The sequence below is a fragment of the Neptuniibacter sp. CAU 1671 genome (assembly GCF_029222905.1).
Classification (GTDB): domain Bacteria; phylum Pseudomonadota; class Gammaproteobacteria; order Pseudomonadales; family Balneatricaceae; genus Neptuniibacter.
In genome coordinates, this window is sequence record NZ_JARHUE010000002.1 from 171,827 (window position 1) to 229,331 (window position 57,505).

The 57,505-nt window shown below is 51.0% G+C and carries 59 protein-coding genes (2 of these 59 cut by a window edge); 55 read left to right on the top strand and 4 right to left on the bottom strand.

The window, feature by feature from the left end:
* The 30 genes from P2G53_RS04735 to P2G53_RS04880 all read left to right on the top strand — a co-directional run.
* Positions 1-1,406, top strand: the 3' portion of a protein-coding gene (locus P2G53_RS04735) for a putative nucleotidyltransferase substrate binding domain-containing protein (protein WP_275814555.1). Its footprint begins 424 nt before the window's first position; only the last 1,406 of its 1,830 coding nucleotides appear in the window; its start codon lies beyond the left edge, outside the window; it ends in the stop codon at positions 1,404-1,406.
* A 2-nt stretch (positions 1,407-1,408) separates the two neighbouring features.
* A complete protein-coding gene (locus tag P2G53_RS04740) occupies positions 1,409-2,038 on the top strand; it encodes a 3'-5' exonuclease (RefSeq protein WP_275814558.1) in 630 nt (209 codons plus the stop codon).
* A gap of 175 nt (positions 2,039-2,213) precedes the next feature.
* A complete protein-coding gene (gene fliE / locus P2G53_RS04745) occupies positions 2,214-2,564 on the top strand; it encodes a flagellar hook-basal body complex protein FliE (protein ID WP_275814561.1) in 351 nt (116 codons plus the stop codon).
* A gap of 16 nt (positions 2,565-2,580) precedes the next feature.
* Positions 2,581-4,248: a flagellar basal-body MS-ring/collar protein FliF gene (gene fliF / locus P2G53_RS04750; RefSeq protein ID WP_275814564.1), complete on the top strand. Its 1,668-nt coding sequence runs from the start codon at positions 2,581-2,583 to the stop codon at positions 4,246-4,248.
* On the top strand, positions 4,238-5,251 hold the full coding sequence (fliG, locus tag P2G53_RS04755; protein ID WP_275814566.1) for a flagellar motor switch protein FliG: 1,014 nt from the start codon (positions 4,238-4,240) through the stop codon (positions 5,249-5,251). The genes fliF and fliG overlap by 11 nt, the downstream gene beginning before the upstream one ends.
* Before the next feature lie 89 nt (positions 5,252-5,340).
* Complete coding sequence (locus P2G53_RS04760) at positions 5,341-6,117, top strand: FliH/SctL family protein (RefSeq protein WP_275814569.1); 777 nt, start codon at positions 5,341-5,343, stop codon at positions 6,115-6,117.
* On the top strand, positions 6,101-7,459 hold the full coding sequence (gene fliI / locus P2G53_RS04765; RefSeq protein WP_275814572.1) for a flagellar protein export ATPase FliI: 1,359 nt from the start codon (positions 6,101-6,103) through the stop codon (positions 7,457-7,459). The genes P2G53_RS04760 and fliI overlap by 17 nt, the downstream gene beginning before the upstream one ends.
* A 3-nt stretch (positions 7,460-7,462) precedes the next feature.
* A complete protein-coding gene (gene fliJ / locus P2G53_RS04770; RefSeq protein WP_275814575.1) occupies positions 7,463-7,906 on the top strand; it encodes a flagellar export protein FliJ in 444 nt (147 codons plus the stop codon).
* A gap of 78 nt (positions 7,907-7,984) precedes the next feature.
* A complete protein-coding gene (locus P2G53_RS04775) occupies positions 7,985-9,694 on the top strand; it encodes a flagellar hook-length control protein FliK (protein WP_275814578.1) in 1,710 nt (569 codons plus the stop codon).
* Between the two features lie 136 nt (positions 9,695-9,830).
* Complete coding sequence (locus P2G53_RS04780) at positions 9,831-10,355, top strand: flagellar basal body-associated FliL family protein (protein WP_275814581.1); 525 nt, start codon at positions 9,831-9,833, stop codon at positions 10,353-10,355.
* A gap of 35 nt (positions 10,356-10,390) precedes the next feature.
* Complete coding sequence (fliM, locus tag P2G53_RS04785) at positions 10,391-11,371, top strand: flagellar motor switch protein FliM (protein WP_275814584.1); 981 nt, start codon at positions 10,391-10,393, stop codon at positions 11,369-11,371.
* Between the two features lie 27 nt (positions 11,372-11,398).
* The gene (fliN, locus tag P2G53_RS04790; protein ID WP_275814587.1) at positions 11,399-11,842 is read left to right on the top strand and encodes a flagellar motor switch protein FliN; all 444 of its coding nucleotides are present in this window, start codon (positions 11,399-11,401) and stop codon (positions 11,840-11,842) included.
* Between the two features lie 83 nt (positions 11,843-11,925).
* Positions 11,926-12,279 carry a flagellar biosynthetic protein FliO gene (gene fliO, locus P2G53_RS04795; protein WP_275814590.1) on the top strand — a complete coding sequence of 118 codons (354 nt, stop codon included), beginning with the start codon at positions 11,926-11,928 and terminating at the stop codon, positions 12,277-12,279.
* Positions 12,272-13,009, top strand: a complete 738-nt coding sequence (fliP, locus tag P2G53_RS04800) for a flagellar type III secretion system pore protein FliP (RefSeq protein ID WP_275814593.1) — start codon at positions 12,272-12,274, stop codon at positions 13,007-13,009. The genes fliO and fliP overlap by 8 nt, the downstream gene beginning before the upstream one ends.
* Before the next feature lie 25 nt (positions 13,010-13,034).
* The gene (gene fliQ / locus P2G53_RS04805; RefSeq protein ID WP_275814596.1) at positions 13,035-13,304 is read left to right on the top strand and encodes a flagellar biosynthesis protein FliQ; all 270 of its coding nucleotides are present in this window, start codon (positions 13,035-13,037) and stop codon (positions 13,302-13,304) included.
* Between the two features lie 3 nt (positions 13,305-13,307).
* On the top strand, positions 13,308-14,087 hold the full coding sequence (gene fliR, locus P2G53_RS04810) for a flagellar biosynthetic protein FliR (RefSeq protein WP_275814599.1): 780 nt from the start codon (positions 13,308-13,310) through the stop codon (positions 14,085-14,087).
* Between the two features lie 3 nt (positions 14,088-14,090).
* Positions 14,091-15,242: a flagellar biosynthesis protein FlhB gene (gene flhB / locus P2G53_RS04815; RefSeq protein ID WP_275814602.1), complete on the top strand. Its 1,152-nt coding sequence runs from the start codon at positions 14,091-14,093 to the stop codon at positions 15,240-15,242.
* 152 nt (positions 15,243-15,394) lie between these two features.
* The gene (flhA, locus tag P2G53_RS04820) at positions 15,395-17,506 is read left to right on the top strand and encodes a flagellar biosynthesis protein FlhA (RefSeq protein ID WP_275814605.1); all 2,112 of its coding nucleotides are present in this window, start codon (positions 15,395-15,397) and stop codon (positions 17,504-17,506) included.
* A gap of 38 nt (positions 17,507-17,544) precedes the next feature.
* On the top strand, positions 17,545-18,930 hold the full coding sequence (gene flhF, locus P2G53_RS04825; protein WP_275814607.1) for a flagellar biosynthesis protein FlhF: 1,386 nt from the start codon (positions 17,545-17,547) through the stop codon (positions 18,928-18,930).
* Positions 18,931-18,945: 15 nt separating this feature from the next.
* Entirely contained in the window at positions 18,946-19,773 is an 828-nt protein-coding gene (locus tag P2G53_RS04830; protein WP_275814610.1) for a MinD/ParA family protein, read from the top strand.
* Between the two features lie 14 nt (positions 19,774-19,787).
* Complete coding sequence (locus P2G53_RS04835) at positions 19,788-20,498, top strand: RNA polymerase sigma factor FliA (protein WP_275814613.1); 711 nt, start codon at positions 19,788-19,790, stop codon at positions 20,496-20,498.
* Positions 20,499-20,567: 69 nt separating this feature from the next.
* Positions 20,568-20,951: a chemotaxis response regulator CheY gene (cheY, locus tag P2G53_RS04840; protein WP_275814616.1), complete on the top strand. Its 384-nt coding sequence runs from the start codon at positions 20,568-20,570 to the stop codon at positions 20,949-20,951.
* 11 nt (positions 20,952-20,962) lie between these two features.
* Positions 20,963-21,760: a protein phosphatase CheZ gene (locus tag P2G53_RS04845; RefSeq protein WP_275814619.1), complete on the top strand. Its 798-nt coding sequence runs from the start codon at positions 20,963-20,965 to the stop codon at positions 21,758-21,760.
* Between the two features lie 12 nt (positions 21,761-21,772).
* Entirely contained in the window at positions 21,773-23,860 is a 2,088-nt protein-coding gene (locus P2G53_RS04850) for a chemotaxis protein CheA (RefSeq protein ID WP_275814622.1), read from the top strand.
* Positions 23,861-23,880: 20 nt separating this feature from the next.
* On the top strand, positions 23,881-24,963 hold the full coding sequence (locus tag P2G53_RS04855) for a chemotaxis response regulator protein-glutamate methylesterase (protein ID WP_275814625.1): 1,083 nt from the start codon (positions 23,881-23,883) through the stop codon (positions 24,961-24,963).
* Positions 24,964-24,965: 2 nt separating this feature from the next.
* Positions 24,966-25,709, top strand: coding sequence for a flagellar motor protein (locus tag P2G53_RS04860; RefSeq protein WP_275814628.1), 744 nt, complete (start codon positions 24,966-24,968; stop codon positions 25,707-25,709).
* A gap of 4 nt (positions 25,710-25,713) precedes the next feature.
* Positions 25,714-26,640, top strand: a complete 927-nt coding sequence (locus P2G53_RS04865; protein ID WP_275814631.1) for a flagellar motor protein MotB — start codon at positions 25,714-25,716, stop codon at positions 26,638-26,640.
* 3 nt (positions 26,641-26,643) lie between these two features.
* Positions 26,644-27,429, top strand: coding sequence for a ParA family protein (locus tag P2G53_RS04870; protein WP_275814634.1), 786 nt, complete (start codon positions 26,644-26,646; stop codon positions 27,427-27,429).
* Positions 27,426-28,220, top strand: coding sequence for a chemotaxis protein CheW (locus tag P2G53_RS04875; protein ID WP_275814637.1), 795 nt, complete (start codon positions 27,426-27,428; stop codon positions 28,218-28,220). Before P2G53_RS04870 ends, P2G53_RS04875 begins: the two co-directional genes overlap by 4 nt.
* Before the next feature lie 29 nt (positions 28,221-28,249).
* The gene (locus tag P2G53_RS04880) at positions 28,250-28,654 is read left to right on the top strand and encodes a DUF2802 domain-containing protein (protein WP_275814640.1); all 405 of its coding nucleotides are present in this window, start codon (positions 28,250-28,252) and stop codon (positions 28,652-28,654) included.
* Here the strand turns inward: P2G53_RS04880 and P2G53_RS04885 are convergent.
* Both P2G53_RS04885 and P2G53_RS04890 read right to left on the bottom strand, forming a co-directional pair.
* Positions 28,651-28,959, bottom strand: a complete 309-nt coding sequence (locus tag P2G53_RS04885) for an EscU/YscU/HrcU family type III secretion system export apparatus switch protein (RefSeq protein ID WP_275814643.1) — start codon at positions 28,957-28,959, stop codon at positions 28,651-28,653. The two genes, P2G53_RS04880 and P2G53_RS04885, sit on opposite strands and share 4 nt — an antisense overlap.
* Complete coding sequence (locus P2G53_RS04890) at positions 28,956-30,902, bottom strand: flagellar hook-length control protein FliK (RefSeq protein ID WP_275814646.1); 1,947 nt, start codon at positions 30,900-30,902, stop codon at positions 28,956-28,958. Before P2G53_RS04890 ends, P2G53_RS04885 begins: the two co-directional genes overlap by 4 nt.
* A 235-nt stretch (positions 30,903-31,137) precedes the next feature.
* On the opposite strand from P2G53_RS04890, the gene ccmA reads away from it, so the two are divergent.
* The 14 genes from ccmA to P2G53_RS04960 all read left to right on the top strand — a co-directional run bounded on the left by ccmA (position 31,138) and on the right by P2G53_RS04960 (position 43,626).
* Positions 31,138-31,779 carry a cytochrome c biogenesis heme-transporting ATPase CcmA gene (ccmA, locus tag P2G53_RS04895; RefSeq protein ID WP_275814649.1) on the top strand — a complete coding sequence of 214 codons (642 nt, stop codon included), beginning with the start codon at positions 31,138-31,140 and terminating at the stop codon, positions 31,777-31,779.
* Between the two features lie 44 nt (positions 31,780-31,823).
* The gene (ccmB, locus tag P2G53_RS04900) at positions 31,824-32,492 is read left to right on the top strand and encodes a heme exporter protein CcmB (protein ID WP_275815243.1); all 669 of its coding nucleotides are present in this window, start codon (positions 31,824-31,826) and stop codon (positions 32,490-32,492) included.
* 9 nt (positions 32,493-32,501) lie between these two features.
* A complete protein-coding gene (locus tag P2G53_RS04905) occupies positions 32,502-33,260 on the top strand; it encodes a heme ABC transporter permease (protein ID WP_275814650.1) in 759 nt (252 codons plus the stop codon).
* A 7-nt stretch (positions 33,261-33,267) separates the two neighbouring features.
* On the top strand, positions 33,268-33,444 hold the full coding sequence (ccmD, locus tag P2G53_RS04910) for a heme exporter protein CcmD (RefSeq protein ID WP_275814652.1): 177 nt from the start codon (positions 33,268-33,270) through the stop codon (positions 33,442-33,444).
* A complete protein-coding gene (gene ccmE, locus P2G53_RS04915; RefSeq protein WP_275814653.1) occupies positions 33,444-33,905 on the top strand; it encodes a cytochrome c maturation protein CcmE in 462 nt (153 codons plus the stop codon). Before ccmD ends, ccmE begins: the two co-directional genes overlap by 1 nt.
* The gene (locus P2G53_RS04920; protein ID WP_275814655.1) at positions 33,902-35,854 is read left to right on the top strand and encodes a heme lyase CcmF/NrfE family subunit; all 1,953 of its coding nucleotides are present in this window, start codon (positions 33,902-33,904) and stop codon (positions 35,852-35,854) included. The genes ccmE and P2G53_RS04920 overlap by 4 nt, the downstream gene beginning before the upstream one ends.
* Positions 35,855-35,878: 24 nt before the next feature.
* Positions 35,879-36,421, top strand: coding sequence for a DsbE family thiol:disulfide interchange protein (locus tag P2G53_RS04925; RefSeq protein WP_275814658.1), 543 nt, complete (start codon positions 35,879-35,881; stop codon positions 36,419-36,421).
* Positions 36,421-36,888 (top strand): cytochrome c-type biogenesis protein, encoded by a 468-nt coding sequence (locus P2G53_RS04930; RefSeq protein ID WP_275814661.1) that lies wholly within the window; start codon positions 36,421-36,423, stop codon positions 36,886-36,888. The genes P2G53_RS04925 and P2G53_RS04930 overlap by 1 nt, the downstream gene beginning before the upstream one ends.
* Positions 36,885-38,117 (top strand): c-type cytochrome biogenesis protein CcmI, encoded by a 1,233-nt coding sequence (gene ccmI / locus P2G53_RS04935; RefSeq protein ID WP_275814664.1) that lies wholly within the window; start codon positions 36,885-36,887, stop codon positions 38,115-38,117. The genes P2G53_RS04930 and ccmI overlap by 4 nt, the downstream gene beginning before the upstream one ends.
* Before the next feature lie 108 nt (positions 38,118-38,225).
* On the top strand, positions 38,226-39,818 hold the full coding sequence (gene zipA, locus P2G53_RS04940) for a cell division protein ZipA (protein WP_275814667.1): 1,593 nt from the start codon (positions 38,226-38,228) through the stop codon (positions 39,816-39,818).
* A gap of 17 nt (positions 39,819-39,835) precedes the next feature.
* Positions 39,836-42,196, top strand: coding sequence for an NAD-dependent DNA ligase LigA (ligA, locus tag P2G53_RS04945; RefSeq protein WP_275814670.1), 2,361 nt, complete (start codon positions 39,836-39,838; stop codon positions 42,194-42,196).
* Positions 42,193-42,732: a hypothetical protein gene (locus P2G53_RS04950; protein WP_275814673.1), complete on the top strand. Its 540-nt coding sequence runs from the start codon at positions 42,193-42,195 to the stop codon at positions 42,730-42,732. Before ligA ends, P2G53_RS04950 begins: the two co-directional genes overlap by 4 nt.
* A 2-nt stretch (positions 42,733-42,734) precedes the next feature.
* Positions 42,735-42,950 carry a YheU family protein gene (locus tag P2G53_RS04955; RefSeq protein WP_275814676.1) on the top strand — a complete coding sequence of 72 codons (216 nt, stop codon included), beginning with the start codon at positions 42,735-42,737 and terminating at the stop codon, positions 42,948-42,950.
* Positions 42,951-42,960: 10 nt separating this feature from the next.
* Positions 42,961-43,626, top strand: coding sequence for a DUF4126 domain-containing protein (locus P2G53_RS04960; RefSeq protein ID WP_275814679.1), 666 nt, complete (start codon positions 42,961-42,963; stop codon positions 43,624-43,626).
* A gap of 6 nt (positions 43,627-43,632) precedes the next feature.
* Here P2G53_RS04960 and P2G53_RS04965 read toward each other — a convergent pair whose 3' ends face one another.
* On the bottom strand, positions 43,633-44,271 hold the full coding sequence (locus P2G53_RS04965) for a CBS domain-containing protein (protein WP_275814682.1): 639 nt from the start codon (positions 44,269-44,271) through the stop codon (positions 43,633-43,635).
* A gap of 147 nt (positions 44,272-44,418) precedes the next feature.
* Positions 44,419-46,365, bottom strand: coding sequence for a bifunctional tRNA (5-methylaminomethyl-2-thiouridine)(34)-methyltransferase MnmD/FAD-dependent 5-carboxymethylaminomethyl-2-thiouridine(34) oxidoreductase MnmC (gene mnmC / locus P2G53_RS04970; protein WP_275815245.1), 1,947 nt, complete (start codon positions 46,363-46,365; stop codon positions 44,419-44,421).
* A 222-nt stretch (positions 46,366-46,587) separates the two neighbouring features.
* On the opposite strand from mnmC, the gene P2G53_RS04975 reads away from it, so the two are divergent.
* The 11 genes in view from P2G53_RS04975 to P2G53_RS05025 are tightly spaced (at most 42 nt apart) and all read left to right on the top strand, a layout consistent with a single transcriptional unit that may run on beyond the window.
* A complete protein-coding gene (locus P2G53_RS04975) occupies positions 46,588-47,994 on the top strand; it encodes a mannose-1-phosphate guanylyltransferase/mannose-6-phosphate isomerase (RefSeq protein ID WP_275814685.1) in 1,407 nt (468 codons plus the stop codon).
* A 19-nt stretch (positions 47,995-48,013) separates the two neighbouring features.
* Positions 48,014-49,135, top strand: coding sequence for a GDP-mannose 4,6-dehydratase (gene gmd, locus P2G53_RS04980; protein WP_275815247.1), 1,122 nt, complete (start codon positions 48,014-48,016; stop codon positions 49,133-49,135).
* A 13-nt stretch (positions 49,136-49,148) separates the two neighbouring features.
* Positions 49,149-50,654, top strand: coding sequence for an oligosaccharide flippase family protein (locus P2G53_RS04985; protein WP_275814688.1), 1,506 nt, complete (start codon positions 49,149-49,151; stop codon positions 50,652-50,654).
* A gap of 20 nt (positions 50,655-50,674) precedes the next feature.
* Complete coding sequence (locus P2G53_RS04990; RefSeq protein WP_275814689.1) at positions 50,675-51,385, top strand: class I SAM-dependent methyltransferase; 711 nt, start codon at positions 50,675-50,677, stop codon at positions 51,383-51,385.
* Complete coding sequence (locus P2G53_RS04995) at positions 51,385-52,497, top strand: glycosyltransferase (protein ID WP_275814692.1); 1,113 nt, start codon at positions 51,385-51,387, stop codon at positions 52,495-52,497. The genes P2G53_RS04990 and P2G53_RS04995 overlap by 1 nt, the downstream gene beginning before the upstream one ends.
* On the top strand, positions 52,490-53,464 hold the full coding sequence (locus P2G53_RS05000; RefSeq protein ID WP_275814695.1) for a GDP-mannose 4,6-dehydratase: 975 nt from the start codon (positions 52,490-52,492) through the stop codon (positions 53,462-53,464). The genes P2G53_RS04995 and P2G53_RS05000 overlap by 8 nt, the downstream gene beginning before the upstream one ends.
* 10 nt (positions 53,465-53,474) lie before the next feature.
* Entirely contained in the window at positions 53,475-54,719 is a 1,245-nt protein-coding gene (locus tag P2G53_RS05005) for a class I SAM-dependent methyltransferase (protein ID WP_275814698.1), read from the top strand.
* Entirely contained in the window at positions 54,716-55,792 is a 1,077-nt protein-coding gene (locus tag P2G53_RS05010) for a glycosyltransferase family 2 protein (RefSeq protein WP_275814700.1), read from the top strand. Before P2G53_RS05005 ends, P2G53_RS05010 begins: the two co-directional genes overlap by 4 nt.
* Before the next feature lie 42 nt (positions 55,793-55,834).
* Positions 55,835-56,533: a glycosyltransferase family 2 protein gene (locus P2G53_RS05015; protein WP_275814703.1), complete on the top strand. Its 699-nt coding sequence runs from the start codon at positions 55,835-55,837 to the stop codon at positions 56,531-56,533.
* Between the two features lie 15 nt (positions 56,534-56,548).
* Complete coding sequence (locus tag P2G53_RS05020) at positions 56,549-57,301, top strand: glycosyltransferase family 2 protein (protein ID WP_275814706.1); 753 nt, start codon at positions 56,549-56,551, stop codon at positions 57,299-57,301.
* A 19-nt stretch (positions 57,302-57,320) separates the two neighbouring features.
* A protein-coding gene (locus P2G53_RS05025; protein ID WP_275814709.1) for an NAD-dependent epimerase/dehydratase family protein crosses the window boundary here: on the top strand, positions 57,321-57,505 show its 5' portion. The gene runs 778 nt beyond the window's last position; the window shows 185 of its 963 coding nt (coding positions 1-185); the start codon lies at positions 57,321-57,323; its stop codon lies off the right edge, out of view.

Genomic DNA, 57,505 nt, shown 5'->3' on the forward strand with positions numbered 1-57,505 from the left:
GTGATCAGGATATGGCCGAATTTATGCTGGCCAGGGTCTCTGACAGTCTGGTGCGTGATCCGGTGATCATCCTTGAGGGAACCTCGATCCGTGAAGCCACGCTGTTGATGCGTGAGAAGAAAGCGGATTGTCTGTTGGTCAAAAAAGGTAACCGCTATGGCATGGTGACCGGAACTGACCTGCTGGATGCTGTCATTGTGCGGGAGATGCCGCTGTCCACCTCGGTTGCTGATATTGCAAGCTACCGACTGATCACGATCAAGCCCGGAGATTATCTGTTTAATGCGCTGATTTTGATGACGCAACAGCAGATTGAGCGGCTGGTGGTGATGCAGTACGACATCCTGAGTGGTGTTGTTGAGCTGACGGATGTACTGAGTTATTTCTCAAGTCACTCTCATGTGATTGGTTTGCGTATAGAACGTGCGCAGACAATAGAGGATCTGAAAGAAGCGGCATTTGGACTGGATGATCTGATCCGGGCGCTGGTATCTCATGGTGTAAAAACGCGCTTTGCCATGGATCTGTTAGCGGCGATGAATGGCCGGATTATTGCCAAGCTGTTTGATCTGATCATTCCGGTAGATATGCAGCCTCATGTCTGTCTGCTGGTGATGGGTTCGGAAGGGCGTGGTGAGCAGATCATGAAGACGGACCAGGATAACGCCATCATCTATCGGGATGGTCTCGGCTGGCCCGGCATGCAGGACACGCTGAATACCTTCAGTCGGACGCTGATTGATTTTGGTTTTCCGCCTTGTCCGGGCAATATCATGGTATCGAATCCGGCTTGGGTGAAGTCTTTAAGTCAGTGGACCGGCATGCTGGCGGATTGGGCATCAAAATTTGATGGTGAAGCGCAGATGAATCTGGCGATCGCTGTGGATGCGAAACCCGTGGCAGGTAATCCGGCGATCTTTAAAGCGAGCCGCAACTGGTTTATGCGCCATTTGCGCAATAATGATGTGTTTTTCTCGCACTTCGCCAAGGCTTCGCTGGAGTTTGATACGCCGCTGACTTTCTTTGGCAACCTGAAAGACAAGGGTGAGCTGGATATTAAAAAGGGCGGTATTTTCCCCATCGTGCATGGCATCAGAACCATTGCGCTGGAATGCCGTATAAAAACCACCAATACCTTTGCGCGTATTGAGGAATTGGTAGAACAGGATGTGTTCAAGGCTGAGTTTGGCCGGGAGTTGTCAGAAGCGTTGAGTCTGTTCATCCAGTTGCGACTGAATCAGCAGATCAAACGAATGGAGGCCAGTAATGATGGCCGGGATGATACGCCGAATACCATTGAGCTGCAGGCGCTCAATAAAATGGAGCGTGACCTGTTGCGTGATGCGCTGCATGTGGTGAAAAAGTTTAAGAAGCACCTTGAACTCAGGTACCACTTGGGGAACTGAGAATGATTATTCCAAGAACGTTTCAGAAAATTAAAGACCGCTATCAGCATAAGACGGGGCCTTATGCACATCTGTTTCAACCCTATGATGGTGATGAGATTGTTTCGCTTGATTGCGAAACCACCAATTTGGATGTCAGTAAAGGTGAGATCATTTCCATAGGCGCGGTAAAGATCAAAGGCCGGCGCGTGATCACCAGTGACCGGTTGGATCTTAAGTTAAAACCCCCTGAATCGCTGGATGGCGAGTCGATCAAGATTCACAAGTTGCGTGAAACGGATCTTGAGGACGGTATCGAAATGGAGGAAGCGCTGGAGAAGGTACTCGACTATGTGGGTAACCGTCCGATCTTGGGGTATTACGTTAACTACGATATCCGCATGCTGGATAAATTCCTGCGTCCGCGTTATGGCTTCGGGCTGCCTAACAAATCGATTGAGCTTTCTCATGTCTACCATGACATCATTAAATGGAAATCAATCGGCGGTAATGTTGATCTGCGTTTTGATACTATTTCCAGAAAACTCGATATTCCGATGATGGAACGCCATACCGCTATTGGTGATGCGCTGACAGTTGCGCTTATGTTCCTCAGGTTAAAATACGGCGAGCCACCGGAAGCGGATTACTAATTTACCAAATCGTCAAAAATCAAACGGGCAATGGCCCGTTTTTTGCATTTTATACTTGGGCTGGTGTTTTATTTTTGCTTTTTAGCCAAAAAAATGACGAATTTGATGGTTTTTTGGGTTGAAGAGCAAGGTTGGCCAATTATAATGTCAATAAATTGCCGCTTTGGTGAGTGTGATGGTAGATCGAGCAGATATTAACAGTGTACTGGCCCAGATGCGGGCAATTCAGTCACAGGTACAGGCTTCATCGTCAACGCCTTCCCATGTTATCCCGCAAAATGCAGGGCCGCAGTCGGTTGAAAGGACCGAGTTTGGTTCGATCCTCAAAAATGTTGTGGATCAGGTAAATGATGCACAGAAAACCGCCAAAAATTTGGCAGAGGCGTTTGAGCGTGGTGATCCGATGGTGGATCTGCCGCAGGTGATGCTCAGTGCCGAAAAAGCGTCAGTGTCCTTTCAGGCGATGACTCAGGTCCGTAACCGACTGGTAACGGCGTACGAAGACATCATGAAAATGTCGATCTGACGGAGGCGTATAGACCGTGGCTGAAAATGCAAACCTGAGCGGCAACCCGTTACTTGGTTTCAATCGTCTGAGTATTGTTCGGCAGTTGGGCCTTATGGTGGGTCTGGCGGCCAGTGTGGCAATCGGTTTTGCAGTGGTGCTCTGGTCTCAGAAGCCTGAGCAGCGGGTGCTATTCAGCAATCTTAACTTTTCTGACGCGAACCAGATTATTGAGCAGCTGCAGTTATTCAATGTGCCCTATCAGTTTGATGCAACGGGTCGGGCGATTCTGGTGCCGGAAGAGTATGTGCATCAGGCCAGGCTCAAGCTGGCAGCAGAAGGTTTTACTGCTGACAAAACCGTAGGGCTTGAGATTCTGGATCAGGAGCAAAGTCTCGGTACCAGTCAGTTTATGGAGACCGCGCGTTACCGTCGCGGTCTTGAGGGGGAACTGGCGCGGACTATATCCAGTATCACTGCTGTGCGTAACGCCCGGGTTCACCTGGCTATCCCTAAAGAGTCCGCTTTTGTGCGTGATACCCGCCGTCCCAAAGCGTCTGTGTTCCTTGAATTGTTTTCCGGACGTCGTTTGGAGCCGGATCAGGTGGCATCAATCGCTAATCTGGTCGCAACCAGTGTGCCTGAGCTTGACGTTAAAGATGTCACGGTCGTCGATCAAAAAGGTCGCTTGCTGAATAACCGCGATAAAGATGTAGATGTTGTGCTGGCGGCAAAACAGCTGGAGTACACCCGTAGTCTGGAAGAAACCCTGCTTAACCGGGTGAACAGTATCCTGCAGCCAGTAGTCGGCATGGGTAAATACCGTGCAGAAGTCTCTGCCGATGTTGATTTTACCGCCATCGAACAAACCGACGAGCTCTACAATCCCGATCTGCCAGCGCTGCGCAGTGAGCAGACGTTGGAAGAGTCCCGCTCTGGCGCTAATGCGGCGGGAGGTGTACCGGGGGCGCTGTCTAATCAGCCGCCGGGTCCAAGTTCTGTGCCTGAAATTGCCAATGCTGTAGCAGGTGGGCAGGGCGTTGCTGGTCAGCCTGAGTCGGCCCGTAAGCAGGCAACGCGTAATTACGAAGTCGATCGCACCATCAGTTATACCAAACACCAGATGGGTAAGATTCGCCGGTTGACGGTAGCCGTGGTTGTGGACGACCTTTCTCGTGTTGATCCGGCCAGTGGTGAGCTTGGTCGGGCGCCGTGGGATGCCAACGAACTCGCGCGGCTGAAGATTCTGGTGCAGGACGCGGTGGGTTTCTCGGCCCTGCGTGGTGATAGTGTCAACGTAGTGAATACCCCGTTTGTGGTTGAAGAGCCGATTGTGGTCGAGGACCTTCCGTTCTGGAAACAGGAGTGGATCTGGGATCTGAGTAAGCAGTTACTGGCGGTGGCTTTTGTGTTGTTGCTGGTGTTTGGTGTGCTGCGTCCAATCATGCGCAATCTGGCCGTGTCTGGTACCTCTGGTCGTGTCGCCGGTCTTGGTTCTGCAGGTGATGTCTCTGCTGAGCTGGAAGGTCTTGAAAGCGGTGAGTTTTCTTCGGATCAGGTGACCTTCGGCAGTGATGATGATCTGTTGCCAACGCCTAACGAAAGCTTCGATTATCAGCTGAACGCAATTCGCAGTATGGTGGCAGAAGACCCGGCCCGGGTGGCGCAGGCAGTAAAGCAGTGGGTTACCGTTGATGAGCGATGAGGCCAAAAAAGAAGGCTTTGCCGACATAGAAAAAGCAGCCATTCTGTTGATCAGTCTGGGTGAAGCGGATGCGGCCGAAATCCTCAAGCATATGGGCCCTAAAGAGGTCCAGATGATCGGCCAGGCTATGGCGCAACTGAATAATGTGGCGCAGTCCAGGGTTGAGTCCGTAGTGGGGGACTTTCTGGGTCTGGTGAGTGATCAGACCGGTATTGGTATCAATAATGACGTCTATATCCGCGCCATGCTGAATCAGGCGCTGGGTGAAGAAAAAGCCAAGACGTTGCTGGACCGAATTCTGCTGAGTACCAATACCTCCGGTTTGGATACCCTGCGCTGGATGGACCCGCGCCAGATCAGTGAAATCATTCGTTACGAACATCCGCAGATTCAGGCGGTGGTGATTGCTTATCTTGAGCCGGATGCTGCTGCCGGTGTGCTCTCCTGTTTTGATGATAAAGTCCGCCTTGATATTTTGATGCGTGTGGCGGCGTTGGATCGTATTCAGCCACAGGCGCTGCAGGAGCTGAATGATATTCTTGAACGTCAGTTTGCTGGCGCGGGTGGTGCCAGTACAGCTACCTTGGGTGGTGTGAAATCTGCCGCTAATATCATGAACTTCATTGATTCGACTCTTGAGGCTGAATTGATGGATGCGATTCGTGAAGTCGATGAAAATCTGGCCAACACCATCTCTGATATGATGTTTGTCTTTGACAACCTGATTGATGTGGATGATCGCGGTATCCAGACCATTCTGCGTGAAATTTCTACTGATATGCTGGTTATCGCGCTTAAAGGTGCCGATGTTCAGTTGCAGGAAAAAATCTTCCGCAACATGTCTAAACGTGCCGCAGAGTTGCTGCGTGATGACCTTGAGGCACAAGGACCAGTACGTGTCAGCGAAGTTGAAGCAGCGCAGAAAGAAATTCTGGCGGCTGCCCGGCGTCTGGCTGATGCGGGTGAAATTATGCTGGGTGGCGGTGGCGAAGAGATGGTCTGATCCGCCGTCCTCTGGCATTATCGGGTATAGATATCTAAGGCCGGTTTCGGTGTGATCTAACCTTCCTGACAGTGTGTCTCTGTAACGTGATGTCCCAAGAAGATAATAAATACAAGCGAATACGCGCAGCTGATGCCGGTGCAGTCGAAGGCTGGCACCTGCCGGATATCAGCTCGCCGGTTAGCGTGGGTCTGCAGCGACAGGATGGGGCAATCGCAGTACGGGTGACTGAAGAGGAGTTCAGGCAGGATCGTGTCACCCTGACCGAGCTGGAAAGTATTCGTGAAAATGCCCGTCTTGAAGGTCTGGCAGCGGGTCTTGAAGAAGGCCGTGCCCGTGGTCTTGAAGAGGGTCGTGCCGAGGGGCTGAAAACCGGTCAGGACCAGGGTTATGCTGCCGGACTCTCGGCGGGTGAAAACGAAATTAAGCAGCGTATGGCTCAGCTGGAAGGCATGATTCAGCAGCTCAGTACGCCGATCAGTCAGCAACAATCCAGTTTGGAAACCCTGCTGCTTAATCTGGTGTTGCAGGTTTCAAAAACGGTTGTTGGACATGAGTTGGCGACGCGGCCCACGGTTATCGCCAATGCGATTCGCGACGCGATTTCCCAGATTCCAGAGCCGCTTGGGGAAGTAGAGTTGACGCTGCATCCGCAGGATATTGAGTGGGCCAAACATCTCAGTGACACGCTGACTGCCGGTCTGCAGTTAGTGGCGAATGAACAGTTAACCCCCGGCGGTTTTCGACTTAAAACAGTCAACAGTCTGGTCACACACGAAGTTGAATCACGTTTTTCTCAGGTGGCTGATCAGTTGCTGACGCATCTTAATGCCAGGGCGGATGCCGTTGATGACGGATCTGCTTAAACGCCTGCAAGCACATGCAGCGATCCAGCTGCAGCCTTCTCGCCCTCAGGTGTATGGGCGCATTACCCGCATGATTGGTCTTACGCTGGAAGCTGTTGGTATCAAGGCTGCTGTCGGCGAGTGTTGTTTTATCGAGCGGCCTGAGGGCGGTCAGATTGAAGCTGAAGTGGTTGGTTTCTCCGGTGACCGGCTTTATCTGATGCCGCTTTATCCCATTGATGGTCTGCATTCGGGTACCCGGGTGATTGCCGGTCATCAGGCTGGGGCCGTGCCGGTAGGTATGAATCTCCTGGGCCGTATTCTGAATGGTGTGGGCAAGCCAATCGATGGTTTTGGCCCCCTTCAGCCTGAAGCGGAAGTTTCCCTCGCCGGAGAGATTATTAACCCACTGCAGCGTGCGCCGATTCAGCAGACGCTGGATGTCGGAGTGCGTGCCATAAACTCCCTGCTGACAGTCGGCAGAGGGCAGCGCATGGGTTTGTTTGCGGGCAGTGGTGTGGGTAAGTCGGTGCTGCTGGGTATGATGACCCGTTTTACCGAAGCGGAAGTGATCGTCGTTGGCCTGATCGGTGAACGAGGCCGTGAGGTGAAAGAATTTATTGATCACAGCCTTGGGGCTGAAGGTCTGAAACGCTCGGTGGTGGTGGCATCTCCGGCCGATGATTCACCGCTGATGCGTCTGCGCGCGTCCCAGTTGGCGACGCGGATTGCGGAATATTTTCGCGATCAGGGTAAAAACGTACTCCTGCTAATGGATTCGCTGACCCGTTATGCCCAGGCGCAGCGTGAGATTGCCCTGGCGGTGGGTGAGCCTCCGGCCACCAAAGGTTATCCGCCTTCTGTGTTTGCTAAAATTCCTAAGCTGGTCGAACGTGCCGGGAATGGTAAATCCGGTGGTGGTTCGATCACGGCATTTTATACCGTACTGACAGAGGGTGATGATCAGCAGGACCCGGTGGCTGATGCTGCGCGGGCAATTCTGGACGGTCATGTGGTGTTATCACGGCAACTGGCGGAGCAGGGGCATTACCCGGCCATTGATATAGAAGCCTCTATCAGTCGTGCAATGCCGCAGATAGTGGCGCCTGAGCATCTGGCCACTGCGCTGAGGTTTAAACGTCAGTTATCTCGTTACCGGCAGAATGAAGACCTGATTAATGTTGGCGCCTATTTGAAAGGCAGTGATCCTGACACCGATTTTATTATGCATGCGCTGCCGGCGGTGCGTGGTTTTCTCTGTCAGGGTATGCATGAGAAAACACCGTTGATGGAATCGCTGCAGCATCTGGTGAATGTACTGATGCCAGCTGTGGTTCCGGAATCAGAGCAGGGTAAAGCATAACGTATGGGACAACGTTCAAAACGTCTGGAACTGGTGCTGAGTCTTGCTGAAAAGAAAAGGCAGCAGGCGGACCAGTTTCTGGCGAACAGCCGTCAGAGTCTGGCCCAAAGTCAGGCGACGCTTGCACAGCTGGATCGCTACCTGCTTGAGTACCGGCAGATGTATCTGGGTGTTAATGCTCAGGGTGCGACCGGCGCTCAGCTGCAGACCCAGCAGGCATTTATCCAGAAACTGGAAGCGGCAAGACAAACTCAGGTTCAGGCCATTGAACATCAAAAAAGAGAGCTGGAAGCGGTAGAAAAACATTGGCAGGCGATGTTTGCCAAGTTCAAAGGCATTGAAAAATTAACCGATCAGGTGCGTAAGTCTGAAGCAGCTGAACAGGAAAAAATCTTGCAAAAACAGCTTGATGAAAGAGCTCAATTGCACCGTCCGGATTACATCTAAAAACTGACTGTTGAGATTTTAAACAGTTGGCCTTCTTTTTGCTGAGTTCATGTCAGGTTTGTCAGATGGGAAACGGCAATGAATCAGCAAGTCTCTCTGCCCGCACTTGGCGGTTTGCTTTCACTTGATCTGTCTATGCTGGCTCAGCCCCAGCAGGGCGGGGCTTTAGCGGCCACAGATCTGGTCAACAGTTTTGGTACCTTACTCAACCAGATGGTGGCAGAAGGTCAGCTTCCTGGTGTGCTGCCCAACGGCCAGATGTTGCCGACGGGAGGCGCAGCTTTGCCGTTAACGGAGGCAGCGCCCCCGGAGCTGGTTCAGCAGCAACTTGAGCAGCTGGCTGCGATGCTGGAGCAGCAGGGTTCTGATGGCGCTGATGAGTTGGCCGGGCTGGCGGCGGAGATCGCCCGGCTGCTGAAACAGGCCGGACAAAATCAGGCATCAACCACGGATCAGCTCAATGCGGCGGTGACGGAGCTGTCCGAAGATATGATTGCTGAGGCAGAGCCGGTCACCTCGTCATCAGAAGTACTGAGTGAATCTGAAGCGGTGTCTGTAGCGGCAGATGAAGCGCCGCCGCAGACGGACCCCGTTCCTGTGGTGGTTGATGCAGGCACTGCCACGGTTGCTGATGAAGACCCGGTTGTTGAGCAGCTCGCTGACGATACGGCAGTGGCTGAAGAAGAGCCGGTGGTTGTAACTGCTGCTCCTGAGAATGAGGAAACACTTCAGGCGGCTGAAGACAGCTCGATCAGTGGTGAGGATGCGCCGGAACTTGTGTTGCCTCAGTCGCAGCCTCAGGCCTTGGTCGATGGCAGTGCCGATGAAATCAGTGAAGATGTGGCTCCTGTTCAAATGAAGGAGCGTCCTTCCAAAGCACATCTGCATGCTTCAGAACAGGCCGTGGCGGCCCTGACCACTAAAGCGAATGCGCAGGCGGCTTTGCACAGTGCTGTGTTGGCGGTACCTGCCGAGGGTGAGGCCCAGGCAGCGGTTTCTACTCAGGTAGTAGATCTTCTGAAAACACAGAATCGTTCCGCCGCGGTGACGCAACTGGTTGATGAAAATACTGCAAACCCAACTTCGGGTGAGCGAGGCGGGCGAACTGAAGCTTCCGCGCCATCCAGCGAGCCAGCGCCGCTGCCAACCCTGGGGAAAAAACTGGAACTCAATCTGGAAAACAGTCAGGCGTTACTGCGCAGTGTGGCGGCTTTACGGCAGGGGGCTGATACCCAGTCCTCGCAACAGCGGGCTGAAGCAATACCCTTGACGGGTTCTGAAACCTATAACGCTGCAGGTATATCCCAGCCAACCCAGACGCAAAAAGTGCTGACAGAACAGCAAACGCTGATGATGCCGAATCAGATGCGGATGAATACCCCGGTCTGGCAGAATGCGTTGGGTGAGCGAGCGATGTTGCTGGTGGCGAATGGTGCGCGCACAGCCGAGATTCGTCTGGATCCGCCTGAGCTGGGATCGCTGCATATTCGTGTACATATGCATCAGGATCAGGTCAGCCTGAGTTTCTCTTCGCCCCATGCGCATGTGCGTGATGCGGTTGAACAGAGTTTGCCAAGGCTGCGTGAGATGTTTGCAGAACAGGGACTTGCGCTACAGGATTCCTCGGTATCGGACCAGTCATCGGGTGATCGCCGTGGTGAGTCTGCTCAACAATTGGCTGAACGCTCCTATGGCATCGGCGGTGGCGGCGAGTTGACGATGGATGATGCTGATGAGCCGCCAATGCGCGGCGCTCAGAGTGTTAATCTGGTGGATTATTATGCCTGACCGGGTTTAACCGGCCGCTTGAGGTTTTTACGTTGTTCAGCCGTAAAATCAGTGTGTTATAGTAAGGCAAAGTATGCCGGTCTGTGGCCGGTTGTTGGGAATGAATCGCCGCGTAACAGGCTGAGGTATTTGGGTAATGGCGGAAGCTGACGAGTCCACCGAAGAAACAGGCGCAGAGGGTAAGAAAAAGTCCAAGCTGGTGTTGATTATTGCACTGGTGGTGGGTGTGTTACTGGTAGGTGGCGGTGGCGCTGCGGTCGCTTTTTTCCTGCTCGGTGATGATCAGCCTGCCGCGGAAGAGGTTGCAGCTACGCCGGAAAAAGCTGAGGCGATCTATACCAAGGTGCGTACCAAAGAAGGCAAGCCGATGTTTGTGGTCACGTTGCAGTCATTGGATCAGCGGCCGCACTATATGCAGGCTTATGTAGAAGCGAAAAGCCGTGACTCCGATGTGGATGCGGCGCTGACCCTGCATATGCCGCTGATTGTATCGCGGTTGAATACGCTGTTTTCGACCCAGAAATTTGAGCAGTTGCAAACCGTCGAGGGCAAGATTAAGTTGCGTCAGGATGCAACGGATCTGGTCCGCGAGATTATGCAGGAAAAAATCGGAAAGCCGGGTGTTGAAACCATTCTATTCACTAACTTTGTGATGCAATGATGTCGTCGATGGGTCTGCTGGAGGGTGTAGCCTAGATGTCGGTCAAAGATCTGCTGTCCCAGGATGAGATCGATGCGCTGTTGCACGGTGTTGATGATGGCGATGTCGATACCTCAGAATCGGTAGATGACCTCGACGACGGTGAGGTCCGCCCTTACGATCTTGCCAGCCATGAACGCATTGTTCGTGGCCGTATGCCAACGCTCGAAATGATCAATGAGCGTTTTGCCCGTTATACCCGCATCAGTCTGTTTAATCTGCTTCGTCGTGAAGCAGATGTGACCGTGGGTGGCGTTCAGGTAATGAAGTATGGTGATTACATCCATACTCTCTATGTTCCGACCAGTATGAACCTGATCCGGGTGCCACCTTTGCGGGGCACCGGTCTGTTTATTATGGACGCCAAGCTGGTGTTCAAGCTGGTGGATAATTTCTTTGGTGGCGATGGTCGTCATGCCAAAATTGAAGGGCGTGAATTTACCCCCACTGAAACCCGGCTGATCCAGAAAACCCTGGAACAATTTTTCCTTGATCTCGAAGATGCCTGGCGGCCGGTTAAAAACCTGTCGTTTGAGCATATTGGTCATGAGATGAATCCGGCTATGGCTAACGTTATCAACCCGACGGAGGTTGTGGTGGTCAGTTCCTTTCAGGTAGACCTTGAAGGGGGTTCCGGTGAGTTTCATGTGGCGTTGCCCTATTCGATGCTGGAACCGATCAGAGATCTGCTGGTGTCCGGTTTTCAAAGCAGTGAAGATGAGCGTGATGAGCGTTGGCAGACCGCGTTGCAGCGTGACATTCTGATGGCGCATCTGACGCTGGAGATGTCGATTGCCCGTCAGGAGATGACGCTGCGGGATGTGCTAGAGCTGGAAGCCGGTGATATTATTCCGGTTGAACTGCCGGAGACCTTTGAGCTCAGAGCCAACAAGGTGCCGGTGTTTACCTGTAAACTCGGTCAGTCACGTGGCAATCTGGCGTTAAAAATTCAAAATCAGGTTGTTCGTCGTAAATAACCCTGCAGGGGAGAGAAGGTGTGATTCATGAGTGATGATGCAGATCTGGATCAACAGGCGCTGGCCGATGAGTGGGCTGCGGCACTGGAAGAGCAGACTGGCGATGATGCAGGCGAGCAGATCGATCCTGATGAGCTTTTAAAGGCCACCGGTGTCAATCAGGACAAGGTGCAATTGGCTGAACTGAAGGATGAGGGTAAACCCGTCGCGGACCCCAAACTGGATGTCATCCTTGATATTCCGGTGACCCTGTCAATGGAAGTGGGCCAGACCGATATTCCCATCAGTAACCTGCTGCAGCTGACGCAGGGTTCGGTTATTGAACTGGACCGGGTGGCGGGTGAACCGCTGGATGTAATGGTCAATGGAACGCTGATCGCCCATGGCGAAGTGGTTGTCGTCAACGATCGTTACGGTATCCGTCTAACTGATGTAATCAGTCCGCAAGAGCGGATTCGCCGTCTGAAATAGACCTGATGCGGATAGCTGCTCTTCTTATCGGCTTTTTTTTCGCACCCTGGGCAGCGGCTGAAACCGCGTCCGGGGCCGAGGCAATGCGGCCCGCTTTTCAGGAGCCTTTCTCAATTGCCGCGCTGACGCAGTTGGTGTTCGGTTTGGGTCTGGTGCTGGGCATGATTCTGTTGCTGGCCTGGCTGGTACGACGTTTCTCAGGTTTTACCCCTATGAGCCGTCAGATGCGTGTTCTGGCTGTGTTGCCACTGAGTACGCGTGAGAAAGTCGTGCTGGTTGAAGTGGGTGGGCAGCAACTGCTGCTTGGTGTGGCGCCGGGTCGGGTCAATCTGATTAAAGAGTTTGAGGAGCCGGTAGTAAAACTGGCTGAACAATCAGCCCCAGCCTTTGCGGCTAAGCTGGCGGAAGTGCTTCAGAGGCAAAAATCTGATGGTTAAATGGCTGCTGCTGGTTCTCGGTTTTGTGCCTATGCTGGCTCAGGCAGCGGATGTCGGGATTCCGGCTGTCACTGTGACCACGGGTGAAAACGGTGAGACCAGCTACAGTGTGACGATCCAGATCCTTGCGCTGATGACCATGCTGACGTTCCTGCCAGCTATGGTCATGATGATGACCTCATTTGCCCGCATTATTATTGTTTTCTCAATTCTCCGACAGGCGCTGGGTCTGCAGCAGACACCTTCCAATCAGATTCTGATTGGTATCGCGTTGTTCCTGACATTGTTTATCATGACGCCGGTGCTGGATAAGGTGTATCAGGATGCCGTGACACCCTACCTGAATGAGGAGATTGGGGTGGTGGCTGCGCTGGAGCAGGCCAGCGGTCCTTTTCGAGATTTTATGCTGATGCAGACCCGTGAAAGTGATCTGGATCTGTTTATGCGAATTTCGGATACCCCCGCTGTTGAAACGCCGGATGAAGTGCCTTTTACCGTTCTGGTGCCCGCCTTTGTGACCAGCGAGCTGAAGACTGCTTTTCAGATCGGTTTTATGTTGTTTATCCCGTTCCTGATTATTGATTTGGTGGTGGCCAGTGTTTTGATGGCAATGGGTATGATGATGCTGTCACCGGTCATTATTTCGTTGCCGTTTAAAATCATGCTGTTTGTCCTGGTTGACGGCTGGGCTCTGGTGATTGGTACGCTGGCAGCAAGCTTTGGGCTATAGTGCCTAAGAAACCGGGAGGACGGCCATGACACCTGAAGTAGTTCTGAGTATTTTCGGTGAAGCGTTCTGGCTGATCGTGTTGATGGTTTCCGTCATTATTCTGCCGAGCCTGGTGGTGGGTTTGGTTGTCTCTACCTTTCAGGCAGCTACTCAGATCAATGAACAGACACTCAGCTTTCTGCCGCGTCTGATCATTACGTTATTGGTAATTATGTGGGCCGGTCCATGGCTTCTGACTCAGCTGATGGAGCATTTTACCCGGCTGGTCAAAAACATCCCCTTTCTCATCGGTTAACCCATGTTTGATGTCAGTCTCCTGCAGATTGAAGATTGGGTTGCGGCTTTTCTCTGGCCGTTGTTCCGGGTTGCGTCCTTTTTTATGGCAGTACCCTTGCTGGGTGGACAGTTGGTCTCGGCGCGTATTCGTCTGATTCTGGCGTTGTCTATTACGGCCATCACTGCTCCTCTGCTGCCTGCAATGCCGCCTTTTACCGGGCTGGATGGGCAAGCCTGGATCATTATTGCTCAGCAGATCCTGATCGGTGGTGCGCTGGGTTTTATGTTTCAGGTGTTTTTTCAGGTGTTCGTGCTGGGCGGGCAGATGATTGCGACCCAGATGGGTTTGGGTTTTGCCTCTGTCAGTGACCCCGCTAACGGTATACCGGTGGTGATGCTGAGTCAGTTTTATCTGACCATGGTGATGATTTTGTTTATCTCACTTAACGGGCATCTGGTGATGGTTGAGGTGATTGTGCGCAGCTTTGATGTGTTGCCTGTAGCGATGACGGGGCTGACTCAACCCATGCTGTGGAAGATAGCGATTGCCGGTAGCTGGATGTTCTCGGCAGCACTGCTGATGGCGTTGCCTGCTGTCACAGCTCTGCTGGTGGTGAATATGACTTTTGGCATTATGTCCCGGGCAGCGCCTCAGCTAAATATTCTGGCGATAGGTTTTCCGTTCACCATGGTGTTGGGTTTATTTATCAACTGGGTCAATCTGGGCGGTTTTCTGGATCAGTACATGCGTATTTCCAGCTATGCTCTGGATTATATTGAACAGTTGCTCAGTGGAGTGTGACCGGTGGCTGAAGAAGATTCAGGTCAGGAAAAGACGGAACAACCCACGCCCAAGCGCCTGAAAGAGGCGCGGGAAAAGGGCGATGTTCCCCGATCAAAAGAACTCACCACCATGCTGGTGCTGATGGCGGCGGTACTGGGTGCCTTTATCTTTGGTGGACAGTTGGTGGAACGCATGATCGGCATGATGGAGCACAACTTTCTGCTGGACCGTTCAGCTGTATTTGATAGCAATGCCATGATTGCGCATCTGGGGGTGTCGATACGGGAGGCTGGCCTGGCGCTGGCCGGTATTTTCGGCCTGATTGTGGTGGCTGCTATTGTCGGTCCTATCGCTCTGGGAGGCTGGAACTTCAGTGCTCAGGCCTTGCAGCCCAAAGGCAGCCGGATCGATCCGCTGGCAGGCATCAAGCGTATGTTTTCCCTGAAATCGTTGGTGGAATTGTTCAAGGCGTTGGGTAAATTTGCTCTGGTAGGCGGTTTTGCCATGCTGATTTTGTGGCAGATCCGTGGCGATATTATCGCCTTGGGTAATAGCCCGGATCGGCCCGCCATTCAGGCGGCGCTGGAGATAGTGACCTGGGTATTTATGGTGCTGAGTGCCGTGCTGATCATTATCGCTGCCATCGATGTGCCTTATCAGCTCTACGATTACACCCACAAGATGAAGATGACTCTCCAGGAAGTGAAGGATGAAATGAAAAACACGGAGGGTAAGCCTGAAGTCAAAGGGCGTATTCGTCAGTTGCAGCGTGAAATCTCTCAGCGTCGGATGATGAAGGCCGTCCCTGAGGCTGATGTAGTGATTACCAACCCGACCCATTATGCGGTAGCGGTGCGTTATGATTCAGAGTCACGCAATGCGCCGATTGTGGTGGCCAAGGGTGTTGATTTTGTTGCCCTGAAAATTCGTGAGATAGCGGCAGAGCATGAAGTGCCGATGTTGCAGGCGCCTGCTCTGGCGCGAGCGATCTACCATTCAACGGAACTGGATGATGAGATTCCAGCGGGCCTGTTTCTGGCTGTGGCACAGGTGTTGGCGTATGTCTACCAGCTCAAGCGCTACCGTGATCATAACGATGTCTCTGCGCCGCGCCAGCCTGATCTGGAACATCTCGATATTCCTGATGAATTTAAAACCGATCCTCCTGCCTGAGTTCAATTTTCTGGCGTGAAAATTGCAAAATAATCATTGAGTTGGCGTTAATCGTCAAAAAACCGACATTTTATGCTGTCTTTGGGCAAAGATGATCGGTTATTATCGATTAAGTTGAATTTAGTGATGTTTTTTTGACGCATAGGTTCTGAGTGGAACGCGCAGTTATCTTGCAAAATATACGCAACCTCGGCCAGGGTCACCTGGGTGTGCCGTTGTTGTTGCTGGCAATTTTGGCGATGGTTACATTGCCGATACCGCCGTTCCTGCTGGATACGCTGTTTACATTCAATATCACCATTTCCATCGTTGTACTGCTGGTCTGTGTCTATTCATCACGTCCACTCGATTTTGCTGTTTTTCCATCCATTATTCTGATCGCAACGCTGATGCGGCTGGCGCTGAACGTAGCTTCTACGCGTGTGGTGCTGCTGTATGGTCATGAAGGGGGTGATGCGGCCGGTAAGGTGATTCAGGCCTTCGGTGAGGTGGTGGTAGGCGGTAACTATGTGGTCGGTTTTGTGGTGTTTCTGATCCTGATCATTATCAACTTTGTCGTGGTGACAAAGGGTGCCGGTCGTATTTCCGAAGTCAGTGCCCGTTTTACCCTGGATGCCATGCCGGGTAAGCAGATGGCGATCGATGCTGACCTTAACTCTGGTCTGATAGATCAGGAGGAGGCTAAACAGCGACGTCAGGAAGTGACGCAGGAAGCGGATTTTTATGGTTCTATGGACGGTGCGTCCAAGTTCGTCAGGGGTGACGCGGTTGCCGGTATTCTGATTCTGGTGATCAACCTGCTGGGTGGTCTGGCGATAGGTATGCTGCAGCATGATCTCGATTTCAGCACAGCGATGCGTTACTACTCTCTGTTGACGATTGGTGATGGTCTGGTGGCTCAGTTGCCTTCGCTGCTGCTTTCAACCGCGGCCGCCATTATGGTGACCCGGCAGAATGTTTCCCATGATATGGGTCGTCAGGTGCTGGGACAGCTGTTTGCTTCACCGAAGTCTCTGGCGATTGCTGCCGGAATTTTGACGATTATGGGTTTGATTCCCGGCATGCCGCATTTTGCGTTTTTGTCACTGGCGGCAGTGGCAGGGGCGGGAGCCTGGTGGATTTTCCGTCATCATCAGGCAAAAGCAATGCAGGTAGTGGAGCAGGAGCGCCAGAAAGCGCAGCAAGCTGCCCCGGTGGAAGATGGTGAGAAGCGCGACCTGAACTGGGATGATGTAATGCCGGTGGATATGGTCGGTTTGGAAGTAGGTTATCGGCTGATTCCAATGGTCGATAAGATGCAGGGCGGGCAGTTGTTGAGTCGCATCAAAGGTGTCCGTAAAAAGCTCTCCCAGGATCTGGGTTTTCTGGTGCCGTCGGTACATATTAGGGATAACCTGGATCTGTTGCCCGGGGCTTATCGCATCACGCTGATGGGTGTGATTGTTGGTGAGGCGGAAGTTTATCCGGATCGTGAGCTGGCGATTAACCCGGGTCAGGTGTTTGGCGCATTGCAGGGGATTGAAGTGAAAGACCCTGCGTTTGGTCTGGATGCTGTGTGGATTGAGCAGCAGAACAAAGAGCAGGCGCAGTCGCTGGGTTATACCGTGGTGGATGCTTCGACTGTGGTGGCTACGCATCTGAATCAGTTGCTGCAGGTGCATGCGCATGAGTTGTTGGGTCATGAAGAGGTGCAGCAGTTGCTGGATATGCTGGCCAAATCCTCGCCTAAGCTGGTTGATGAGCTGGTGCCTGGCAAACTGGGCTTCAGTGCGTTGCTGAAAGTGCTGCAGAACCTGCTGAAAGAGCATGTGCCACTGAAAGATTTCAGAACCATAGCCGAGTCCCTGGCCGAGGCGGTCAGCCGTACTCAGGACCCGTTGGCACTGACCGCGGCGGTGCGTATCTCACTGTCCCGCCTGATAGTACAGAACATTAATGGTGCTGAGCCTGAATTGCCGGTTATTACGCTGGAGCCCCAGTTGGAGCAGCTGCTGATGAATTCGATTCAGCAGGGCAAAGATGCGGGTCTGGCGCTTGAGCCGGGCATGGCTGAACGTTTACAGGCGTCATTGTCGGATGCTGCCAGCCAGCAGGAGATGATGGGGCGTCCGTCAGTGCTTCTGGTGGCTGCGCCAGTGCGACCTCTGCTGGCCAAGTTTGTGCGTTATGGTCAGCACCAGATTCACGTGCTCTCCTATCAGGAGATCCCGGAAAATAAAAAGATCACCATTGTGGCGACCGTGGGTGGGCAGCCAAATGGTTAAACAGTCAGACCAACAGGCTGGACTGATGGGGAAACTTTATGAAGGTTAAGCGTTTCTTTGCGCCGGATATGCGACAGGCAATGCGCCGGGTCCGAGAGGAGATCGGTCCTGATGCAGTGATTTTGTCTAATCACCGTGTCTCAGGCGGTGTCGAGGTGGTGGCTGCTCATGAAAACGATTACGAAACGGCCCGTGCTGAATTTGATCAGCGTCAGCGGCCCGCGCCCAGTGCACGTCAGCCTCTGGATGTTGTCACGGGTGCACAAAGTGCCGGCCTGAGTGATGAGCTGCACCGTGCCCGGATGCGAATCGCCGAGGCCCAGCAGCGTGCGCATGCACCGGCAGATGAAACCGAAAAAGTGAACCGTCAGTTGGGTCGTGATGATGAAGACGATCTGCGCATGATTCTGTCGACGCTGAAACAGCGTCGACGTGAGAAAGCCGATGCGGCGCATGAGAATTTTGTCCGACAGCAGTTACCTGAGCCTGAAATGCATGCCCCGGCCACGGCAATGGATGCGAACCTGATTCGGACCATGCAGGATGAAATTCAGCAGCTGAAGCAGATGCTGCAGCATCAGGCGATGTCTCAGGTCGCTAAGCCGGTTTCACCTTTGCAGCGCAAGCTGGAGTTAATGGGTATCAGCCCGGCTCTGGCAGGGCAGCTTATGTCTGGTGTTGAACCGGATCTGGCGCCTGAGAAGGCCTGGCGTAATATGCTCGCAAAGCTGTCTGAAGCGATCCCTGTGGTGGGTGAGGAGTATATCGAACGCGGTGGCATGATCGCGTTTGTCGGTCCAACCGGCTCCGGTAAAACCACCACTATTGGTAAGCTGGCTGCGCGTTATGTTCTGCAGCATGGCAGCTCGGGTCTGGCGCTGGTGACTACCGATACCTATCGGATCGCGGCGCATGAGCAGCTGCGTACCTTTGGTCGTATTCTGGACGTACCGGTCAGAGTCGTAGATGAAAACAGCTCGCTGGAAGCGGTGTTGCAGTCGCTGAAAAACAAACGTCTGGTGCTGATTGATACAGCGGGTCTGTGTGCGCAGGAGCCGCACAGTGAAACGCAGATGAGTATGCTGGAAAGTGTCACGCTGCGGCTGAAAAAACTGTTGGTGGTTTCCTGTAGCAGTCAGCGTCGGGTAGTTGAGCAGGCCTATCAGGCTTACCGTGAGTTGGGACTGAATGGCTGTGTATTGAGCAAGATGGATGAGTCCGGTGGTCTGGGTGAGGCTTTGTCACTGATTATCGAAAAACGTCTGCCCGTGGCCTATATGACTGACGGTCAGCGCATTCCGGATGATATTCAGTTAGCTAAGCGGCATGATCTGGTGAGCCGTGCGGTTGTGGCTGCTCAGAAAGCTCTGGTGCAGGAACGTCAGTCAGACGATGACAGCGGTACCTTGTTTAAGGTGGTCTAGGATGGAATGTAACGCATGAGTCAGCCAAGACCAATTAAGGTCATCGCCGTCACCGGCGGTAAAGGGGGCGTGGGTAAAACCAATGTCTCCGTCAACCTCGCGACCGCCCTTGCAGAGATGGGTCATGAGACTGTATTGCTGGATGCCGATCTCGGGCTTGCAAACGTCGATGTCCTGCTTGGCCTGCGTCCGAAGAAAAATATATCTGATGTGCTTGATGGTACCTGTTCTCTGGAAGAGGTGATGTTGAAAGCAGGTGAGCGTTTTCGTATTGTGCCGGCTTCATCAGGCACTCAGGAAATGACCTCGCTCTCCGCCCACGAACATGCTGAATTGATTCATGCTTTTAATTCGATTGCCGATAATCTTGATGTACTGATCGTTGATACAGCAGCAGGGATTTCTGATTCTGTCGTCAACTTTGTCAGAGCGGCGCAGGAAGTACTGGTAGTGGTGTGTGATGAGCCGACATCCATCACCGATGCCTATGCGCTGATCAAACTTTTGAACCGGGATTATCAGATGACCCGCTTCAGAGTTCTGGCAAATATGGTGTTGACAGAACAGGAAGGGCGCAACATGTTTAACAAGTTGCTTACGGTAACCGACCGGTTTCTTGATGTGACCCTTCAATATGTAGGTTCAATCCCTTATGATGAGAGCGTACGTAAGGCTGTACAAAAGCAAGTGCCTGTTTTAAAAGCGTTTCCAAAGAGCAAGGTGGCACTCGCATTGCGCCAGTTGGCGAATAAGGTCGATAGTTGGCCTGTGCAGACCTTACCCCGGGGCCATCTCGAGTTTTTCGTCGAGCGGCTGATCCGGGGAACGTCCCCATCGGATTGATAAATAGAGGCGGTATGTACGATCAGCTGCAATTGCAAACGGCCGACGAATTAATAGAACAATATGCGCCATTGGTTAAACGTATTGCTCACCATTTGATGGCGCGCTTGCCTTCAACGGTATTGCTGGATGATCTGTTGCAGGCGGGCATGATGGGCCTGCTCGAAGCGGCCAAAAAATACGACACCTCTAAAGGTGCGAGTTTTGAAACCTATGCTGGTATCCGGATTCGCGGCTCCATCATAGATGAGGTTCGACGCGGTGATTGGACCCCGCGTTCAGTGCATCGAAACAGTCGTCGTGTGACTGAAGCGATTCATCAGGTTGAGGGCCGTCTGGGTCGCGATGCTTCCGATGCTGAAGTGGCTGCCGAGATGGATATCTCGCTGGATGAGTACCATCAGTTAGTGAAAGACTCCATGGAGAGTCGTCTGTTCAGTTTTGAAGAGATGACGGACCCCAAGGAGGACGGACCTTCGGAGTACGTGGCAAATGACGATCCGGGTCCCAGTCAGCACTTTGAGCGGTCGTCGTTTCAGGAAAATCTGGCAGCGGAGATCGCGCGCTTGCCTGAACGAGAGCAGCTGGTGCTGTCGCTGTACTATGATGAGGAACTGAATCTCAAAGAGATTGGCCAGGTACTGGGTGTCAGTGAATCCAGGGTCAGTCAGATTCACAGTCAGGCAGCGCTGAGATTACGGTCGCGCCTGACCGAGTGGAGATAAACTCGACCGCCGGGACTCAGATCGGCAGTCAGATATGTATTGAGTTGCGTAGCTTGAGGGGATTCTGTCTTGAGAAAAGACATCAAAATACTCGTGGTTGACGATTTTTCTACCATGAGACGTATCATTAAAAACCTGTTGCGGGACCTGGGACTCACCAACGTCGAAGAAGCCGATGATGGTCAGACTGCCCTGCCGATTCTGAAACGCGGTGACATTGAATTTTTGATTACCGACTGGAATATGCCGGGCATGACAGGCATAGAGCTGCTTAAAGCAGTTCGGGAAGATCCTGCCCTGGCTCAGATTCCGGTCCTTATGGTTACTGCCGAAGCCAAAAAAGAACAGATCATTGCTGCAGCGCAGGCTGGTGTTAACGGTTATGTGGTCAAACCTTTTACCGCCGCGGTGTTGAAAGAAAAAATCGACAAGATTTTTGAACGTCTGGGCTAAGGAGTAATCCCATGGTGTCAGGCCCGGATGCACGAAACGGCCTCAGTCGTTTCGAAGAAGAATTACAACAACATGCAGAGTCTCTGGTAACCGCCATCAAGAGTGGCAATCTGGCTGAGGCCATGGACCTGATCCATCTGTTGCATGAATTCCGTCATAAAACCTTCTTTACCGAAGTGGGTCACCTTACCCGTGGTCTGCATGAAGCCATTAAGGCATTCTCTGCCGAGATGGGTGGTGCGCTGGAAGGTGGCCAGGAGTCTATTCCCAGCGACGTGGATGCTGCCGAGCGTCTGAATTACGTCATCGATCTATCTGAAAAAACAGCCCATGAAACCATGGACCGGGTTGATAATGCCCTGTCACTGGTTGATCAGCTGGACGCCCAAAGTGCGCGTTTTAAAGATCTGCTTTCCCTCGTTGGTCAGCTTGAAGCTGAGCATGAAGGGTTGCGGGGCGTCTATGACCGTACCTGCGCATTGAAGGAAGAGTCGGAAAAAACCATTGATAGCCTGCGTACCCAGCTGACCGATATTGTTGTCTCTCAGAGTTATCAGGATATCTCTGGGCAGTTGATTCGTCGGGTTATTACACTCGTCAGCAATGTAGAAACACACCTCATCAGCCTGATGGATATGGCCGCTAAGGTGCAGCGTCTGTCAGGTATATCAACGGACACCGAAAAATCCGGACAGTCAGGCAAATCAGACCCCATTCAGGCAGAAGGTCCTCAAATTCGTAAGGAAAGCGCCGATATAGTGAGCGGACAAGACGAAGTAGACGATCTTTTATCCAGCCTGGGTTTTTAAGAGGAGTGCCCTATGAGTTTGGATGTAGACCAGGAGATCCTAGGTGATTTTCTCGTCGAGGCCGGAGAAATTCTGGAGCAGCTATCCGAACAATTAGTTGATCTGGAACAGTCCCCGGGTGATGCCGACCTGTTGAATGCTATTTTCAGGGGCTTTCACACCGTCAAAGGGGGGGCTGGTTTTCTTCAGCTGGAGGCAATGGTTGATTGCTGTCACAAGGCTGAAAACCTGTTTGATATGCTACGCAACGGTGAGATCAGCGTCACGCCTGAGCTGATGGATGTTGTGTTGCAGGTGCTCGATGCGCTGAACCTGATGTTTGAAGCTGTGCATGCCGGTGAAGAACCACAGCAGGCGGACCCTCAACTGATTCAGGCGTTAGTCGCTTTTGCCGAAGGTAATGGCCCGGCGCCAGCCCCGGCAGCCGCCCCTGCGCCAGCACCCGAACCCGAGTCTGTTGCCCCAGCCAAGGCCGCTCCTGTTGCAGCTCAGTCTGTACCTGATACCAGTTTTGATAATCCTGCAGACGAATTTGAAATGTTACTCAATGATATGGGCGCACCCACGGAGAGTGCACCTGTCATTGAAGCTGGCGGTAGTGAGCTGATCACTGAAGATGAGTTTGAGGCGTTGCTGGATCAGCTGCACGGTGCAGGTAAAGGTCCGGGTAAAACTGTGCCTGAGCCAGCCGCACCAAAAGCCGCTACAGCTGCACCAACTGCTGCGCCTGCTGCTGGCGGTACTGAACTGATTACTGATGACGAATTTGAGTCTCTGCTGGATGAACTGCAGGCGCAGGGTAAAGGTGCTTTTGCAGCGCCGCCTGTTGAGTCGCCTGCCAAGGTTGAGACTAAACCCGCAATGCCCGCGACCGCTAACTTTGCGGCTGCAAAAGAAGATACGGGCAAAGCGGCTAGTGCGCATGCCAAACCGGCTGCAGAGAGTAACGTGCGTGTGGATACTCGCCTGCTCGACAAGATCATGAATATGGTCGGAGAGCTGGTGCTGGTGCGTAACCGTCTGGTTCGCCTGGGTGTACGTCATGAAGATGAGGCCATGGGCAAGGCGTTAGGCACGCTGGATATGGTCACCGCCGATCTGCAGATGTCGGTAATGAAAACCCGTATGCAGCCAGTGAAAAAGGTATTTGGCCGTTTTCCGCGTCTGATCCGTGACCTCTCCCGTAATCTGAAAAAAGAGGTTCAGCTGGAACTGCGGGGTGAAGAAACCGATCTGGACAAAAACCTGGTTGAAGCACTGGCCGATCCGCTGATCCACCTGGTGCGCAACTCGGTTGACCATGGTATCGAGGCTCCTGAAGTGCGTGAAGCCCAGGGCAAACCTCGTGAAGGCCATGTGTTGCTGTCCGCAGAACAGGAAGGCGATCATATCCTGCTGGTGATTCAGGATGACGGCGCCGGTATGGACCCGGAGAAGCTCCGTAATCTGGCGATCAAGCGTGGCATGATGGACGCTGAAGCTGCCATGCGCCTGACCGATCAGGAGTGTTTCAATCTGATATTCGCGGCCGGTTTCTCTACCAAACAAGAGATATCCGATGTCTCTGGCCGTGGTGTTGGCATGGATGTGGTGAAAACCAAAATCACCCAGCTGAATGGCACCCTGAGCATTGATTCTGTACTTGGGCAGGGCACACGTATTGCAATTCAGGTACCGCTGACGCTGGCGATTATGCCTACGCTGATGGTGATCCTTGAACAGCAGGCCTTCGCGTTGCCATTGGTCAACGTGAATGAGATCTTCAATCTTGATCTGACCAAAACCAATACGGTTGATGGACAGCAGGTGATTATTGTGCGCGATCAGGCACTGCCGCTGTTCCACCTCAAGCGCTGGCTGATTGACGGGCAGCAGTTTGCCACCATTCCGCCACAGGGCCATGTGGTGATTGTGACGGTAGGTACGCAAAGAGTTGGTTTTATTGTTGATCAGCTCGTTGGGCAGGAAGAGGTGGTTATTAAACCGCTGGGCAGTATCCTGCACGGGACGCCAGGTTTGTCCGGCGCGACAATCACCGGGGACGGACGTATTGCTTTGATCCTGGATATTCCGAACCTGCTTAAGCGCTACGCCTCCTGAGGCCGGTCACAGGGGCGGGTATGCCGTTACGGGTTCTGATTGTTGATGATTCAGTCTTTTTTCGAAACCGGATCAGTGATCTGCTGGCGGGTGATTCCCGCCTGCTGATCGTTGGGCGTGCTCAGAATGGCCGCGAGGCTGTGGAGTTGGCCCGTCAGTTAAAACCTGATGTGATCACCATGGATGTGGAGATGCCCGGTATGAATGGCATCGAAGCGGTAAGGCTGATCATGCGGGAGTCACCGACCAATATTCTGATGCTCTCTTCACTGACCCATGAGGGTGCTCAGGTTACCCTTCAGGCACTTGAGGCTGGGGCGGTAGATTTTCTCTCCAAAGATATGCGGGCCTGGATGGATCGGTCCGATTCTCTTAAGCGGCAGCTGTGCGACAAGATTGTAGAGATCGGTCAGCATAAGCAGCGCCCACGTTCTTCAATGTTTGGTGTACAGCCCGGCAGTACTGGAAAAACCATGGTTTTCCGGGGCGATGATACAGCGGAAAAAACGCCCGCTCCACAGGTCGCCCGAGGCCCGGCGAAGGGGCTTGTGGTCATCGGCGCGTCCACTGGTGGCCCGGTTGCCCTACAGCAGGTGCTGATGGCGTTACCGGCGGACTTTCCCTATCCGATTTTGCTGGTTCAGCATATGCCCAACACCTTTACACCGGTGTTTGCACAGCGCCTCAATCAGCTCTGCCGGATAGAGGTGTGTGAGGCCAAAGACGGTGATCTGCTGCGGCCGGGTGTCGCATTACTGGCGCCCGGGGGCAAGCAGATGATTATCGATCCGCGTGGTCGGGACCGGGTGAGTATCCTGCCCGGTGATGAGCGGCTCAACTACAGACCCAGTGTTGATGTGACATACGGCTCTGCAGCGCGTACCTTTGGTTCTAAGGTGCTGGCGATCATTATGACCGGCATGGGCGCTGATGGGTGTGAAGGTGCCCGCTTGCTGAGGCAGGCCGGTGCCCATATCTGGGCGCAGAATAAAGAGAGCTGTACCATCTATGGGATGCCTCAGGCTGTGGTGAATGCTGGCCTAGCGGATAAAATTCTGGACCTGCAGGAAGTGGGTCCCATGTTGGCGCAAAGCAGGGTGTAGCGATGGGTTTTTCAGCCGTTTTTGGTGTCATTCTGGCGATTTCAGCCGTGGGTTTTGCCCATTATCTGGATGGTGGTTATATCGCCGAGTTGGTGAACCTGCCTGCCGCAACCATTGTGTTGGGAGGAACCCTGGCGGCTGCTCTGATTCAGTTTCGTGCAGTGGATGTCAAACGCGCGGTATTTATGTTGCGCTGGGCTTTTGGACATGGAAAACAGCCCTTTAAAGAAACACTGGATTATCTGTTGCGCTGGTGTGTGATTGCCCGGCGTAAAGGGTTGCTTGGCCTGGAGGCTGAAGCGGATAAGCTGTCCGATGAGTTTATTCGTAGTGGTCTGCAACTGCTGGCAGATGGTAAGGGCCGTGATAGCCTGCGCAGTACGCTGGAAGTGGATATGGTGATGCAGGAGCAGCGTGACCTGCAGGCCGCCCGAGTGATTGAAAGCATGGGCGGTTATGCGCCTACCATGGGTATTATCGGTGCGGTGCTTGGCCTGATTCATGTGATGGGCAATCTGTCAGATCCTGAAAGTCTGGGCCGGGGTATTGCCACAGCCTTTGTGGCCACCATCTATGGTATCGGTGTGGCCAACCTTTTCTTATTGCCGATCGGCAATAAAATCAAAGATATAGTTCAGGCGCGCTATCGTCATCAGGAGATGGTGCTCGAGGGGTTGATGCTGATTGCTGACGGTCATGGCCCTAAAGCGATTCAGCAACGCCTGCAGGGTTATCTGGGAGGCTAGCGGGATGCCACGTCGACACAGTCCACAGGACATCGCGCGCCATGATCGTTGGGTTCTTTCCTACGCTGATTTTATTACCCTGCTGTTTGCTTTTTTTGTGGTGATGTACGCGATCTCTTCAGTGAATGAAGATAAATATCGCGGCCTGGCCGAAGCCTTAACCGGAATTTTTATTGGTCTGGATGATAGCGGAGAAAAAGCGGATAAAGGTGAAGGGCATAACCTGCGTGGTTTGGGCATGTTTATGGGCGGCACAGTTGATAAAGATGCGCCCAGAGTCACGCTGGCACCACCGGATCAGACAGAAACCATGACCCTGGAGGCTCTTAAGCAGGCGTTACAGGTGAACTTTTCTCAGCTTGTGGCGGCCGGGACGATGACGGTAACCGGTAATGACCTCTGGGTTGCTATTGAGGTTCGTTCGGGCGATCTCTTCGCCTCGGCAAGTGCAACACCTACCGATCTGGCCGATCAGTTACTGGAGCCATTGGCGCAGATTCTCAGCGGCAGCGAAAATCCTATCCATGTTGAAGGTTTTACCGATAATCAGCCGCTGACCAGTAGACAGTTTCCATCGAACTGGGAATTGTCCGCGGCCAGGGCCGCCGCGGTGGTCAGGTTGCTGACAGAGTTTGGGGTTGATCCAAAGCGGATGGCTGCCGTCGGGTATGGTGAATATCAGCCCGCTTACAGCAACCGTACAGCCAAAGGTCAGCAACTGAATCGCCGGGTGGTGATTGTGATCTCCCGGGATGAGAAGGTTCGCCGGGTGGTGACGGCCTTTGGCAGTCAGAATGTCAGTTCAGATGCTGTGTCGACCCTGTTTTCCGAACCCGGTACTGAACCCAGACCTGTGGTAGAACAGGTCCAAAAAGAAGACGGTGGCGTTTTGTTCAGGCAGGCAGAACCTGATAGCGCGGGAGAGCGATAATCAATGCGAGTGTGGGCGGTTGCCAATCAGAAAGGCGGTGTAGGTAAAACGACTACTGTGGTGAGTCTGGCCGGTTTGCTGGCGGAAGTCGGCTACCGGGTTTTGCTGATTGATCTTGATCCGCACGGATCGCTGACCAGTTATTTTGGTTATGACCCGGATGAAGTGGAACTGTCGGTATATGATCTGTTGAGTGGCGATGTGCCGGTGACGGCCGAGGGCGTCACCGGGCTGCTGCGTAATACCAGTCATGACAGTATTAAAATGATTCCTGCCTCAACGGCCCTGGCTACGCTTGAACGTAAGGCGATCTCCAGTCAGGGTATGGGACTGATGATTGCCCGGGCATTGAAACAGCTCGATTCTCAGTTCGATTATGTGTTGATTGATAGCCCGCCAGTGCTGGGTGTGTTGATGGTTAATGCGCTGGCGGCCTGTGAGCATCTGCTGGTTCCGGTGCAGACGGAGTTTCTGGCGCTGAAAGGTCTGGAGCGCATGCTGCGTACGATTCACATGATTAACCGTGCCCGTAAAAACAAACTGCAGTACACCATTATTCCGACCTTTTATGATCGCCGCACCCAGGCTTCAGTGCTTAGTTTGCGTGAATTGCATCATCAATATCCACATGAGATCTCCAATACAGTGATACCGGTTGATACCAAATTCCGTAATGCCAGTATTCGCGGCGTTGTTCCGTCTGATCTGGATACCAGTAGTCGTGGTGTTAATGCCTATGCGCGTCTACTGAGAACCTTGCTGGAACAGCAAAAACGGGAGGCAGTATGAGTCAGGAACTGCCGGATAAACCGCATGGCATGCAACGTGTAGTACAGGATTATCTCGAGACCCTGTTGCTGGATGCGTCTGAAGAGGTTGTGGTTGCTGCTGCGGTGGTTGAAGAACTGCCGACTCCGGTAACCGACGAGACTCTCAATGAGACAGAGATCGCTGTTGCAACAGAAGCAGAAGTAACAGCCTCTGTTGAGCCAGAGCCAGAGCCAGAGCCAGAGCCAGAGCCAGAGCCAGAGCCAGAGCCAGAGCCAGAGCCAGAGCCAGAGCCAGAGCCAGAGCCAGTTGCAGCACAGGTTGCACCTAAGGTGGTTGAGCCTGCAAAACCTGCAGTGCCATCAGCTGCGATTAAGTTGGCCGATGACGGGGTTATCCAGTGCATGCTGGTTAAAATGCATGGTCTGAATCTGGCCATTCCTTCCGACTTTATTGATGTGGTCAATCACCTGTCCAATATCACGTTACAACTGGATGCTGAACATGACTGGTGTCTTGGAACTTTCAGCAGTAACCAGCGAACCGCCTTTTTGGTGGATACGGCCCGCTGGCTGATTCCGGATCGTTATGACCCGGCACTTGCACAATATAATGAACTCATTATCCTGCAAGGTAGGATCTGGGCTTTGGCCTGTGATGAGCTGGTGCGTTCTGTGGCCATACCGGTTGATAAGATCAACTGGGCGCCTGCCGATTCATCGCGACCATGGTTCTGGGGTACTTACATGGAAGAGCGCTGTGTCTTGCTGAACGTGGGCAAACTGATGACTCAGCTCAACCATGCACTGTAACGGGCAGTTAGTTAAGAAGGCGAGCGCGGGTGAATTCCGATTGGTTTATTCCATTATTCAGCGTCAGCATACTGGTGATTGGGCTGGTATGTCTTGGGCTGTTTATCCGTCTTCGCAAATATGTGCAGCAACAAAAAGCACTGATTAACGTCTTGCGTAACGAACTGCAGGCCATGACCAACAGCGCCATCGGCATGGGGCGTCGGTTGCAGGATGTCGAAAAGAAACTCAATGTGACGGTCAGCAAGCAGCAGGAGATGGAAAACCGTGATCCTGATTCTCTGGCGTATAATCAGGCAGCCAGGCTGATGCAGATGGGTGCCAATGTGGATGATCTGGTGCGGGATTGTGGTATTGGCCGCCCCGAAGCGGAACTGATGGCACTGCTACACCGGGAGCTGCACGCCGATCGTGCCCTGGGACGGGATAACTAGTCCTTTCCTTTGCCAGCCAAGTTGCTGACATCAATCTTTTTCAGGCTATAGGCAAACGCGATTACCTCGGCAATAGCGCGATAAAGCGCTTCGGGAATCTCATCTCCCAGCTCCAGCCTGACCAGCACTTCTACCAGCTCCGGACTTTCATGAATATGAATGTCGTTTTCCTCTGCCAGTCGAATAATCTGTTCGGCAATTTTGCCCATACCTTTTGCTACAACCAGCGGTGCACGCCCCTGGCCATGATCGTATTTCAGGGCAACCGCTTTCTGCATCGGTTCGTCAGGTTTTTGCTGTTTCATGTATGCAGATCGATCAGTTCTTTGTGAACAGGCGCATGTTGTTTGGGTGCCTGTCCGCGTTGTGATTGAATTTCGGTGTTGCTGAAGCCGCACTGGCGCAGGCGTTCAGCGAAGTCATCGGCCTGAGCCTGAAGTAACTGCGTGGTTTCCGGTTTCTCACACCAGAACAAGGCACTGATCTGATGCTGGTCGGTGAGTCGGATTTCAGCATCCAGTGCTCCGAGAGATTCCAGATCAAAATGTAGCCGGACCCGCCACTGACTGACCAGATCACCTTCGGCGGAGTGACGGGCCTCTCGGCTCAGACGCAGTTCCACATTTTCCCATCGTTCACCCTGACGGATCGGTAGATCAAGCTGCATCACGCGCTCAAAGCTGCCGTCAGGCATCTCGCGCCACTGCTGGAGGGAGTTGAGTTGCTGGCTGGTCACACGTGAATGCAGGCCTCTGACCAGTTGCTCTAAGTGTTCTTTTTTATCCGGTGGCAGTTTTTCACTTAAGCGTGAGAGCTGTTGTAATTGCTGCCGCATATCCTGTGGTCCCGGCATTATTCCCCGGCTCAACCGCTGTTCTGCACTTAAACCGCCTAATTCGATATTTTGCCGGATCTGGCCCGCCGCTTCGGGTGCGCCTGGGCGGACGCCAAACAGTTGCAACAGGGAACGCACTACGCCGGAAATCTGAGCGGCCTGGGGTGAATCTGTACGGCTGGCTACCTGAGCCAGCTGACTGAAAGCGTCAGCCACCGGGATCTGGCTGGGCAGCACATCCCTGAGTGTCTGCTTCACAACAGGGCGGTCAAGTGCAGATGCCGGCGGCTCTGGCTGAGGTCTTAGCTGAGTGGCCTGCACTGTCTCATGCGAACGAGTCAGCTGCAATTCGCTGCCTTGCTGTAGCGTCTGGTTTGAAATCACCTGAACCTGACGTCCATCAGCCAGCAGCAGGGTAATCAGGTTTTCACGCGGTGCTGCCGGATTGGTTGTTGAGACCGCTGGCTGAGGTTGTGGCTGCTGACTAGCGGTCTGTTGGCGGCTTGGGGTGACTGAGGACGCATTCTGAGTCTCACCACGTTTGCTGTCGATCGCTTTGTCGCCGCTGGTCTGTGGTCTGACAGGCGCGGGCGAAACTACAGCCGTTGCGGCGGCCTGGGCGGTTGCCGTGCTTGCCGCCTGTGTCACCTGGGGTTGAGTTGTGGGCTGAGGTGTTGCAGGGGGCTGTATTTGCGTGTTTGGCGTCGCCGGGTTGGCAGTTTGTGGTGCGCTGCTGTTTTGAGCCTGCGGGGCCTGAGGGGGGCTGCTGGCCTGAATAATGGGTCGGCCCGGCACGCCGGACAGGGTGTCAGGTGTTGTGGTGCCTGCTACCGGAATTGAGGTAGCGCTGGTGGGTGCGGGCTGTGTGGCGCCAACCGTTGTGGCTTGTGTTGGAATGCCTGTACCTGCATTGTTGCCGGTTATGGGCAGAGGGCGGCTGCTAATCACCGTCGCCTGGACGTTGACCTGTTCGGGCAACGCAGCGAGATTTTGCCCAGGTGCCGCCCTCAGCTGTGGCAGGGTAGGTGGCGGTGGTTGTTGTGCTGCCGGGTTGGGTGAATTCGGCGTGCCGGGTGTGCTCTCACCACGCACAGGCTGCGCTGGCGGAGGTGTTTTGCTGGCGGCCTGGTCGGGTGCGGGTAGCTGGATCTGAATCTGGCCGGTTTCGGCCAGAGTAATATTCACTTTCTGCCCAACGGGAAGGGGTTGGAATACACCCATCTGGATCAGCCGGTTGTTTACTTCCAGCCTGAGGCGAAATATTTCTGGCTGGATCTGGTCCCGGCTGACGGCTATCACGGTGGCGCTGACATTCTGGCCAACAGGCAGTGTCCGGTTCAGAGCAACCGTATTACTGGTGCTGGTGCTGTTATCCGTAGACGGCAGAGGTATGCCAGTGATCTGAGGTAACAAGGACAGGCTCCCGGAAGGTCAGAAAAGCTTTAGGTGATCTGTGTTGACGAATATCAAAACCAGTGATCCGATTCCGACGCCCTGAGGTTCAGGGGCATGACAGAATCATATATAATCCTTCGTCTTATAAAATCGGCTGTTGCTGGCAAAAGTATAGTGGCATAACCGGTATCTGGTATTGTGACCACTCCGTCCGGCCAAAGTGCTGGGGGTAGATCATCAATTGGGAGTTTGCTTGAGCGAAGCATTGTTAAAGGTCGAAGCGCTGTTCTGTGAGCGGGATGAGCGTGTGTTGTTTGAAGACCTCAGCTTCATGCTGCATGCCGGTGAGGTGTTGCAGATTGAGGGCCAGAACGGCAGCGGTAAAACGACTCTGTTGCGAATCTTAAGCGGACTTTCCAGCCATTATGAAGGCGACATCTTCTGGCGGGGTGAGCCGCTCGGTGAAGTGCGGGAAAACTTTCTGGCTGAAATGCTCTATTTTGGCCATCAGCCCGGCGTAAAGGCGATGCTGACGCCTGAAGAAAACCTGCGTTGGTACACCTCTGTTCAGCCAGCCCTGGATCGCGTGACAATTTACGAAGCACTTGAAAAAGTTGGCCTGCGGGGCTTTGAAGATATGCCTTGTCACAGCCTATCAGCCGGCCAGAACCGACGGGTCAGTCTGGCTCGTCTCTATTTGAGCCGCTCGCCACTCTGGATTCTGGATGAGCCTTTCACTGCGATCGATAAGCGTGGTGTGGCTGAGAAAGAAGCTCTGATCCGCCAGCATGCTGAAATGGGTGGGGCCGTCATTCTGACAACCCATCATGAACTGACTGCTCATGACGGGCTACGGCGGATCAATCTTGATCAATTGGCGGGAACTAATTCATGAACCTGCAGACAAATCAGCAGCTTGAGATAAAAGAGCCGGCGTTGATGTCGGGTTTCGTCGCCGTATTGAAACGGGATCTGATGCTGGCTTATCGCCGTAAAAGCGACCTGCTCAATCCGCTGATATTTTTTCTGATGGTGGCGACACTGTTTCCGCTGGGCGTTAGTCCGGAACCGCAGTTTCTGGCAGAAGTGGCGCCGGGTGTGGTCTGGGTGGCGGCGTTGCTCGCGACGCTGTTGTCGATGGACGGGTTGTTCCGCTCCGACTACGAGGATGGCACGCTGGAACAGATGCTGCTTTGCCCTCAGCCCCTGTTTCTGACTGTGATGGCAAAGGTGCTGGCGCACTGGATGATGACTGGATTGCCCTTGACGCTGATGGCGCCGCTGCTGGGTGTGATGCTGTTTTTACCGGGCGAAGGAATGGGTGGTTTGATGCTCAGCCTGCTGCTGGGTACGCCAACCCTGAGCCTGGTCGGTGCAATTGGTGCGGCGTTGACAGTTGGATTGCGTAAAGGCGGGGTGTTGATTTCCCTGCTGGTGTTACCTCTGTATATTCCGGTGTTGATTTTCGGTACCGGTGCGGTGCAGGCGGCTGTGACCGGTTTGCCTCTGGTGGGTTTTGTGGCCCTGTTAGGTGCCATGTTGGTGTTGGGGTTAGTGTTGGCGCCTTTTGCCATCAGTGCTGCGCTGCGTATCTCTGTGAGCGGATGAGTTAGTTGTATGAGTGAAAACAAAAAATGGTTACCGCGCTGGTTTTTTCAACTGGCTTCACCGCGCTGGTGTTATGACATCACTGGAAAACTGCTGCCGGGCTTTGTGATTGCCATGCTGTTACTGCTGGTAACTGGCATTGTCTGGGCGCTTATGTTCGCGCCAGCGGATTATCAGCAGGGTAACAGTTTCCGCATTATCTACATCCATGTGCCCTCTGCCATTCTGGCCCAGTCCTGCTACATGCTGATGGCGATTGCGGGTGCAATCGGCCTGATCTGGAAGATGAAAGTAGCGGATATGGTGGCCAAAAGCTGCGCGCCTATTGGTGCGACGATTGCCATTATGGCGCTGGCAACCGGTGCTATCTGGGGAAAACCGACCTGGGGTTCTTGGTGGGTCTGGGATGCGCGTCTGACCTCAATGTTAATCCTGCTGTTTCTCTATCTGGGTGTAATTGCTCTGCACTCCGCCATCGAAAATGAAGTGACCGCCGCCCAGTCTGCTGCTGTGCTGTCACTGGTGGGTCTGGTGAACATCCCGATCATTAAATACTCCGTAGAGTGGTGGAATACGCTGCATCAGCCCGCCACGTTCAAGCTGACCGAAAAACCTGCAATGCCGCCAGAAATGTGGGTGCCGTTGCTGGTGATGGTGATCGGTTTTTACTGCTTTTTTGCGGTTTCCCTGATGCTCCGTCTACGCAATGAGATTCTGCAGCGTGAACGTCGAGCAGGCTGGGTACGCGAACTGATTGAAAAACAGTGAGGTAACTGTGAGTTTCGACAGCATTTCCGAATTTTTTGCTATGGGCGGTCATGGACTTTATGTCTGGCTGAGTTATGCCATCGCCCTGGCGATCCTGGTTTTGAACATTATTAACCCAGTGATGCAGAAGAAAAAAGTTCTGACTGATCTGGCACGCCGTCTTCGCAGGGAGAAGAGTACCTGATGAACCCGAAACGCAAACGCCGCCTTTTGATTGTTCTTTTTCTGGTGTTTGGTGTCTGTGTCGCAGTTGGACTGACACTGTATGCCCTGAGCCAGAATATTAACCTGTTTTACTCACCCAGTCAGATCGCTAAAGGTGAAGCGCCGAAAGAAACCCGCATCCGTGCCGGTGGCATGGTGGTGGATGGCAGTGTGAAACGCGATACCCAAAGTCTGGATGTCACCTTTGCCATCACTGATTACGAACACACGACGCTGGTGAAATACAGTGGCATATTGCCGGACCTGTTCCGGGAAGGTCAGGGCATTGTGGCGCAGGGTGAACTGGATGCAAACAATGTGCTGCAGGCATCAGAAGTGCTGGCAAAACATGATGAAAACTACATGCCGCCTGAAGTGGCCGAGGCGTTGAAAGCGACCGGGAATATGCCAAAACCTGAGGCCGAGGTGTTTAACAAATGATTCCTGAGCTGGGCCAATACGCCCTGATCCTCGCGCTGTGTTGTGCTGGTTTGCTGGCGGTCGTACCCATGTCGGGTGCGTTCACCGGTAACCGTCTCTGGATGAGTTATGCCCGACCGCTGGCGGTGGGCATGTTTGTCTTTCTGCTGATCAGCTTTGTCTGTCTGGGTTATGCCTTTGTCACTGATGACTTCTCAGTGGTTTATGTGGCGAGTAACTCCAACACCAAACTGCCTATCTACTACAAGCTGAGTGCCATCTGGGGTGGCCATGAAGGTTCACTGCTGTTGTGGGTTGTGATTCTGGGGGCATGGACTGTGGCGGTGGCGCTGAAAAGTGACAATCTGCCACTGGATATTGTGGCCCGGGTGCTGGCGGTCATGGGTATTATCAGCGTCGGTTTTATTCTCTTTACGTTGATGACATCCAGTCCCTTCGACCGGCATCTGCCAGCTTTCCCTGATGAAGGTGGCGATCTTAACCCGCTGCTGCAGGATTTTGGTCTGATTATTCATCCGCCGATGCTCTACATGGGCTATGTCGGGTTCTCTGTGGCCTTTGCCTTTGCCATTGCGGCACTGCTGAGTGGTCGCTTGGATGCGGCCTGGGCGCGCTGGTCCCGGCCATGGACCAATGTGGCCTGGGCGTTTCTGACGCTGGGCATCGCCCTGGGTAGCTGGTGGGCTTACTACGAGCTCGGCTGGGGTGGCTGGTGGTTCTGGGATCCGGTAGAAAACGCCTCCTTTATGCCATGGCTGGTGGGTACCGCACTGGTGCACAGTCTGGCGGTAACCGAAAAGCGCGGGGTGTTCAAAAGCTGGACTGTGCTGCTGGCGATCTTCGCTTTTTCGCTGAGTCTGCTGGGTACCTTCCTGGTACGTTCCGGGGTGCTGACCTCGGTACATGCCTTTGCTACCGATCCGGAGCGTGGTTTCTTTATTCTGGCACTGCTGGCGATCACGATCGGCGGTTCTTTGTTGCTTTACGCAATTAAGGCTGCGCATGTTAAAAGCGAATCCAGTTTTGAGCTGTTGTCCCGCGAAACCTTCCTGCTGGGCAACAATATTTTGCTGGTTGTAGTGGCCATGATGGTGTTGCTGGGTACCCTCTATCCACTGCTGGTGGATGCGTTAAACCTGGGCAAAATCTCGGTGGGGCCTCCGTACTTTAATGCGCTGTTTATCCCGCTGATGTCGGTGATGGTTGTGCTGATGGGTTTTGGTCTGGTTGCCCGCTGGCGTCATACCCGGGGCCAACTGCTCAAGCCTCTCTGGATTCCCGCCGTACTGAGTATAGTTCTGGCGGCAGCCTTCCCTTATCTCTATGGCGGCAGTCTGGAGTTGGGCGTTGTGCTGGGTATGCTGCTGGTGTTCTGGATTGTGTTCAGCTGCCTGAGGGATGTACTGAACAAAATTGCCAATAAGCGTTCGTTCTGGCAGGGGCTGAAAGGGCTGTCGCGCAGCTATTACGCCATGCAACTGTCGCATATCGGTGTTGCGGTGACCATTGTGGGCATGACGCTGGTGTCGGTCTACAACGAAGAGCGGGACCTGCGCATGGCGCCGGGTGACCGACTCGATTTCAAACAATATCAGTTTGTATTTGAAGGTGCCCGTCATAAGGAAGGGCCTAACTATGTTTCTGATCAGGGTGTGATCCGGGTACTTAAAAACGGTGAAGCCTACGGCATGCTGTATCCGGAAAAACGTCTTTATACCGCCCGCGGTAATGTGATGACCGAAGCCGCACTGGATCCGGGCTTATTCCGCGATCTGTATGTGGCCATGGGTGAGTCTCTGGGTGAGGGCGCCTGGGCAGTACGTGTTCAGCATAAACCCTTTGTGCGTTGGTTGTGGTTGGGCGGTCTGCTGATGACAGCTGGTGGTTTACTGGCTGCATCGGATCCACGTTACCGTAAACAGGCGAAACGTCGCCTGTCAGCGGCCTGATTTGGCGGCTTTACAGGAGTTTTTATGCGTCGTTTGATTTTGTTTGTCCCGCTGCTGGTGTTCTTTGTGATGGGGATATTCCTCTGGCGGGGCTTGCAGCTGGATCCGTCAAAACTGCCATCCGCGCTGCTGGATAAGCCGGTGCCGGCGTTCAGTCTGCCTTCTTTGCAGCAGCCAGAAAGGATGCTGAGCGAGCTGGACCTGAAAGGTCAGCCCGCGCTGCTGAATGTCTGGGCAACCTGGTGTCCCTCCTGCAAACAGGAACATCCGCATCTCAACCGTATCAAGGATGAGGGTTACCGCATCATTGGTCTGAATTACAAAGATGAGCGGGTGAAGGCGTTGGCCTGGCTGGACCGTTACCTGAACCCCTATGCTGAAGTCATCTTCGACGAAAAAGGCACCCTGGGTCTGGACCTTGGTGTGTATGGCGCACCTGAAACCTATGTTGTCGATGCTAACGGCACCATTCGCTATAAACACGTGGGTGTGGTGGATGAGCGGGTATGGCAGCAGATCAAACCAATGCTGGATCAAATGGCCAGTGGTGAGCAGGTGACGCAATAATGAAAAAGCTGCTGATCCTTCTGTGTTTGTTGCCGGTGTTGTCGCAGGCCGCTATTGATACCTATGAGTTCAAGGACGATGCGACCCGCGAGCGTTTCCATACGCTGGTATTTGAGCTGCGTTGTCCTAAGTGTCAGAACCAGAATCTGGCTGACTCTAATTCACCTATCGCGTCGGATCTGCGACGTGAGATTCACCGCATGCTGGAAGAGGGCAATAACGACGCTGAGATCATCGATTTCATGGTCGCTCGTTATGGTGATTTTGTGCTGTATCGCCCGCCCGTGAACCACCTGACCTATGTCCTCTGGTATGGCCCGTTCGGCCTGTTGCTGGTGGGGATTGTGGTGTTACTGCTGTTGCCAAAACTGTTGCGTAAGAGATCTCAGGATAAAGATGAGTCACACCTGAGCAGTAACGAGGCAGATCGACTGAATAAGCTTCTTGAGCAGGAAAAAGATCAATGACGCAATTATGGTTTGCCATGGCGGTGCTGACAGTCATCGCAATGGGGTTTGTGTTTGTGCCGGCCTGGCGTAACCGTGAGACGCTGGAAACAGCTGAAGATCGCCGGCATCAGAATGTAGATATTTTCCGTGAGCGGTTATCTGAGCTGGAGCAGGAGCGTGATAACGGCAATCTGGATGAAAGCGACTTTGAAAGCCTGAAAACTGAGCTTGAACGTAACCTGCTGATCGATGCCGAGGAACCTGAACAGGCCGCAGCTCCGGTGAAACTGAATACCCAGACACGTGTCACCATTGCCTTGCTGGCGCTGTTGATTCCGGCCATCAGTATTGGTCTGTATTCCAAACTGGGACGCTCCGCGGATCTGGAACTGGCGATGAATGATCCTTTTCAGGGACGTCAGCCCACGATGGAAGAAGCGGTATCTGAGCTTGAACGCCAGCTGGGTCGCAATCCGGAGAATGCTGAGGGCTGGTTCCTGCTGGCAACCAGCTATCTGAACATGGCGCGTTACGATGAATCGGTTACTGTGCTGGAAAAAGTACTCAAATTGCTACCACCGGATGCGCCTCAGTATCCGGGGGTGATCGCGCAGTATGCGCAGGCGATTTATTTTGCCAACGGCAGCCAGATGGATGAGGCGGTGATGACTCAGGTCGAGAAGGCGCTGTCACTGGACCCCTATGAGATTACAGCGCTGGGACTGCTGGGGATCAGTGCGTTTGAGCAGGGTGAATATGAAACCGCGATTACCCACTGGCGCAAAGCTCTGACCAATGCTGAGGGGGCATCTGAACAGTCGCTGTTGTCAGGGATTCGCAGTGCCCGTGATCGACTGGTTGAACTGGGTAAACCAGTGCCTGATTTGCCAGAGCTGGTTGAAGCTTCGATTCCGGTGCAGGTGACACTGTCTGAAGCGCTTAAGGCGTCGGTTTCACCTGAGCAGACAGTGTTTGTGTTTGCCCGTCCGGTGGGTGGCCGGATGCCACTGGCGGCAGTCAAGTTAACGGTGGCTGACCTACCGGTGGCGCTGGTGCTGGATGATACGCTGGCGATGAATCCGCAGATGACGCTCTCTTCAGTGACCGAGGTTGAAGTTTCGGCGCGAATTTCGGTAGCTGGACAGCCTCAGGCGCAGCCGGGCGATATGTTTGGTGTTATTTCGCCAGTGGCCGTGCATGGCCTGACGAAACCGCTGGATTTGGTGATCGATCAGGTTGTGGAATAAAGCTACCTCGTTTTATAGTAAAGCAATGGTTTTTCGGCACAGGACAGTGCCCCGGCAGTGCGGCTTCGGTCAACTGTCATTGTCAAAGCTCTCGATTGCAGGTTGTTTATGGATATCGGTTTGCGTGAATGGTTGATCATCGGTGGCGTCATTCTGATTCTGCTGATCATCCTTGATGGCTGGCGCCGGATGAAAGGGCGCCAGAGCAATCTGAAGATGCGTATCGATAAACGTTTCACGGATGTAAAGGATACCCGGGATGACGATTACAACCCGGAGCTGCCCGGGGGTGGCGCACGTGTGGTCGGTGGCTACACTGCCGAGCCTAAGTCTGAGATCCAAGCGAAAGAAACAGCTTCCACCCACGAACGAATTGAGCCGCATCTTGATGAGCACTCTTTTGATCTGAAACCCGCTGCTGCTAAATCTACAGACGACTGGGATGATCCGGATATCCTGGGTCCGGCACGGGTTGTGTCTTCTGCTTCAGCATCAATCGTTGACGCTGAACCGCAGACTGTATTTGAAGAGCCTTCCGCCAGATTAGACTCTCATGACGCGGTTGCTACGCAGATCGAGCCTGAGTCAGAGCCAGAGCCTGCGTCCTCAGTTCAGGACTGGGATGATGGGCTGCCGGAAGAAGATGAGGTGCTGGGTGCTGCCCGGGTGGTAGAAGCTCAGGAACCGGTTGAGGCATCCCAGCACGATGCTGATGAAGATGACTGGTTGCCGGAGACTGACCCGTTACTGGACGGCTTTGACGAAGCAGCAGCATTGGAAAAAGCTGCCCAGCCAGAGCCAGAGCCAGAGCCAGAGCCAGAGCCAGAGCCAGAGCCAGAGCCTGTAAAACCCGTTTTGGTTGTCGAAGAACCTGAGCTGGACTTTGATAAACCGATAACGGCTTTCTGTCCTGAACTTAAATCGCCTGTGACAGAACCTGCCGTGGCTGAGGCTGAGCAGACGGAGGTCGCTCCGGTTCATGTTGAGGTTGAACCGTCAGATCCAGCAGAGGCAGATGAGTTACCTGTCGCAGAAACAACGCCAGTTTCTGCACCCCAGTCATCTGAGCCAGAACCTCAGCTTCAGCCGACACCGATACCGAAGAAAACCCCGGTACCTGAAACGATGACGGCCGATCCGTTACTCGATTTGCCCGCTAAAAAACAGCGCCCGGAACCGCCGCAAATGGATCTGCTGCAGGCGGCCGCAGAACCGCAGCCTGAAAAAACGTCAGCTGCTCAGTCTGCAGAAACGGATACTAATCATGTGCTTGTGTTGTCCGTGATTGCAAAAGACGCAGACAGGCTGGAAGGTCGGGCACTGCAGCGAGTAATCAAAGCCTGTGGTATGTCGTTTGGTGATATGGATATTTACCATCGCTACGAAAATGATGATGGCAGCGGGCCCGTTCAGTTCAGCATGGCAAATGCCCTGTTGCCGGGTACCTTTAACGACAAAGATCCCGACAGTCTGACTACCAAGGCGGTCAGCTTCTTTATGTCGATGGATAATCCAACGCGCAAAATGGAAGCGCTTGAGTGCATGCTGGCCACCGCCGAAACCGTGGCAAAACACCTGGGTGGTGAGATGCTGGATGAAGACCGCTCTGTTATGCGATCACAAACCCGGGAACATTATCGTCAGCGTATTCGTGATTACGAAATGGAAAAAATGCGCCGGCGCAGTGAGAAAACCGTTTAATCCCCGCCCGACTGGACATGCCGGTGACAATCCACGATGAAATTAACCAGCTGCGCGAGCAGCTGAACCTCCATAATTACCGCTATTACGTGCAGGACGAACCCAGTATCCCTGATGCTGAATATGACCGTCTGATGCAGCGGTTAAAACAGCTCGAAAGCCAACACCCTGAACTTGTTACAGCAGACTCGCCGACGCAGCGCGTGGGTGCAAGGCCTTTGACCGCGTTTACTCAGGTCACGCATGAGATGCCGATGTTGTCGCTGGATAATGCGTTTGCTGAAGCGGATATGGAGGACTTTAACCGGCGTATTCTGAGTCGGCTGGATTACCCGGTCGGTACTCAAATCGAGTTCGCTTGCGAACCGAAACTGGACGGCATTGCGGTCAGTCTGCTTTATGAAGATGGTCTGTTTGTGCGGGGCGCTACTCGCGGTGACGGCACCACCGGAGAGGATATTACCCAGAATATTCGCACCATCCCCAGTGTTCCTTTGCGCTTGAGGGGCGAGGGTTTTCCTCGTCGTCTCGAAGTGCGTGGCGAAGTTTATATGCCAAGAGAGGGTTTTGAAGCCCTGAATGAACAGGCTCGGCTGCAGGGGCAGAAAACCTTTGTTAATCCGCGTAACGCGGCGGCAGGCAGTTTACGTCAGCTTGATTCCAGGATTACCGCCGCTCGCCCGTTGCAGATGTGCAGCTACAGTGTTGGCATCGTCGAAGGCGGCACGCTACCCGGTCAACAGGATCAGATGCTCAAACAACTGGCGCAGTGGGGTTTCAGGTTGAATCCGCTGCTGGAGGTTGTCAGCGGCGTTGCGGGCTGCCTTGATTATTATCAGCGGATTCTGGCTCAGCGAGATCAGCTGGGGTATGAGATTGATGGTGTCGTATTTAAGGTGAATGATCTGGCTCTGCAGCAGAAGCTGGGGTTTGTTTCCAGAGCGCCGCGTTGGGCAATTGCCCATAAATTCCCGGCGCAGGAGGAACTCACCCAGGTCCGTGCGGTTGAGTTTCAGGTGGGCCGAACCGGCGCAGTGACCCCGGTGGCAAGACTGGAACCGGTCTTTGTCGGGGGTGTGACGGTCTCAAATGCGACCTTGCATAACATGGACGAGATTGCCCGGCTGGACCTTCGGGTGGGTGATACTGTTGTCATTCGCCGGGCCGGGGATGTGATTCCACAGGTGGTGCAGGTGGTTCCTGAGCGTCGCCCTGAGGATGCCAGGCGTGTAGAAATTCCTGAAAATTGCCCGGTCTGCGGCTCCCATGTTGAGCGGGTACAGCGTGTTTTGCGCAGTAAGTCTGGTGCCAGAGTTGAAGAGGGTGCGGCCTACCGCTGTGTAGGTCGACTTTCCTGTAAAGCCCAGCGCCAGCAGGCCCTGATCCATTTTGCTTCACGCAAAGCGATGGATATCGACGGCCTGGGCGAGAAGATCGTTCAGCAACTGGTTGAGGCTGATCTGGTGCAATCACCGGCAGACCTCTATCGCCTGGTACCTGCGCAGCTTGAGCCGCTGGAAGGCTTTGCTAAACTGTCGGCCAGTAATCTGTATGAAGCCATTCAATCGCGTAAAACGGTGGAGTTAGCGCGCCTGATCTATGCCCTGGGCATTCCTGATGTGGGGGAAGAGACCGCGCGCACTCTGGCACTGAGTCTGGGTTCGATGGCCCGGATTCGTGAAGCTCTGCCGGATACCCTGACCTGGTTGCCGGATATCGGTTTGGAAGTGGCAACAGAAATTCATAATTTCTTCCACGATGAAAGCAATAAAGAGGCTCTTGATGACCTTTTAGACATGCTTGAAAAGGTTGAAGAAACTGGAGAACTCTCATCTAAACAGGCTTCGATAGCTTCTCTTGCTCAGTTGCTTGAGCGCGTGAATATAAAAGGTGTGGCCAAGGTAGGTGCGGAACGTCTGGCCGAACACTTTGGTTCTCTGGAGGCTGTACTGACGGCAGATGCAGACGCACTGGCAGCCGTGCCGAAATTATCAGCGAAAGCGGTGAAGGGTTTGCTGAGTTGTATTGCTGATGTCGCTTGGGTTGAGCGCGTCCAGTCACTGGAACAGCAGCTAAGAACCTTTGGTATGCACTGGGAATCTGCGCCGGCTCATACATCTGCGGATAATGAGCCGCTGGCCGATCAGACCTGGGTGTTGACCGGTACACTGGAGTCCATGGGGCGTAATGAAGCTAAAGCTTACCTGCAGCAGCTAGGTGCCAAGGTCGCCGGCAGCGTGTCAGCAAAAACCAGCTGTGTGGTTGCTGGGCCCGGAGCCGGCTCAAAACTGGCTCAGGCCAACAAACATGGCATTCAGGTTATGAATGAGGCAGACTTCCTTGATTATCTGAAACAACAGGGAATTGATCTGGCATGAGAGCCTTACTGTTCATCTCGGCGTTAATGGTGGGTTGTTCCAGCCTGCCACCCGCACCCCCCAGCATCTGCGATCAGCTGGAGGATAATGATGAATGGTTACAGCCACTGCTCAGTGCGCGGGCGCAGTATGGCACGCCGGTTGAACTGAGTCTGGCACTGCTGGAACCACCTCTGTCTGATACCGATAAAGTCCATGTTCGGGTGCGTACGCCTGACTGGGATGAATATCGGGTTCGCTCGGAAAACTGGGGTGCAGATAGTCATTCTATTGCTGATGCCGTTGATTTTGTGGGTTGGTTTAGTCGTGAATCCGTCGCCCGCAATCAGATTGGCTGGCAGGATTATCGTTCGCATTATCTGGCATTACGTCTGGGGCATGGCGGATTGTTGCGCTTTGAACCTGAAAAGTATCCCGAACTTGAGCAGCAGGCTCTGGCTGTGGATTCGCAAGCCCGACTCTGGCGGCAACAGATCACACAGTGTGAGTCTGATTGGCATAAGAAACCCTGGTATAGCCGTCTGAAAGTCTGGTAATCATGATTGTTCCCTGGCAGGCAGTTCAGCCTGAAACGCTTGATAACCTGATCGAAGAATACGTGACCCGTGATGGCACCGATTACGGTGAGCAGGAGACCTCCCTGTCTCGTCGCGTCGAGCAGATAAGGACTAAACTGCAGTCAGGCGAGGCAGTACTTTTATTCAGCGAAAGTACAGGCCTGTGCAATATAGTGGCGAAAGACAGTTTAAGTTGAGGACGCCCGTATGGACCAGTTAGAACAGATTACAGGCCTGATTGCCCTGAGCATGGGACTGGGCTGGGCCAGCGGTATTAATCTCTACGCAACGGTGCTGATGCTCGGCGTGCTGAGCAATATGGGGCATATTACGTTGCCTGAAGAACTCCAGATTGTGGGTGACCCGCTGGTATTGATGGCGGCGGGTTTCATGTACTTTGTGGAGTTTTTTGCCGATAAAGTACCGGGTGTCGATACGGGTTGGGATGGATTACATACCTTTATCCGGATTCCGGCGGGTGCGGCACTGGCGGCTGGCGCTGTCGGTGACCTGAGTCCGGCGGTCGGACTGGCTGCCGCGCTGGTGGGTGGTTCACTGGCGGCGGGGTCACATGCCGCCAAAGCGGGCAGCCGGGTGCTTATCAATACATCACCTGAGCCGGTCAGCAACTGGGCGGCGTCAATCAGTGAAGACCTATTGGTCATTGGCGGATTATGGGCGGCACTCAATCACCCCGTCTGGTTCCTGGTGGCGCTGGTGCTGTTTGTCTTGCTGCTTATTTGGCTGTTGCCCAAGTTATGGCGGGGCATCAAACGGGTCTTTCAGTTTATTGCGGGCTTGTTCGGAGGAGGGCAGCCACCTGTGGAAACGCCATCAAGTACTCCTTCCGGTCGATCATTACCGCCGCGCTAGTTCTGGTTAAACCCAGCGCTCCAGATGGGGCCCGCTTACCAGTAGTCTGAGCAGGTCATAACGGCAGATAATGCCAACAACGTTGTCGTCTTTATCGACCACAGGCATGGCGTTGATGTTGTGTTCGAGGAAACTGCTGGCGACTTCTCTGACCAGTGTTTCAGGTGTCGCCGCGACAAGCTTGCCAGAATAGAGGCTCTCGATACTGTCCACGGATGAAATACCCGCTTCCAGAATGTCGTGATTGGACACAAGACCCAGTGGTTTGCCGCCTTCGGTTACCAGCAAGTGGTTAATCTCGTTATCCTGCATTCGTTGCCAGGCGGATTGAACCAGCGTGTAGGGTGGAACGGTGACGACTGGGGACACCATAATATGGGCCGCAGTGAGTTTACGGCGATCTTCCAGAGAACCTGCCGATTTTGCGGCGGTGTTCATATAGGCCTGAGAGACAGGGTGCCGGCCCGGTTGGCCAGAAGGTTTACCCTGAATGATAATCCGGTCTTGTTCCGCTAGGTGGGATTCTTTCTGGGTGCTGGTCTGGGTGCCTTTGGTCTGCGTGGTAGCATCAACCCCGCTGGGAGGAAAAATTGTTTCCTTCGGCGTTTGAATGCGATAACCGTGATCGTAAATATAAAGTGCCACGCAGAGTCCTTCCAGATACCAGACAACGCCCACAGCGCGTAGACGTAAGAATGTATCACATATCAGTAATATCGTCAGTTAGCGCAAGTTCTTTATTTGCCATGCTTTTTTCATGGTTATTGGTTGTCGCGCTTAAGACATAGACCATTAAATTTGTTTTCTGATCAGATTTTTGATTAAAAACCGGCTTGGGTTCAACGCATCATGAATCGGCTTACGCATGGGCAATGGCTCTGCGCAGATTAGCGCAGCCAGATATTCGCCACATAGAGGGGTCGTGACCAGGCCTTTTGAGCCGTGGCCGCAGTTCACATATAAACCAGGCAGGTGCGACGCTGAAACATTACTGAACTTCCATTTGCGATCTTTGCGCAGAGGGGCAAACCGCTCGAGGGTGGTCTCTGGGTCCGGTGCGGGTCCTACAATGGGTAGATAGTCCGGTGTGCTACAGCGGAATGAGACTCTACCGGTAAGTAGGTGCTTACTTTTTTCAAAATCTGCGGCAAGATCAGGCAGTACTTTTGCGAGGTTGTGCAGATTGGTGTCATGGCCGCTGTCAGTGATCTCGAGAGACGTGCTTTTCAGCTCGAAGGTAGCGCCGAAACAGTAGTGGTCCCTGAAGGGCGGTGAAATATAACCGTCACCGCAGATAACCTGATTCAGTTTTTGATTGGTAACGGACGCAGGAATGATGGATACCTGACCCCGAATCGGTTTAAGAGGCAGGTGCTGTGTCTGCACAAACTGGCTGGTGGCTTCAGCCTGACACAGAATGACGGTACTGGTGTGGTAGGTCTTCTGTGCTGCCGTTTGTACAATCCACATACCGTCCTGATAGGTTAACTCGGTTAACTGGCTGTCAGGGACATAGTCGATGCAGGGGTGGTTTAGCAGTGCACGACAGAAATCGGCAGGTGAGACCCAGCCCGCCAGTTTCATGATCAAACCGTCATGGGTCACAGTTTGCTGGGTGAGTTTGGAGAGAGTATCCTTGCTGCCATCCTCGACAATCTCCTGCGGATAAGCCGCTTCATTGATCAGGGCCTGTTGACGGGTACGTTCGGCATCGTCCGTTGCAATCTGCACCACTTCGCATTCTGACCAGAACGTTTGCTCAGGATCTAACTGACGCAGTAAATTAAGGCTGAAGTGGCTGGCGCAGAGGTGAAGTTCACTTTGCAGAGTGGGTTTCACTGAGAGTTTGGTGTACAGAGCCCCCTGAGGGTTGCCGGAGCCACCCTGCGCTGGCTTGTCTGCCGCATCTAAAACAGTAACTTTAATACCCCGCTGAGCCAGCGCCCAAGCTGTAGTGCATCCAGCAAGGCCGGCACCGGAAATGACTACCTGTTCCGGACGTGCCTGAGAGGGTAAATCAAACCAGGGTGTTACCGTGGGTTCTGGAATATTGTCCTGCAGATAACGGCCCACTAACCGCTCCCGTTTCTGACCAAAACCTTTGCGCTTTTCAACTTCAAATCCCACTGCCTGCAGTCCGCGCCTGACAGCACCAGCAGCCGTAAATGTCGCAAATGTAGTGCCTTTATGGCTCAGTCGTGCCATCTGTTGAAACAGAGCATCTGACCACATCTCAGGATTCTTAGAGGGCGCGAACCCATCAAGATACCAGGCATCAACCATCGCGGAGAGTTGACTGAAGCCTGAGGCCGCATCGCCGATAATAAGTGTGAGTTTGATACGACCTTCCAAAAAAGCGAGAGTGTAAACACCCGGAGTGCTCGGTGGATATTGCTGGATAAGCTGATCAGAGAGCGATTTGAATTCAGGCCAGCAAGTATGAGATTTGGCTAAGTCGGTTAAGGCTAAAGGGTATTTTTCAACACTGATAAAATGAAGACATTGAGCCTCCTTGCTTTGCCCAATGAATGACTGAGCTGTACAGAGAAAGTTTAAACCGGTACCAAAACCTGTTTCAGCAATCGTGAAAACTGTTTGAACATTGCCAGCGAGTTTCTCGTTAAGTAAGTTGCCTTGCCAAAAGACATACAATGACTCTTCTTTGCCATGCAGAGGGTTAAAGTAAATATCATCAAATGCTTCAGAGTGAGGGGAGTGGTCGCGCCAGGTAACGCGCATTGTTGAGGTGTTATATGAATGCAAAGTTTGATCCTGCTCTGAACGGTAATCGCTATGATCCGTTAATCTTATGATGGCAGTGAAACTCTGCAAGTCATAATTCCCATAAGCAGTGGTATAGTGGTATCGGTGGATGCGCAGGTGGATGCTTAAGGGTCAGGCTTTATATATGCTTGAAATGATAATGCGTGTTTGCATGGATAATAAGGAAATGAAAGCTCGATGATCGTGCCCGTTGTTATGGCCGGAGGTAGTGGAACCCGCCTCTGGCCTCTGTCCCGTAAACTCTACCCCAAACAGTTTTTAAGCCTATTGGGCGAAAAAACTATGCTTGAACTAACGCTTGAAAGAGTACGTTCAATCACTCAGCTACCTCCCATACTGATCTGCAACGAAGAGCATCGTTTTTTGGCAGCAGAACAGGTTCGGCGAGTCGGGGTAGACGATGCATCAATCATTCTTGAACCTTGCGGCAGGAACACTGCCCCGGCAATTGCGTTGGCGGCCTTGAGAGCGGTGAGTAACGGGGAAGACCCATTGTTACTGGTGGTAGCTGCTGATCATTTTATTGAAAAACCAGAAGCATTTGTTCAGGCAGTCGGTACTGCAATAAATGCGGCTAAAAAAGGTGACTTGGTGACCTTTGGTGTAGTTCCATCAAAGCCTGAGACGGGTTATGGATACATCCAGAAAAGTCATCAAACCGGCCAGGGCATTTGGAAAATAGCAAGGTTTTGTGAAAAGCCTGATATTAAAGATGCAAGGGAGTATGTCGCTTCAGGTGAATACTTCTGGAACAGTGGCATTTTTTTCTTTCGTGCAAGCGCTTATCTTGAAGCACTTAAAACATATGCGCCTGATATATTGGAATATTGTCAGGCTGCTTTCGCGCTTGCGACTAACGACCTTGATTTTATTCGTATTGATAAAGATGCATTCGCAAACTGCCCTGAAAATTCTATCGACTATGCAGTGATGGAACATACTGAGCGTGGCGCAATGGTGCCATTGGATGCCGGATGGACAGATATAGGTTCCTGGGCCTCTCTCTGGGAAGTAATGGCCCAGGACAACAAGGGTAATGGCAGTCAGGGCGATGTGTTTCTATTGGATACAGTAAACTCACTCGTATATGCAAATAATCGGCTGGTTGTAGCCTTAGGCGTAGAAAACCTTATTCTGGTTGAAACCAAAGATGCGGTTTTGGTAGCTGATAAAGCCAAAGTGCAAGATGTGAAAGAAGCGGTCCGGTTATTAGATGATGAGGGCAGGCAGGAGCACATATTACACAGAGAGGTGTATCGGCCATGGGGTAAATATGACGCAATCGATGAAGGGAATCGATATCAGGTAAAACGTATCACTGTCCAGCCAGGTGCCGCACTCTCACTTCAGTTACATCACCATCGTGCAGAACACTGGATTGTTGTCAGCGGGACGGCAGAGGTCAGATTAGGTGATCAAATCACGTTTCTGACAGAAAATGAGTCGACTTATATTCCTGTTGGACAAATTCACTCACTCAAGAACCCAGGTAAAGTTCCTTTAGAATTGATAGAGGTTCAGTCGGGAACGTATTTGGGTGAAGATGATATTGTTCGGTTTGATGATCAGTATGGGCGTCTTTAAAAATGTTAAAATATGAGGAATTAGTTTGAGTAAGGTGGCATTAATTACAGGTATTACAGGCCAAGACGGATCTTATTTAGCTGAGTTTTTATTAAATAAAGGCTATACAGTGCATGGAATAAAACGCCGTGCGTCTTTATTTAATACTGAAAGAATCGACCATCTTTATCAGGATCCTCATGAACAGGATGTTCGCCTTTTTCTTCATCATGGTGATTTGACTGATTCAACAAACCTGATACGTATTATTCAGCAGGTACAGCCAGATGAAATATACAATCTGGCTGCCCAAAGCCATGTTGCTGTTTCATTTGAAGAACCGGAATATACAGCAAATTCTGATGCACTGGGGGCATTACGTATCCTAGAGGCTATACGTATTTTGGGGCTGGAAAATAAAACACGATTCTATCAGGCATCTACCTCTGAGTTGTACGGTTTAGTGCAAGAAACGCCTCAGAAAGAAACAACCCCGTTTTATCCAAGAAGCCCATATGCGGTAGCTAAACTGTATGCCTATTGGATCACGATTAATTACCGTGAGGCATACGGCATCTATGCCTGTAACGGCATATTATTTAATCATGAATCCCCGGTGCGGGGAGAAAATTTTGTAACTCGTAAAATCACGCGTGCGTTAGCACGTATCAAGCTTGGTTTGCAGGAGTGTCTTTATTTAGGGAATCTAGATGCCAAGCGTGATTGGGGTCATGCAAAAGATTATGTTGAAATGCAGTGGCTAATGCTACAGCAAGAGCAGCCTGAAGACTTCGTCATTGCAACCGGTGTGCAATTTAGTGTTCGTGATTTTGTAAATGCAGCGGCTAAAGAACTAGGTATGAGTGTACGTTGGGAGGGAAGTGGAATTAACGAAAAGGGCTACTGGGAAAATTCTCATATGTTTGGTGAGTCGGATTCAGGTGAAAGCCTTATTGTCAGTGTAGATCCTCGTTATTTTAGGCCTACAGAGGTAGAAACATTGCTGGGTGATGCGAGCAAGGCCAGAGATAAGTTGGGTTGGTCTCCCCACATAGGTTTTGATGAGCTGGTAGCTGAAATGGTCAGAGAAGACCTTAAGTCAGCTGAGCGGGATGAGTTGGTCAAAAAGCACGGTTATACAGCATTCGATCGACATGGTTGAGCAATAGTTATTTATGGAAGGCATCAAGCGTGCGCTAGCGGTATCGATTTTTTCGAAAGGGTGGTCTGCTGCGCTATCGCTGCTGGCGGTACCTATTTATTTGCAGTATTTAGGCGTAGAAGCCTATGGTGTAGTGGGGTTATTTACTACTTTTACCATCTTGGTGGCATTCCTGGATTTTGGTCTTGGCGTTACGCTAACTAGAGAGTTGGCCGGGGTAGCAGTAAATAAGATAACAAAGGAAGATGGTAGAGATATTCTGCGCACATGCGAGCTAGTATATTTTGCTGTGGCTTTAATGCTTTATGCATTAGTCTTTTTCTTTTCTCAATCAGTTGCTGAATACTGGCTCCAAGCTGACACCTTGAGTATTTTTGAAATTGCAAATTCTCTGGCTTTAGCAGGAATTGCTCTTGCTATTCAGTGGCCATCTACTCTTTATGCTGCTGGTCTAACGGGAATGCATAAGCAGTTTGAATTAGGTATTGCGACTACTTTTTTTTCGACAGTTCGGGTTTTTATTACTGTATCGTTTCTTTATATTCAAGCAGATCTGAAAAGTTTTTTTTATGCTCAAGTTGCGGCTTCATTAATACAAACTCTCACGTTGAGATGGATTCTTTGGAAATGTTTGGAACTAAAAGGACATTGGTCGAAACTTAAAATGAGTTTTATTAAATCCTCATTGGTTTTTGCAGGCGGAATGACGGGTATATCTATTTCTAGTATCGTTATAACTCAGATGGATAAAGTTATTTTAAGCAAGGTTTTAAGTTTAGAGGCTTTTGGTGTTTATGTGATTTCTGCCACCTTGGCTACTGGGCTTTATGTAATTGTTTCACCATTTTTTTCTGTTATATATCCTAGGTTTTCAACATTGCTTCATACGGGGGATGCTAAAAAGCTTCAGGAGTTTTATCATACGACTAGTCAAGCAATAGCATTGCTAGTTATGCCTATATCAATTGTCCTGATTATATACTCTAAAAATGTCTTGTTTGTTTGGACTGGTGATAAGTTAATAAGTGAACAAGGGGGGTTAATTCTCTCTTTGATGGTTTTTGGAAATCTATGTAATGGAATTATGAATGTGCCTTATGCAATGCAATTGGCATCAGGTTGGACGAAGTTGGCACTGACTTATAATATTTTTTCAATGATTTTTTTGTTGCCGGCAATATGGTGGGCTGCAACAAATTACGGTGGCTTAGGTGGTGCAGCCATGTGGGCGTTGTGTAACTTTTTTTATTTATGTATAGCGCCTCATATTATGCATAGACGGCTACTTAAAAAAGAAAAAAACGCGTGGTATTTTAATGATGTGATTCTGCCTATTTTGGCTTGTTGTGCTGTTTTTTTTGCTATAGGTAACTTTGAAATTGAAGGGGGGAGGGCTTATGAGGCGCTTATGCTTATTTTATTTTGGTTGCTGGCCACGGTTTTTTTGTTAATCGCCTTGCCAAGAATTCGGTATCGCGTATTTTTTTATTTGCGCGGCTTTTCTTTTAAAAAATCATAAAATCTTATAGGACATATTTTATGCTAGAGGTGTTGCAGAAAAAGGAACAAATAAAATCATCTCGTTTAAAAATGATAGAGAATGGTATGTCCTGTATTGAATCAGGCATTCCTAAATTTCTTAGAAAAATAGGTGTTGGAACAGGTCTTTCTTTAGGGGACTTTGTTAAAAGCTGGGATGTCGAAAAGACATTAAGCTTTATTGATGAAAATTTATCAAAGAATGCTAAAGTTCTCGATCTTGGGGCTTTTTGTTCAGAGGTTCCTGTTTCTTTAGCTCGGAAAGACTACGTGAATGTATATGGCGTAGACCTTAATGATAAAATTGATCTTATGCCGTATTCAAATGTTGTTGAATATGTTGTTGGCGATTTTATGAAGTTGCCATTTGAGTCGAGTTTTTTTGATGCGGTTACTGCTATTTCAGTTATTGAGCATGGATATCAACCGGAAAGGTTATTTTCAGAATTGGGCAGAATATTAAAGCCGGGAGGATTTTTTATAGCCTCATTTGATTATTGGCCAGAAAAAATAAGTACTGGAAGCACTCGTTTTTTTGATATGAGCTGGATGATTTTTTCGGAACAAGATGTTTATTCTATGTTGGAAATAGCTAATAAATTTGGTCTTATCCCCTATGGTGACTTAAATCCAGAAGCTGATGAGCATGCGGTAAAATGTGCAGGATTTGATTATACTTTTGGATGGCTTGTACTCCGTAAGGAAAGTTGATGCGAATTCTCTTGGTTGTAGGCTCATTTCCTCCTGATCACTGTGGTGTTGGTGATTACTCTGAGCAGTTAGCGATTGCTTTATCTGCTAGAAATGATGCTCAAGTTGGTGTTTTAACGTCTAAAGTTAATGGCCGCGTTAAGTCGGCTGACTACGAAGTTTTAGATCCGGTAGATAATTGGAGTGTTTTTGAGGTATTTAAAATTATCCGTGTAATAATGGATTGGAAGCCGGATTTGGTTCATTTTCAATATCCATCCCAAGGTTTTTTTAATAAATTTGTTCCGTTTGTTTTGCCTATTATCCTGCGTATTAAAGGGTTGGGTGTTATTCAAACTTGGCATGAGCCAATTTCTGTTCGAAAATTTTTTATTTTTTTGTTAAAGATAATCGGTGCTTCCGGACTTGTTTTTGTTCGTCCTAATTACATGGATCTTGTTGCTAAGCCATATAGAAAATTGATTAATTTTTTTCCGGTAAAAATTATATTAAATGCGAGCTCTATCCCTGTTTCTATGCTCGATTCTTTGCAGAGAAAAAAGAAAAGAGATAGCTATTTATGTGGTAGAAATAGATTGGTTGTTTTTTTTGGTTTTATCTATGAGCATAAGGGTATAGAAAAAATTTTTGAAGTAGCTGACCCAGAGACTGATGTATTAATCATTGCGGGTTCTCTAAAAGACAATAATTACTTGAATCTCTTAAAGGAATTTGCTTTAGAAAGAGGTTGGGCGGAACATAATTTCAAATATTTGGGCTATCTATCCACAAGTGACGCTGCAGACTTGTTGGCGGTTGCTGATGCTGTCGTACTTCCTTTCGTTAATGGTGGTGGTAGCTGGAATACTTCTATTCATGGTGCGCAAACTCAAGGGACATTGGTAATAACGACATCATGCTCTCCTATCGGATATGATCCAAGATTTAATATATATACAGTAGATCCTTCAGATATTAATGGAATGAAATCTGCACTTAATGAATTGTCTGGCAGACGTATCCCTCCAACTTTGCCTGCAGAGAAATGGAGCCAGATTGCTGATCAACATATTGAGTTTTATCGGTCCTGTATAAAGAATTTGAGAAAACATAATGCGGTCTCTTGTGAATAAGACAGCGCTATTAACTGGCTTGCGTGGGCAAGATGGCTCTTATTTGGCTGAGCTTCTTTTATCTCAAGGCTATAAGGTAATCGGTACATCACACCAATTTGCTGGTAATTTTATTTTGCCAGCAACTGGTCAATCAGTAGAGGTTAAACAGGTTGATCTGAATAGTTATTCAGAAATAAAAAATATTATTTACAGTGTCCGCCCGGATGAAATTTACAACCTTGCTGCCCGTTCTTCCAGTTCTCAACTTTTTGATGACCCCATTGCTACAGCCGAGATTAACGGCCTTTCCACTGTTCGCTTTCTTGAGGCAATACGAGAAATTTCACCGCATATTCGTTTTTTTCAGGCCGCTAGCAGTGAGGTTTTTGCGGGCAGTAATGCCACCCCGCAAAATGAGAATACCGCTTTTTGTCCGCTCAATGCTTATGGTGCTGCAAAGGCGTATGCTGCCAATATGGTCACGGCTTATCGTCTTCAGCGCGGGTTGTTTGCAACTACGGCGTTTCTTTTTAATCATGAAAGCCCACGCAGAAGTATGGATTATGTGACACGTAAGATCTCTAATGGCGTTGCCAAAATCGCGCTAGGCCAGGCTTCAGAGCTTGAATTAGGAAATTTGGACAGTTTTCGTGATTGGGGATTTGCTGGGGATTATGTTAAAGCGATGTGGCTGATGCTTCAGCATGACGAGCCTCATGATTTTGTCTTGGCAACAGGTATCACTCACAGTGTCAGGGAGTTTTGTGAAATTGCTTTCTCTCATCTTGATCTGAATTATCAGGATTATGTGAGAATCAACCCTGAATGGAGTCGGCGTGTTGAGTCCATTGAGTTGCGTGGTGATCCACGCAAAGCGCGTGATTTATTGAACTGGCAACCTGAGGTCGGTTTTGAACAATTGGTTAAGATGATGGTTGATGCTGAACTGGTCTTGCTTACGTCATCTAGTCGCCAGGATTTATAACGGAGAAGATATGTATAACGCGATTTCTGTTTGTCGTGTCTGTAGTAATAAGAACCTTGTTAAGGTTTTGGATTTAGGTGTGCAAACACTCACGGGTGTCTTTCCCAAGACTAAAGATCAGTCTATTACGAAGGGGCCTTTGCAGCTTGTAAAGTGTTCGGGTGGCGATGATGTCTGTGGCTTATTGCAGTTAGCGCATTCGTACGACTTGGGTGAAATGTATGGTGATAATTATGGTTATCGGTCTGGTTTGAACCCGAGTATGGTTAAACATCTGCATGCAAAAGTAGCGCGTATTCTGAATATTGTTGATCTTTCTGATAATCCCATTGTACTTGATATTGGTAGTAATGATGGAACAACGCTTTCCGCCTACCCATCAGGTCAGTGTACCCGCGTTGGTATTGATCCTACATCAGCCAAATTTCGCGAGTATTATCCGCATGATGTGACTGTAATTACGGATTTTTTTTCCGCCCGAAAATTTCATGAGTTTTTTCCGGACCAAAAAGCGCGTGTAGTAACTTCTTTTTCGATGTTCTATGACCTTGAAAGCCCCATGGACTTTGTTCGTGAAGTGGAAAGTATCCTAGATACACAAGGTATCTGGGTATTTGAACAAAGTTATATGCCACTTATGCTGGAAAAGAATTCATATGACACAGTATGCCATGAGCATTTGGAATATTATGGCTTAAAACAGATTGAGTGGATGTTAAGTCGCTGTGGCCTGAAAATTATTGATGTTGAGTTTAATGAGGTAAATGGAGGAAGCTTTTCTGTAACTGCAGCTAAACTTTGTTCTGATTACCCCGCAAGTAATCTCGTGCAAGATATACTGAAGCGCGAAAGTGTCCTGGGTTTGGATACATTAGAGCCGTATATTGAATTTGCAAAACGTACTGAACATAGCCGCACTGAATTACAAAATTTTGTAGCGGATGCTTATCTGCACGGGAAGCGTGTTGCTTTTTTAGGCGCCTCGACAAAAGGCAATGTATTGCTTCAGCACTGCGGCTTTGGGGCTGATAAAGTTGTTGCTGTTGGAGAGGTGAACGCTGAAAAGTTTGGAATGTATACCCCGGGCACCCTATTGCCAATTGTAGATGAGCATGAATTACTGGAAGATGAGCCAGATTTTCTTATTGTTTTGCCATGGCATTTTCGTGATTTCTTTTTAGAAAAATACCATTTGACGCGAGGTCGTCTAGTTTTCCCGTTGCCGGTACTTGAAGTGGTCGAGGGGAAACAGTGAGTCATTCGGGAAATGAAAATTTTCAGGAGAATAATGTTAAGTTATCAATTTGTATAGCGACCCGAAACAGATCTGCAATGTTGTCAGAAACACTTCAGATTATTCTGCCGCAACTGGTAGATAAGGTTGAAGTAGTGGTTGTTGATGGTGCTTCATCAGATGATACATCGAAAGTTATGGAGGCATATGCTTCCAGAGATCCAAGAGTTCAGTACTACCGAGAAGCTATAAACGGTGGGATTGATCAGGACTATGATAAAGCGGTGGAATACGCTTCGGGTGCCTATTGTTGGCTGATGCCAGATGATGATTGGATTTTGCCTGATGCAATAGATAGGGTACTTAGTGCCCTCGAGTCCAAACCGTCAGCAGTCATTGTTGATGCACAAGTGAGAGATGAAAATCAGTCTGAGGTATTGCTTACAGGACGCTGCAGCTTGAAAAATGACCAGTTTTTCAGGGTTGATGAGCATGACTCTCTTTTTCTGGCGGTTGCAGATCAACTCTCATATATTGGCTCTGTAGTCATCGATCGGGCGCTATGGCTATCACGTGACAGACAATCATATTTTGGTTCGTTTTTCATTCACATGGGGGTTTTGTTTCAGGCTCCTCTGCCCGCGGGAGCACAAGTCCTTGCCGCTCCTTGTATAGCAATCAGATACGGTAATGCAAGCTGGACTGCCCGGTCATTTGAGATATGGACGGTATTGTGGCCGAAGTTATTAATGTCTCTATCAAGTTTATCGTATGATGTCAGGCTAAAAATTGCGGGACAATATACTTCACTGAGATCATATGTTGCCTTAAGGGCAAAAGGAGCATACTCACTCGATGAGTATCAGCGGTGGGTATTACCTAGTTGTATTTCCAGGTTTAAGAAGATCTTGTTTTTTGTTGTCGCTGTTATACCGGGTGTTCTATTAAATTTTCTGCATATTGTATATGTGAGTGTTTTCAAAAGTAGAAAAGAAGCTAAGCTTGCAATGATTGATCTTTCTGGTAGTAGATATTATGTATTTAAGTTAAATTCATTAAAAAAATTATTATTTGTTTTGCGTCTAAATCGTTAAATTTTTTTGGTATCTGATCGTTTTTTACAAAAGGGATTATGGTTGAAATTATCAGTGTGTATGGCTGTGTACAATGGTTCATGTTTTGTTGGAGACCAGTTGGTATCTATTCTTTCTCAGCTTAATGCAGATGATGAAGTCATTGTTTCTGATAATAATTCTTCTGATTCTACACTTGATGTTATCCGTAGTTTTAATGATCCAAGAATAAAAATTGTTCATGAAAATATCCCGGGTGTTATTTATAACTTTCAAAATGCTTTAAGGCACGCTACTGGTGATATTGTTTTTTTGGCAGATCAAGATGATGTTTGGCTGCCAGATAAAGTTTCTGTTGTGTTGGAGGCATTGCGCGATGCTGATTTGGTCGTTCATGATGCCCGAGTTGTTGATGCTGAGCTTAACCTTCTTTCTGATTCTCTATTCAAGGTAGTTAAATCGTCCCCGGGATTTTTTAAAAATCTATTCAGAAACAGCTATGTTGGCTGCTGTATGGCTTTTCGGCGTGATGTGCTTGATCAGGCGCTGCCAATACCAAAGGGTATTGGTATGCATGACTGGTGGATTGGGCTGGTGGCTGAGGTGCAGTTCAGAGTGATGTTTATAGACCAACCTTTGTTAAACTACCGTCGCCACGTAGCCAGTGTGTCGGCTACGGCAGATGTTTCTAATGCGACTATATCGACAAAGTTGTGTTGGAGAGTTTGTTTAGTTTGGCACCTTTTTAAACGATGTGTATAGGTTTTGATGAACGGTATGTTTGATATCTCAGTTGTCAGCCACGGTCAGGCCCGGCTGGTATCAATGTTGCTGTCTGATTTGCATAAGTTAAACAGCTTTCAGGGTGTTGTGCTGCTGACTGAAAACATCCCCGATAGCACTGCTGAATTTTCCGGCTTTGCAGTACAGACAGATGTTATCTCTAATCCTGCACCGAAAGGTTTTGGGGCAAATCATAATCAGGCGGTCCGGCATTTGAATGCCGATTTTGTTGTAATTATGAATCCTGATATTCGGCTGCCGTCAGAATTTGATTTTAATCTGCTGCTTGAACATTTTGTCGTCAGTGATATCGCGGTTGTTGCACCCAGAGTATTGAGTTCTAACGGCCAGCTTGAAGACAGCAGCCGTAAGTTCCCCACCGTGTTTGATATCATTCTCAAGGTGTTTGGGTTGGGTGAAGGCGGGGTTCAATCCAGTGATGATAATCGACCACGTGAGGTTGATTGGGTCGCTGGAATGTTTATGTTGCTTCGTAAAGACGTATTTGAATCAATCGGCGGGTTTGATGAGGGCTTCTTTCTTTATTACGAGGATGTTGATCTGTGTGCCCGTTTACGATTGGCTGGGTGGAAAGTTATGCTTGAGCCGAGAGTAACGGTCATACATGATGCGCAGCGACAAAGTCACCGTAGTTTCAAGTATCTTAAGTGGCACATAAGCAGTCTTGCTCGTTATTTTTATAAATTTGGCTTTTTAGGTCCCAAAATCCAAAGGGGCTATAAATGAACATGCGTAGACAACAACTGTGATTCTTGTAACGGGTGCTACTGGATTTGTTGGAATCCACCTGTGTCTTGATTTGGTTGCAAGAGGTTTTAGGGTGCGTGCGACCGGCCGTTCTGCCTGTCCTGCAGTTTTTGTCCAGCATGCAGCAATTGAATATGTTTGCTTTGATGCGGTCCGTTCCGATTGTATAGGACGTCTTTTGAG

Excerpts from the sequence above, each read along its gene's own strand:
- P2G53_RS04740 (WP_275814558.1), top strand. The coding sequence starts at position 1,409 with ATGATTATTCCAAGAACGTTTCAGAAAATTAAAGACCGCTATCAGCAT.
- fliE (WP_275814561.1), top strand. The coding sequence starts at position 2,214 with ATGGTAGATCGAGCAGATATTAACAGTGTACTGGCCCAGATGCGGGCA.
- fliG (WP_275814566.1), top strand. The coding sequence starts at position 4,238 with ATGAGCGATGAGGCCAAAAAAGAAGGCTTTGCCGACATAGAAAAAGCA.
- P2G53_RS04760 (WP_275814569.1), top strand. The coding sequence starts at position 5,341 with ATGTCCCAAGAAGATAATAAATACAAGCGAATACGCGCAGCTGATGCC.
- fliI (WP_275814572.1), top strand. The coding sequence starts at position 6,101 with ATGACGGATCTGCTTAAACGCCTGCAAGCACATGCAGCGATCCAGCTG.
- fliJ (WP_275814575.1), top strand. The coding sequence starts at position 7,463 with ATGGGACAACGTTCAAAACGTCTGGAACTGGTGCTGAGTCTTGCTGAA.
- P2G53_RS04775 (WP_275814578.1), top strand. The coding sequence starts at position 7,985 with ATGAATCAGCAAGTCTCTCTGCCCGCACTTGGCGGTTTGCTTTCACTT.
- P2G53_RS04780 (WP_275814581.1), top strand. The coding sequence starts at position 9,831 with ATGGCGGAAGCTGACGAGTCCACCGAAGAAACAGGCGCAGAGGGTAAG.
- fliM (WP_275814584.1), top strand. The coding sequence starts at position 10,391 with ATGTCGGTCAAAGATCTGCTGTCCCAGGATGAGATCGATGCGCTGTTG.
- fliN (WP_275814587.1), top strand. The coding sequence starts at position 11,399 with ATGAGTGATGATGCAGATCTGGATCAACAGGCGCTGGCCGATGAGTGG.
- fliO (WP_275814590.1), top strand. The coding sequence starts at position 11,926 with ATGCGGCCCGCTTTTCAGGAGCCTTTCTCAATTGCCGCGCTGACGCAG.
- fliP (WP_275814593.1), top strand. The coding sequence starts at position 12,272 with ATGGTTAAATGGCTGCTGCTGGTTCTCGGTTTTGTGCCTATGCTGGCT.
- fliQ (WP_275814596.1), top strand. The coding sequence starts at position 13,035 with ATGACACCTGAAGTAGTTCTGAGTATTTTCGGTGAAGCGTTCTGGCTG.
- fliR (WP_275814599.1), top strand. The coding sequence starts at position 13,308 with ATGTTTGATGTCAGTCTCCTGCAGATTGAAGATTGGGTTGCGGCTTTT.
- flhF (WP_275814607.1), top strand. The coding sequence starts at position 17,545 with ATGAAGGTTAAGCGTTTCTTTGCGCCGGATATGCGACAGGCAATGCGC.
- P2G53_RS04830 (WP_275814610.1), top strand. The coding sequence starts at position 18,946 with ATGAGTCAGCCAAGACCAATTAAGGTCATCGCCGTCACCGGCGGTAAA.
- P2G53_RS04835 (WP_275814613.1), top strand. The coding sequence starts at position 19,788 with ATGTACGATCAGCTGCAATTGCAAACGGCCGACGAATTAATAGAACAA.
- P2G53_RS04845 (WP_275814619.1), top strand. The coding sequence starts at position 20,963 with ATGGTGTCAGGCCCGGATGCACGAAACGGCCTCAGTCGTTTCGAAGAA.
- P2G53_RS04850 (WP_275814622.1), top strand. The coding sequence starts at position 21,773 with ATGAGTTTGGATGTAGACCAGGAGATCCTAGGTGATTTTCTCGTCGAG.
- P2G53_RS04855 (WP_275814625.1), top strand. The coding sequence starts at position 23,881 with ATGCCGTTACGGGTTCTGATTGTTGATGATTCAGTCTTTTTTCGAAAC.
- P2G53_RS04860 (WP_275814628.1), top strand. The coding sequence starts at position 24,966 with ATGGGTTTTTCAGCCGTTTTTGGTGTCATTCTGGCGATTTCAGCCGTG.
- P2G53_RS04865 (WP_275814631.1), top strand. The coding sequence starts at position 25,714 with ATGCCACGTCGACACAGTCCACAGGACATCGCGCGCCATGATCGTTGG.
- P2G53_RS04870 (WP_275814634.1), top strand. The coding sequence starts at position 26,644 with ATGCGAGTGTGGGCGGTTGCCAATCAGAAAGGCGGTGTAGGTAAAACG.
- P2G53_RS04875 (WP_275814637.1), top strand. The coding sequence starts at position 27,426 with ATGAGTCAGGAACTGCCGGATAAACCGCATGGCATGCAACGTGTAGTA.
- P2G53_RS04885 (WP_275814643.1), bottom strand. The coding sequence starts at position 28,959 with ATGAAACAGCAAAAACCTGACGAACCGATGCAGAAAGCGGTTGCCCTG.
- ccmB (WP_275815243.1), top strand. The coding sequence starts at position 31,824 with ATGTCGGGTTTCGTCGCCGTATTGAAACGGGATCTGATGCTGGCTTAT.
- P2G53_RS04905 (WP_275814650.1), top strand. The coding sequence starts at position 32,502 with ATGAGTGAAAACAAAAAATGGTTACCGCGCTGGTTTTTTCAACTGGCT.
- ccmE (WP_275814653.1), top strand. The coding sequence starts at position 33,444 with ATGAACCCGAAACGCAAACGCCGCCTTTTGATTGTTCTTTTTCTGGTG.
- P2G53_RS04920 (WP_275814655.1), top strand. The coding sequence starts at position 33,902 with ATGATTCCTGAGCTGGGCCAATACGCCCTGATCCTCGCGCTGTGTTGT.
- P2G53_RS04925 (WP_275814658.1), top strand. The coding sequence starts at position 35,879 with ATGCGTCGTTTGATTTTGTTTGTCCCGCTGCTGGTGTTCTTTGTGATG.
- P2G53_RS04930 (WP_275814661.1), top strand. The coding sequence starts at position 36,421 with ATGAAAAAGCTGCTGATCCTTCTGTGTTTGTTGCCGGTGTTGTCGCAG.
- ccmI (WP_275814664.1), top strand. The coding sequence starts at position 36,885 with ATGACGCAATTATGGTTTGCCATGGCGGTGCTGACAGTCATCGCAATG.
- zipA (WP_275814667.1), top strand. The coding sequence starts at position 38,226 with ATGGATATCGGTTTGCGTGAATGGTTGATCATCGGTGGCGTCATTCTG.
- ligA (WP_275814670.1), top strand. The coding sequence starts at position 39,836 with ATGCCGGTGACAATCCACGATGAAATTAACCAGCTGCGCGAGCAGCTG.
- P2G53_RS04950 (WP_275814673.1), top strand. The coding sequence starts at position 42,193 with ATGAGAGCCTTACTGTTCATCTCGGCGTTAATGGTGGGTTGTTCCAGC.
- P2G53_RS04955 (WP_275814676.1), top strand. The coding sequence starts at position 42,735 with ATGATTGTTCCCTGGCAGGCAGTTCAGCCTGAAACGCTTGATAACCTG.
- P2G53_RS04960 (WP_275814679.1), top strand. The coding sequence starts at position 42,961 with ATGGACCAGTTAGAACAGATTACAGGCCTGATTGCCCTGAGCATGGGA.
- mnmC (WP_275815245.1), bottom strand. The coding sequence starts at position 46,365 with ATGCGCGTTACCTGGCGCGACCACTCCCCTCACTCTGAAGCATTTGAT.
- P2G53_RS04975 (WP_275814685.1), top strand. The coding sequence starts at position 46,588 with ATGATCGTGCCCGTTGTTATGGCCGGAGGTAGTGGAACCCGCCTCTGG.
- P2G53_RS04985 (WP_275814688.1), top strand. The coding sequence starts at position 49,149 with ATGGAAGGCATCAAGCGTGCGCTAGCGGTATCGATTTTTTCGAAAGGG.
- P2G53_RS04990 (WP_275814689.1), top strand. The coding sequence starts at position 50,675 with ATGCTAGAGGTGTTGCAGAAAAAGGAACAAATAAAATCATCTCGTTTA.
- P2G53_RS04995 (WP_275814692.1), top strand. The coding sequence starts at position 51,385 with ATGCGAATTCTCTTGGTTGTAGGCTCATTTCCTCCTGATCACTGTGGT.
- P2G53_RS05005 (WP_275814698.1), top strand. The coding sequence starts at position 53,475 with ATGTATAACGCGATTTCTGTTTGTCGTGTCTGTAGTAATAAGAACCTT.
- P2G53_RS05020 (WP_275814706.1), top strand. The coding sequence starts at position 56,549 with ATGTTTGATATCTCAGTTGTCAGCCACGGTCAGGCCCGGCTGGTATCA.